A 56,858-nucleotide genomic window follows, 5' to 3' on the forward strand; every position below is an offset into this window, starting at 1 on the left:
GCCGAGGCGTTGGGCATGTCGGTGCTGGCCTGGTCGCCGCTGGCGATGGGCGTGCTCACCGGCAAGTACGGCGCCGCCGACCTGGCGCGGGTGCGCGCGGCCGCCTCCGGCGGCGCGCAGGTCGATGGCGTGGGCCGCGCCGAGGTCGCGCATTCGCAACGGACCTTCAACGAGCACGCGCTGGCGGTGGCCGAGGCGGTGGTGGCGCTGGCCGCCGACCTGCAGCGCTCGCCGGCGCAGGTGGCGCTGGCCTGGCTGCTGGCGCGTGGGGCGATGCCGATCGTCGGCGCACGCAGCGTGACGCAACTGCAGGACAACCTGGGCGCCCTGACCTTGCACCTGGACGCCGAGGCGCTGCAGCGGCTGGACGCGGCCAGCGCGATCGAACTGGGCTTCCCGCACGACTTCCTGGCCTCGCCGAATCCGCAGGCGCTGCTGAGCGGCGGCACCCGCATCCAGCCGCGCTGAGCACGGCGACCGTCCCTTCGCACACGAGGAGCGTTGCATGGCATCCACCACGACCACACTGCCGAGCAGCATGACCCTGGCCGAGGCCGAAGCGGCCGGCATCGCGCAGATCGCCGCGCTGATGGGTCCGCAGCAGGGTGCGGCGATCCGCGCCCTGGCCGACGACGCGGACACCGCACTGAGCGGCCGCGGCGCGGCCATCGCCTTCGGCGAGATCTATCGCGCCGACGGCCCACTGGACCTGCGGACCCGCGAACTGGTCACGGTGGCGGTGCTGGCCAGCCTCGGCCACGCCGCACCGCAGTTACGCCTGCATCTGCGCGCCGCGCAGGCGGCAGGCGCCAGCCGTGCAGAGATCTTCGCCGTGCTCGACCAGCTGTACGCCTACGTCGGCTTCCCCACCGCGCTCAACGCGCTCGCCATCGCCCGCGAGGTGCTGGACGCGCCCTCACCCTGAGCGAACCGGACACCGGCCACGCTTTCCCTCCCCTCCCCTCCCCCTCAGGAGCAGTTCCATGCAAACCCGCACCCTTGGCCGCAACGGCCCCCGCGTCTCCGCCCTCGGCCTCGGCTGCATGGGCATGAGCGCGTTCTACGGCGGCCGCAGCGACGACGCCGCCGCGATCGCGGTCATCCATGCCGCGATCGAGCACGGCGTCAGCCTCATCGACACCGCCGACATGTACGGCCCGCATACCAACGAAGTGCTGGTCGGCAAGGCGCTGGCAGGGCGCCGCGACCAGGTCGTGCTGGCGACCAAGTTCGGCATCAAGCTCGACCCCAACGACCCGGCCGCGCGCGGCATCGACGGCCGCCCGGAGTACGTGCAGTCCGCCTGCGAGGCCAGTCTGCGCCGGCTCGGCGTGGACCATATCGACCTGTACTACCAGCACCGCGTGGACCCGAACGTGCCGATCGAGGACACCGTCGGGGCGATGGCGCGACTGGTGGAACAGGGCAAGGTGCGCTTCCTGGGCCTGTCCGAAGCCGCTGCCGGCACCATCCGCCGCGCCCACGCGGTGCATCCGATCACCGCGCTGCAGAGCGAGTACTCGCTGTGGTCGCGCGACCCGGAACACGACGGCGTGCTGGAGACGGTGCGCGAGCTGGGCATCGGCTTCGTGCCCTACTCGCCGCTGGGCCGCGGCTTCCTGACCGGCGCGATCCGCTCGCCGGAGGACTTCGAGGCCGACGACTACCGGCGCCATTCGCCGCGCTTCCAGGGCGAGAACTTCGCCCGCAACCTGCAACTGGTGGAGCGGGTGCGCGAACTGGCCCAGGCCAAGGGCGTGACCCCGGGCCAACTGGCGCTGGCCTGGGTGCTGGCGCAGGGCGAGGACCTGGTGCCGATCCCCGGCACCAAGCGCCTGGCCTACCTGGAGGAGAACCTGGGCGCGCTGCAGGTGAAGCTGAGCGCCGAGGAGCTGGCGCAGATCGAGGCGATCTTCCCCGCCGATGCCGCCGCCGGCCATCGCTACCCCGCCGCCTCGCGCGGCGCGCTGCAGGGCTGAACCGCGCCCCCGGCCGCGGCGCGGGTCGATTGCCCGCGCCGCGCCGGCCCCGCATGATGCGCGGGTGATCTCCTTCATCGTCCCCGCGCACGACGAAGCCGCCCTGATCGGCGACACGCTGGCCTCGCTGCACGTCGCCGCCCAGGCGCTGCGGCTGGACTGCGAGACGCTGGTGGTGGCCGACGCCTGCAGCGATGCCACCGCGGAGATCGCGCGCCGGCATGGCGCGCAGGTGCTGGAGGTGGAACTGCGGCACATCGCCGCCGTGCGCAATGCCGGCGCCGCCGCCACCAGCGGCCGCCACCTGCTGTTCGTCGATGCCGACACCCGGGTCAATACGCCGCTGCTGGCCGCGGCGCTGCGCGCGCTGGGCACCGGCGCGGTCGGCGGCGGGGCGCAGGTGCGCCTGCTCGGCGACATCGCCTGGCACGAACGCCTGGCCCAGGCGCTGTTCGGCTGGCTGTTCCGCTGCACCGGCATCGCTCCCGGCTGCTTCCTGTTCTGCACGCGCAGCGCCTTCCTCGCCGCCGGCGGCTTCGACGAGCGCTACTACGCCGGCGAGGACGTCGCCCTGAGCCGCGCGCTGGCGCGGCAGGGACGCTTCGTGATCCTGCGCGAGCCGGTGCACACCTCCGACCGCAAGCTGCGCAGCTTCAGCAAGCGGGAGCACCTGGGGCTGTTGCTGCAGCTGCTGCGCCGCGGCCGCGGCCTGCTGCGCTCGCGCGACGGCCTGGGCTTCTGGTACGGGCAGCGCCGCGGGCGCTAGGGCGTATCGTCAATTCCGCACAGGCGGCGTCGGGTCGGCAATGCGGTTGCGCCCAAGCGGGCGGCTTCCTACGCTCCGCAAATGAGCGAGAACGGCACCCTGGAAATCAGGAACGCGGCGATGGCGGACCGGCAGGCGATCGTGGCGCTGATGGCGGCGCTGGACTATGCCGGAACCGAGGACTTCATCGAGGCCCGCCTGGCGCAACTCCTGGCGCACCCGGACGCGGCCTTGCTGGTGGCCGCCGCAGGTGACGACGTCTTGGGTGTGTTGTCGCTGCACTTTCTCCCGCAGTTGGCATTGGCCGGCGACATCTGCCGCATCAGCTATTTCTGCGTCGACGATCGCGCGCGCGGCGCCGGGGTGGGACAGCGTTTGCTGGCGGAGGGCGAGGCGCTGGCGCGGCAGCGCGACTGCGACCGCCTGGAGGTGCACTGCCACAGCCGGCGCGAACGCGCGCACGCCTTCTATCGGCGGGAAGGCTTTGTCGAAGCGCCCAAGTATTTCGCCAAGTCGCTGCGCGATTGAGGACTGTCTGAGGTCGCCAGCCGCAGACAGCGGCGGCGCGATCGTCCCAAGCGCGGTTGCCGGCGCCGACGTGCTGGCAGTACGCTGCGCGCCCCTTGTGCGAGCTTTACGGATGAGCGTCCACACCAGCAGGCCCATTGCGCTGCGTCTCCTCGGCACGGGCGAGTATCTGCCCGCGCAGCAAGTGCCGGCGGAGACCTTCGACCGGCGCTGGGGCAAGCCCACCGGCTGGACCCTGCGGCATACCGGGGTGGCCACGCGGCACTATGCGAGCGCCGACGAGCCGGCCACCTTGATGGGCGAGCGCGCCGCGCGCGCGGCGCTGGAGGCGGCGCAGTTGCAGGCACACGAGGTGGATTGCGTGATCAGCGCCTGCAGCCTGATGGAACAGGCGATCCCGTGCAGCGCCGCGCTGCTGCACGCGCGGCTGGGCCTGCAGGGCAGCGGCATCCCGGCCTTCGACATCAACGCCACCTGCCTGAGCTTCATCGCCGCGCTCGACCTGGCCGCGGCCGCGATCGCCGCCGGCCGCTATCGCCGCGTGCTGATCGTCTCCAGCGAGATCGCCAGCGTCGGCCTCAACCCGGACGATGCGGACACCGCGCCGCTGTTCGGCGATGGCGCCGCGGCGGTGGTGCTCGGCGCCGACGCAGGCGACAGCGGTTCGCAATTGCTGACCGCGCGCCTGGAAACCTATTCCGAAGGCATCGACCACTGCCGCGTGCGCGCCGGCGGCACCCGCCTGCGCCTGGATCACGGTGTCGACGCGCTGCGCGCCGGCTCGCAGTTCGAAATGAACGGCCGCGCCACCTACCGCCTGGCCGCAGCGAAGCTGCCCGGCTTCCTGCAGCGGCTGCTGGCGCAGGCCGGGGTCGAGCTGGCGCAGCTGCGGCGGATCGTGCCGCACCAGGCCAGCGCCAAGGCGCTGCGCCACCTGCGCGTGGCGCTGGGGCTGGCGCCGGATGCGCTGATCGAGGTGATCGGCCACCGCGGCAACCAGATGGCCGCGTCGATTCCCGCCGCGCTGCACCAGGCGATCGCCAGCGGCCGCATCGTCCGCGGCGACCTGATCGGCCTGGTCGGCTCCGGCGCCGGGCTGGCGTTCGGCGGCGCGGTGTTGCGCTACTGACATGGCCCGCGTCCTGGTCACCGGCGCGTCCGGCTTCATCGGCGCCTACATCGTGCGCGCCCTGGCCGAGGCCGGCGTACCGGTGCGTGCCAGCGGCCGCGACGCCGCCAAGCTGGCGGCCTTCGCCAACGATCCGCGCATCGAGGTGCAGCGCGCCGACCTCTGCCACGACGCGTTGGCGCCGCTGCTGCAGGGCTGCGATGCGGTGATCCACTGCGCCGCGCTATCGGCGCCGTGGGCCAGCGCCGAGACCTTCCGCCTGGCCAACGTGGTCGCCACCGAGCGCCTGCTCGCCGCCGCGCTGGCCGCGCGCGTGCGCCGCTTCGTGCACTTCAGTTCGCCGAGCATCTACTTCCGCTTCGCCGATCAATACCAGATCACCGAAGACTTCACCCCACCGGCACGCTGGATCGGCGGCTACCCGCAGACCAAGTGGGAAGCCGAGGAGAAGGTGCGCGCGGCGGCGGCGGCCGGGCTGCCGGCGGTGGTGCTGCGCCCGCGCGCGGTGTTCGGCCATGGCGACAACGCGATCGTGCCGCGGCTGCTGGCGGTGGCGCAGCGCGGCTGGTTCCCGCTGGTCCACGGCGGCCGCGCGATGATCGACGTGTGCTGCGTGGAGAATGCGGTGGCCGCGGCGCTGGCCGCGCTGCGTGCCGAGCACATCGGCGACGGCCGCGCCTACAACATCAGCAACGGCACCCCGATCGCGGTACGCGACCTGCTGACCGAGTTGTTCGCGGTGCTGCGCCTGCGCGTGCGGCTGCTGCCGGTGCCGCGCGGGCCGGCGCTGGCCCTGGCCACGCTCGGCGAACAGATCGCGCTGCGCCGACGCGGCCAACCCGAGCCGCGGCTCAGCCGCTACGGCATCGGCGTGCTCGGCTATTCGCAGACGCTGGACATCGGCCGCGCGCGCCGCGAACTCGGCTATGCGCCGGTGCTGTCGACCGAGGCCGGGCTGGCCGCACTGGGGCAGCCATGAGCGCGCCCCGGCTGCGCTGGCGGCTGTACGAAGCCGGCCACTGCACGCATCCCGAACGCGCCACGCGCCGCGGCGCGCCGCTGGCGCCGTGTCCGTTCCCGGCGCTGGCGGCACTGCTGCAGCATCCGCAGCACGGCGACCTGTTGTTCGATACCGGCTACGCGCGCCACTTCTTCGACGCCACCGCGCGCTTTCCCGAGCGCCTGTACCGCTGGCTGACCCCGGTGCAGCTGGCGCCCGGGCAATCGCTGCGCGAGCAACTCGCACGCGACGGCGTGGAGCCGGACCGCATCGGCTGGATCGTGCTGTCGCACTTCCACGGCGACCACGTCGGCGGCGTCGCCGACTTCCCGCAGGCGCGCCTGGCCTGCGCGCAACAGGCCTGGGACGACCTGCAGCGCCGCGGTCGCCTGACCGCGTTGCGCGAAGGCTTCCTGCCGGCGCTGCTGCATGGCGCGCGCCCGCGCATGCACTGGATCGAGGCGCTGCCCGCGACGGTGCCGCCCGCCGCGCTGCGCGACTTCGGCACGCTGCGCGACCTGTTCGGCGACGCCAGCGTGCTGCTGGTGCCGCTGCCCGGGCATGCGCCGGGCCACTACGGCCTGTGGTTCGAGGACGCGCAGGGCCCGGTGTTCCTGATCGCCGATGCGGCCTGGTCCAGCGCCGCGCTCGCCGACGGCACGCCACCGCCGGCGCTGGTCACCCGCCTGCTCGGCGAGCATCGCGTGTACCGCGACACGCTGGCGCGGCTGCATGCGCTGCGCCAGGCCGAGCCGGGCTTGCGGCTGGTGCCCTCGCATTGCCGGCAGTGGCGGCCGGCGCCGCAGGCGCGCGCCGATGGCTGAGGCGCCCGGCGTCCTGATCACCGGCGCGCGCGCGCCGGTCGCCCTGGACCTGGCGCGCCGTTTCGCCGCGCAGGGCTGGCGGGTGCATCTGGCCGACAGCGTCGCCAGCCGCATTTCCGGCTGGTCGCGCGCAGTGGCCGCGCATCACCGCGTGGCGCCGGCACGCGATGCGCCGCGCGCCTGGCTGGCCGACCTCAATGCCCTGCTCGCGCGCGAGCGCATCGACGTGCTGGTACCGACCTGCGAGGAGGTGTTCTACCTGGCCCGCTACCGCAGCGCGCTGCCGGCGCAGTTGCACCTGCCGCTGCACGACTTCGACACGTTGCGTACGCTGCACAGCAAGTACCACTTCATGGAACTGGCGCGCGGGCTCGGCAGCGACGTGGAGGTGCCCGCCGGCGTGCGCGTGCGTAACCTGGCGCAGGCGCGCGAATGGGCAGGCAGCGCCCCGCTGGTGCTCAAGCCGGAATTCTCGCGCTTCGGCGTGCATGTGCGGCTGTACCCGGACGGTGTGCCCGCCGATGCCGCGCCGCTGCCCGCGCAGGGCGACTGGGTCGCGCAGCGCTACTGTGCGGGCGAGGAGCGCTGCTCGTACGCGCTGGCGCGCGACGGCGTGTTGCTGGCGCATGCGGTGTACCGACCGCGCTACCGCCTGCGGCGCAGTTCCAGCTATTACTTCGACGCGGCGCCGGATCCGCAGATCGAGCGCTTCACCGCGCAGCTGGTGCAGGCACTGCGCTTCACCGGACAGATCTCCTTCGACTGGATGGTGTCTTCGGAAGGGCGCTGCAGCGTGATCGAATGCAATCCGCGCGCGACCAGCGGCCTGCACCTGTTCGCCGCGGCCGATCCGCTGGTGGCATTGCTGTGCGGCGACGCGGGCGCGGCGCAGGCACCGCTGCGCCCGGCCGACGACCGCGCGGCGATGCTGGGCGTGCTGATGCTGGGCGTGGCCTTGCCGGCGGCGCTGGCCCAGGGCCGGCTGCGGCAGTGGCGCCAGGACTACGCGCGCGCCGAGGACGTGCTGGCGCCGCGCGGCGACCGCTGGCCGCTGGCCGGCACGCTGTGCGACCTGGGCAGCCATGCGCGGCTGGCGCTGGCGCAGCGCTGCAGCGTCCGCGAGGCCGCCACCCGCGATACCGAATGGGACGGCGAGGCGCTGCCGCCGCCATGACCGGCGCCGATGCCGAGGCCGCGGCGGCCGATTACGCCGCGCAGCTGCAGCGTTTCGCCACACTGCATGCCGGCGGCGACGCGCAGCAACTGGCCGACAATGCGCATGCACGCATCGAGGTGCTGCGCGCCGGCGCACTGGCGCTGCCGGTGACGGTCGGCGAGCGCCACCCGGGCAATGCCTGGGTCTGCTCGCCGCGCACCACGTATGCCGACTATGCCGCCGAGGAAGCGGCGCGGCTGCTGCCCGGCGCGCTGTCCGCACCGGTGCGCGGGCTGTGCGGCGGCATCGGCGCGTGGCTGGACTGGGCGAGGATCGATCGCGCGGTCACCCTCAACAACTGGCTGCTGTCCACCAACCTGTATCCGCCGCTGCCGCCGAGCGGCCTGCGCACGCTGCTGGACGCCGCACGCACGCGCTGGCCCGACCACGCGCTGTGGTTCCGCTCGCTCAACGCGGTGGACACGCCGCAGTGGCTGCACGCGCTGCAGGCCGAGGGCTTCACCCTGATCGCCAGCCGCCAGGTGTACCTGTACGAGGACTGGCCGCAGCTGCTGCGCCACCGCGACCTGGCGCGCGACCTCAAGCTGGTCGACCGCCGCGACCTGCAGCGCTGCGGCAACGACGCCATCGGCGAGGCCGATTACCCGCGCATCGCCGCGCTGTATGCGCAGCTGTATCTGGAAAAATATTCGCATTGCAATCCGGCCTACCACGCCGGCTTCCTGCGCGCCTGGCACCGCGCCGGGCTGCTGCGCTTCGATGGCTTCCGCGACGCCACCGGGCACCTGGTGTGCATCACCGGCCTGTTCGGCATCGGCGGCACCGTCACCGCGCCGATCGTCGGCTACGACCTGCGCCTGCCGCAGCGGCTGGCGCTGTACCGCACCCTCACCGCCTGCGGCATCGACCATGCGCGACAGTACGGCCAGCGCCTCAACCAGAGCGCCGGCGCCGCCAGCTTCAAGCGCCAGCGCGGCGGCGTGCCGGTCATCGAATACAGCGCGGTCGATGCGCGCCACCTGCCGTTGCGGCGACGCCAGCCGATCGCCGCGCTCGGCGCGCTGACCCGGGGCATCGGCGTGCCGCTGATGCGCCGCTACCGGCTGTGAGCGGCGCCGCGCCGCGCGTTTTGCATTCCGTAACCGTTTTCAGCGCAAAACCCGCGTGTTTTGCCGAATGCCGGACGCACCCGCTGCCTTATACTTTGCTGCACCTGCAACACCCCATCGCCGCTGTGGCCCGGGACATCTGTGGAATGGATTGCGCATCTGGCCCATGCCGGCACCTTGCTGATCGTCAACGCGTTGCTCGCGGCAGTGTCCTCGGCGATGTTCCTGGCGGTGTACGTCACCGGCCGCAAGGAACGTCACGCGCGCAGCCTGTTGCTGCTGGCGCTGAGCTACGGCGTGTTCGCCCTGGGCTTCGGCACCCTGCTGGCGCCGGCCTGGCACTACATGGCGGACTGGGTCGCGCCCGCCGGCAACGTCACCCTGGACGTGGCCACCGTACTGACGCTGGTCGCGGTGAACGCCTACCTGCAGCGCCCGCTGCTGCAATGGACGTTGCTGGTACCGGTCACACTGCTGTGCGCACTGGAACTCTACAGCCTGCACTACGCCGGCCTCGATCACCGGATCATGGTGATCTTCGGCGGCCTGTTGCGCGGCATGCTGACCGTGGCCACGGCGGTGGTGCTGTGGCGACATGCCGACAGCACGGTGCGCGCGGCGGCGCGCTTCACCGCCGTCTTCCATTTCCTGTGGGCTGGCATGGTGGGACTGCGGGTGGCCTGGTGGGCCTTCCATCCCGACGTCGACACCAGCTTCGACCCGACCACCAACTTCGGCCTGCTCTCGCGCATCGTGCTGACCGCCAGCATCACGCCCGGCTTTCTGTGGATGCTGACCCGCGAAATGAACGCGGAACTGACCCGGCACGCCTCGCAGGATCCGCTGACCGGGGTCACCAACCGCCGGGTGATGTGGGAGCGCGGCGAGGCGGCGACCCTCGATGCCGCACGCCGGCAGGCGTCGATCGCGGTGCTGATGATCGACGTGGACCATTTCAAGTCGATCAACGATCGCTTCGGTCACGCCGTCGGCGACCAGGTATTGATCGCCATCGCGCAGACACTGGCGCAGCAGATCCGCGTGCCCGACCTGCTGGCGCGCATCGGCGGCGAGGAGTTCATGGTGCTGGTTCCGCAGGCCGACGAGGCGGGCGTGCGCGATCTCGCCGAACGCCTACGGCGACGCATCGAACAGCAACAGATCGGCGCCGCGCAGGAGGCGCCGCTGGTGTGCACGGTGAGCATCGGCTATTGCCTGTCGCCAGGCGCGCAAGCGTCCTGGCAGGCCCTGGTGCTGGCGGCGGACCAGGCGCTGTACGCGGCCAAGCGCGCCGGCCGCAACCGGATCGCCGGCACCGCCCTCGCATGATCGCTTGCCGTGGACCACACACGATCGCGGCGCTGCGCGCGGCATGAGCGCCTGGCATCCGTCCCTGTATCGGCAGTGGTTCGCCGTCGCGCCCGCCACGGCGTTGCGACGGCGGCCGCTGGCGGTGTCGGTGATGGACCGGCATGCGGCGATCGCACGCTGCGCCGACGGCCGCCTGCTGGCGCTGGAAGACCGCTGCCCGCACCGGCACGCGCCGCTGTCGGCCGGCTGCGTCACCGGCGACGGCCTGTCCTGCCCGTATCACGGCTGGCGCTTCGACCATACCGGCGCCCTGCGCGAGATCCCCGGCCTGCCGCCCGGGCAGACGCCGCCGGCGGTGCGGGTGCGCGCCTTCGCCGCGCGCGAGCACGACGGGCTGATCTGGCTGCGCCCCGATCCCGAGGGCGCGGACGCGCCGTCGCAGCTGGTGCAGGCACTGCAGCCGTCGGCGCGTCGCTTCCTGTGGCGCACGCGCTGGGACGCGCACGTGGTCGATGCGCTGGAGAACTTCCTGGATCCGCTGCATACGCATCTGCTGCATCCGGGGCTGGTGCGACGCGGCGGCGCGCGCACCGCCATGCGCGCCGAACTGCGCCACACCGACGAAGGCTTCCACGTGGACTACCGCGGCGCCGCGGCGCAGAGCGGCTGGCTGTACCGGCTGTTCGAGTCGCCGCGCATCCTGGAACGCGCGCATTTCGCCGCGCCCGGCAGCGCGCAGATCGAGTACCGCTACGCGCGCGGCGGCCGCGTGCGGATCAGCCTGCACTTCACCCCGCTCGGCGTACGCAGCACCGATGTCTTCGCCAGCCTGCACGTGGAGGGGCGCTGGGCGCCGGCGTGGGCGGTGCGCCTGCTGGTGTGGCCGCTGCTGCACCGGGTCGGCGAGCAGGACCGGCGCATGCTCGCGCTGCAGTCGCGCAACCTGCAGCGCTACCCGGGCGCGCGCGGCGCCTCCACCGCGCTGGACCTGGTGCGCGAACCGCTGCGCCGCTACTGGGAAGGCGACGCGCGACCGACGCCCGGCAGCGGCCACGACGTGGAGATCATGCTGTGACCGCGCCGAGCCGCTGCAGCACCTCCGCCAGCGGGGCCGGACGCCCGAGCAGATAGCCCTGCACGCCGCCGCAGCCGTGCGCACGCAGCCAGCGCAACTGGCTGTCGGTTTCCACGCCCTCGGCGACCACGTCCAGCCCCAGGCAATGGCCCAGGGTCAGCAGCGCCTGGCAGATCGAGGCGTTGCGCGGATCGCGGTCCACCTCGGCGACGAAACTGCGGTCGATCTTCAGCGTGTCCAGCGGCAGATCGCGCAGATACGCCATGCTGGAGAAGCCGGTGCCGACATCGTCCAGGGCCACGCGCACACCCAGCGCGCGCAGTTGTCGCAGCACGTCGCCGGCCTGCTGCGGCTGCCGCATCAGGCTGCTCTCGGTCAGCTCCAGCTGCAGGCCGTTGGCGGCCAGCCCGGCCTCGGCGCAGGCCTGTGCCAGATCGGCGACCAGGTCGCCATCGAAGAACTGCAGCGCCGACACGTTCACCGCCACCGGCAGGTCCGGCCATCCGTGGTCCACCAGTGCGCGGCGCGCGCGCGCCGCGGCGCGCAGCACCCAGCGCCCGAGCGGCAGGATCAGCCCGGTGTCCTCGCACAACTGGATGAACGCATCCGGCGCAATGAAGCTGCCATCGGCCTGCGGCCAGCGGACCAGGGCCTCGAGTTCGCGCGGCGCACTGTTGCCGGCCTGCATGATCGGCTGGAAATACAGCTCGAATTCCTGGCGCTCGATCGCCTGCTGGAGACGTCCGGCCAGGCGAAGGCGTTCGGCGGTGCGTGCCGCCATGCCGCGGTCGAAGCGCACCAGGCTGCGCCCCTCGGCCTGTGCCGCGTGCGCGGCCTGCGCGGCGCTGCCGATCGCCTCGTCGGCGTCGGCGGCATCGTCCGGACACAGCGCCACGCCGATGTGCGCCTGCAGTTGCTGGGCGAACTCGCCGCCCTGCACCGGCGCGTGCAGCGCCTCCTGCAGCGCCTGCAACGCCTGCGGCAGGGCCTGCGGGTCCAGGATCGCCAGCACGAAGTCCTGCGCCGGCTGATGCGCACTCAGGCCGAAGCACTCGCCAAGCGCGCGAATGCGCGCGGCCACCGCGTTGCGCACCGCATCGCCCGCGGCGCGCCCCAGGGTGTCGCCGATCAGGGCCAGGCCACGCACCTGCACGTAGGCGATGGCATAGCCCGCCCGCTGCGCGCGCAAGGCGTCGGCCAGCGCGTTCGGCTTGAGCAGGCCGGTGCTGAAGTCGTGGCGCGCCAGGTAGGCCAGTTCGCGTTCGTGGGCCACGCGCTCGGTGACGTCCTCGGCCAAGATCAGCCGCGCCGGCACGCCGCCGAACTCCAGGTCGGCACTGTGGACGCACACCGACAGCAGGCTGCCGTCCTTGCGCCGATGGGTCCACACGCTCGGCGCGTCGAAGCCCTCGCGCGGCTTGCGCACGTCCTGCAGCAAGCGTTCTGCATCCTCCGCCGGACGCAGATCGCGCAGATCCATCGCCAGGAATTCCTCGCGGCTGTAGCCGTACTGGCGCACCGCGGCCTGGTTCACTTCCAGGAAGCGCAGGCTATCCACCGCGAACACCCAATACGGCAGCGGATTGCGATCGAACACCAGCCGGAACTGGCGCTCGGCATCGAGCAGGCGCGCCTGCGCATGCAGCCGGTCGCTGACATCCTGTACCGCACCGGTCATGCACATTCCTGTGCGGGTACGCACCAGCGCGCCACGCGCGGCCAACCAGCGCAGGCGCCCATCAGGCAGATGCATGCGGTAGACGGTGTTGTAGTCCGCGCGGCCCTGCGCGGCGTCCTCGAACAGCTGCGTCACCCGCGCGCGATCGGCGTCGTGGATCCGCTCCAGGAACGCCTCGATCGGCAACTGCATGCGCTGCAGGCCGAACATCGCGCCGGTCGGCTCGGACAGGCGCAGCACGCGCTCGGCGATGTCCACGCGCCAGGTCCCGATGCCGCCCATGCCGTGGGCCAGGCGCAGATCCTCGTCGCCGCGGCGCAGGCGCTGCAGCAGATGGCGCTGGCGCCGCTCGGCACGGCGCAGGCTGCCGAGCAGATAGGCCAGGCCGAGCAGGTACAGCACGTACACCAGCGCCGCCGCCGCGGCGAACCACCACCAGCCGGACAGCGTTTCGCGCAGCCCCACGCCGGCCACCGCCAGCAAGGGATGCGCGCCGCCACCACTCAGCGCCAGAATCCGCGGCGTGCGGTCGAAGACATCGCGGTGCAGACCCAGCGCGCCGCCGTGCGGCATCGGCTGCGCGAGTGCCGGCGGCAGCCGCGGCTGGCTGGCCGCAAGCGGGCGGCTGGCGGCCAGCAGCCTGCCCTGCGCGTCGGTCAGGGCGACGATGCCGTCGCGCCCGCTGTCGGTGCCTTGCACGATGCGCTGCAGCGCGGCCACCCGCCATTGCGCCTCCACCCAGCCGTCCGTTCCCCAGGGCACGGCCACCCGCACCACTGCCGTGCCGTCGGCCAGGCGCAGCGGCGGGCTCACGCAGATCCGATCGCCGCAGCGCCCACGTTGCCGCCAGGCGCGCAGTTGCGCATCGCCGGCGCCACCGAAGCGGCGTTGGCCAGTCGCATCCAGCAAGGCCACGTCGCGCAGTTCCGGGTGCCGTGCCAGCAGGCCGTGCAGCGACGCGGCAATCAGTTCTGGCGCGCGCACCGGCGCCTCCGTCAGCAGCGCTTGCGCGCTCAAGCCTTCGCCATGCAGGGCCTGGCCAAGATTGTCCAGTTGCAACTGCAGCAGGCGGTCGGTGCCGGTGGCCAGCGCCAGGCTCTGGCGCTGCGCCGCGGCCAGGCGGTTGTGGCGGTCCTGCGCCAGCACCAGTACCAGCCCAACGGCCAGCAGCACCGCCAGCGCCAGGCCCCAGGTCGCGATCGCCCGCAGTGGCGCGCGCGTGACGCGCCGCAGGCTGTGCCGAAAGCGACGGTCGCGCTTCCTGTCGGCGAGCGGCTTCTGCAGCATCGGGAGTGGGAACGGGCGGAAGATGCTGGTTACAGCGGCCTGGGACCGGCGATCTTGACCACGTGTGACGCGATGCTGGGTTCAGCGATGCGGATAAACCATTCAGTCCACTACGGGCCACTGCGCCAACTGCTGCGTCGGCAGGCCGACGCGGCGGCAGGCACGCGCGGCGATGCCGTCGTGCAGCGCGACGCGGAACAGCGGCGCCACCTGCTGCAGCAACCAGGCCGGGACCGCCGGGCCGGTGCGCTGCAGCCGCGCCTGCCGCAGCATGGCGCTGGCCCACGGCGGCAACAACGCCGCGCCGGCGCCCAGGAACAGTTCGCGCGACAGTCCGGGGGCGGGCACCGGCAGGCGCAGGCCGGCCAGCACCGCCAGCACCTCGCGCGACCGCGCATCCACCCGCAACTGCGGCCGCTGCCGGTCGAAATAGGCCAGCACCGCCGCCTCGCTGGCCGGGACTTCGCATGCGCCCAGCGCCTCGGCGACGCGCCGCCCTTCGTCGTAGTAGCGGTCGGCGATCGCGACGGGGACCGCGCGGCAGTAGCGGCGGTAGCCCTGCAGGAAGCCGTAGGCCTCGGTCACGTGCACCCAGGTCAGCAGCGCCGGATCGTCGGCGGCATAGGCGCGCCCGTCGGGTGTGTGGCCGCGCACGCGGGCATGGATCGCGCGGACCCGGGCGATCTGGCGCTGCGCCGCGTCCGTAGGCGCGTAGCTGGTGGCGGCGACGAACTGGGTGGTGCGGCGCAGGCGCCCGACCAGGTCCTCGCGGAAGTTGGAATGGTCGTAGACCCCGGCCAGCGCCAACGGGTGCAGGGTCTGCAGCAACAACGCGCACAGCCCGCCGGCCAGCATCCCGGGAAACTCGGCATGGATGCGCCAGGTGACGCTGTCCGGGCCGAACAGACCGATGTCGCCGAGCGGCTGGTCGTAATCGATGGCATCGCGCTCGCGCGGGAACGCGCCCAGCACCCAGCGACGGAGCTGGGTGGTGGCCGGAGCGGAGAGGGTGCGCAGCAACGAAGGCATGCGCCGATGCTAGCGGAGACGGCGCGAGCGCCGTGCGATGGCGTATGGCGCACACCGGCCGCGCCGCATGTGCGACCGCAGCATGCACTTTGCGGCCGCTGTGCTAGAAAGAAGCTGCCTCAAGATCGCCCGCCGACGTTCCGCGTCCGTCACCGCATCTGCAAGGAGCCCGTCATGTTCGCATTGTTCAAAGGCTTGGGATTGCTGCTCGAGGACAACGCGCTGCACCAGCGCTCGTTTCCCGAACAGGTCGCGCACTGGCAGCACAAGAGCGAGGCGCAGATCCGCGACGAGGTGGCATTGCTGGCCAAGGCCAAGCAGCAGTGGCTGGTGGCCTCGATCATCGGCTGGCAGGCGATCTCGCTGATCCTGCTCGGCGTGATCACCGCGCAGCTGTGGCAACACGACTACCACCTGACCTTCTCGCGCATCGTCATCGTGGTCACCTCGTGGGTGGCGATCCTGTTCGTGATCTGGTTCATCGCCAACATGTTCGACCGCACCGCCGGCTTCGAGCGCTGGCTCACCGCGTTCAACAGCCGCGAGCCGCTCTCCGCCGATGCCGACACCGTGGAATGCGTGGCCGACGCGTTGAACATGGCACGCAAGTACCCGGAGATCCTCGCCTACAAGCGCGAGGTGGTGGCCAACCGCGAACTGCGCCACGAGGACATCCGGATCATGCGCGAGATGGGCCGCATCCGCCTGCATGCCGAACTGGTCGCCTCGCTGATCCAGTTCGAAGGCACCCCGCCCGGCGGCCAGCCCGGCGTGTTCCGCGTCGCCGGCTGAGCCCGCGCCGCACGCACGCCACGCGCGCCATCTGCTCGATGGCGCGGCGAAGATCTGCGACCAACGCGACCGCATTATGCGGTCGCCGTCGCGCACACGAGTGGCCAAGCATCTGCGGCGCACGCTGCTGCGCATCCCACTGGCGCCCATGAGCGCCAGGCTGTACTGGCGTGCAGCATCACCGCGATGCCGGCCGCCTGCCGCGTCTCCATCCCTGACCATCGACCACCGGGTCACCGCGACACGCCCGATGCGGCCGGCGGAGGCCCGAGTTCGCGGCCACGGGCATTCCCAACGATCGCTTCGCGAAATATAATCATTCTCGATTAGAACTTTCAGCCCCCGGTCTCGATGACACTGCCCCCCCTCTCCTGTGCCTGCCTGCTGGGCATGGCGCTGTCCCTGCCTGCGCACGCAACCACCGCCGATACCGCCACGGACGCCGACAGCGGCGCCGATGCCGCGCAGGCGACCGCCCTGCCCACGGTGCAGGTGCGCGCCGACGCGCAGAGCGGTTTCCGCGCCACCGGGCCGGTGCAGGCCGACAAGTCCGATGCGCCGCTGGCGCAGACGCCGTTCTCGATCACCGTGGTGCCGCGCGCCCTGCTGGACAGCCAGCAGGCGCTGAGCCTGTCCGATGCCTTGCACAACGTCTCCGGGGTGGTCGCCAACACCTACGGCCGGCGCGGCTGGGACGACCTGATCATCCGTGGCCAGACCGCCTCCGACGCGTTGTTCGTCGACGGCCTGCGCACGGCCGACAGCAACCGCGTGGCCGAGCAACTGTTCGGCGTGCAGCAGGTGGAGGTGCTGAAGGGCCCGGCCTCGCTGCTGTACGGGCAGGTGCTGCCGGGCGGCCTGGTCAACCTGATCAGCAAGCGCCCCGGCGCCGAGCCGATGCGGCGGGTGGACCTGAGCGTAGGCAGCGACGGCCTGCGCCAGGGCAGCGTGGATCTCAACCAGCCGCTGTCGGCCGACGGCAAGGTGGCGCTGCGCCTCAACGGGCTGGCGATGAACAGCGACGATCCCACCAACCACGTGTATTTCCGCAGCCGCTGGATCGCCCCGTCGCTGTCGCTGGACCTGGGCCCGCGCACCGACTTCGTGCTGCTGACCAGCTACCAGGAACGCGACTACATCCGCCAGCAGGGCCTGCCCTGGGAAGGCAGCGCCGAGCCCAACCGCAATGGCCGGATCGACCGCGCGCTGTTCACCGGCGAACCCGGGCAGCGGCCGTACCACAGCCACCAGAGCCGGATCGGCTACGTGCTCGATCACCGTTTCGACAACGGCTGGACCCTGCACCACGCCGCACGCTGGCAGCGTTTCGGCTTGAATGGGTTCCTGATCGCCAACAACGGCCTGGCCGCCGATCTGCGCACCCTGCGCCGCACCGCCACGCAGCAACAGTTCGACGGTCGCACCTGGGTGCAGGACACCTACCTGCAGGGCGGCTTCGCCACCGGCACCTGGCAGCACACGGTCACCGCCGGCCTGGACGCGTTCAAGACCTGGGAATGGAACGTGCAGTCGACCTGCCGCGTCGGCACGCTCGACGTGTATGCACCCGTCTACGGCAGCGCCGTGGTCTGCCCGGCCCGGCCCAACCGCGACAACCTCAGCGTGGTGACCTCGGGCGGCCTGTACCTGCGCGACCGCATCCAGCTCGCACCCGATTGGCAATTGCTGCTGGGCCTGCGCCACGACCGCAGCCGCAACCGCAGCGAGGACCACCTGGCCGGCACCGACACGCGCAACGACAACAGTGCGACCACGGGCTCTGCAGCGCTGATGTTCGACGCCGGTGGCGGCCTGCGCCCGTATGTCAGCGTGGCCACCTCGTTCTATCCCAACGTCGGCACCGACGCGCAGGGCGCGCAGTTCGACCCCGAACGCGGGCGCCAGGTGGAACTGGGCGTCAAGATGGAAGTGAGCAGCAGCACCAGCCTGAGCATGGCGCTATACGACCTGCGCCGGCGCAACGTGCTGCAGACCGATCCGTTCAATGACGGCTACAGCATCGCCGTGGGCGAGCAACGCAGCCGCGGGCTGGAGCTCAACGCCGCCGCCGACCTGGGCAACGGGCTGAGCCTGTTCGGCGGCTACGCCTACACCGACGCGGTGGTCACCGACGACGGCGGCCAACGCGTGAGCAGCGTCGGCAGCCGCCTGAACAACGTGCCGCGGCACAGCGGTTCGCTCTGGCTGCAGTACGCCGCCCACGGCGCGGCCGACGGCTGGAGCGTCAGCGGCGGCGTGCGCGCCGAAGGCGAGAAGACCGCCTACGGCCACCGCATCCCGGGTTATCTGGTGGTCGATGCCGGCCTCGGCTACCGCCAGGGCCATTGGCGCTACGCGCTGAACCTGAAGAACGCCTTCGACCGCGACTACTACACCGGCGGCCTGCAACGCGCCGTGGCCCTGGGCGACCCGCGCACGCTGCTGTTCTCGGTGGGCGTGGATTACTGAGTGAGCGCGCGTCGTTGCGCGCGACGCGACACCGGTCGTACCAATGTGGCGCCGGATCGCGGGACAGCCTCCTGTGGGAGCGACCTCAGTCGCGACGCGAGACGCCATCCGGCAGCTCCGTTGCAGAGGCGTCGGGACTGAAGTCCCTCCCACAACAGCAGCGATCGGATGGAGACAGTCGCATGTGCGGGCGAATGCGGCGATGCGATGCGGCGCATCGGTCGCCCTCGCAGCCAGGTCGCGGCTGAAGCCGCTCCTACGATGTCCAGTGCCGGATCGCAGCGAGCCGTTCTGTAGGAGCGGCTTCAGCCGCGACGCGGGACGCCATCCGGCAGCCCCGTTGCGGAGGCGTCGGGACTGAAGTCCCTCCCACAACAGCGGCGATCGGATCACTGCATCCATGATGCAAGGACTGATTCGGCAACGCGATGCGGTACATCGGTTGACATCGGATCAAGGGTCGCGGCTGAAGCCGCTCCTGCGACGCCGCGTGCCGAATCGCAGAAAAGCATCCTGTAGGAGCGGCTTCAGCCGCGACGCATGACGTCATCCGGCAGCTCCGCGGGAATGTCTCCTACGCACGCATGTTCTTCAGGCCGATGCCGGTGCCGGTGCCGGTGCCGGTGCCGCTGGACTGGGTGTTGAAGCCCGGGCCATCGTCGGACACGGTCAGGATGACATCGTGTCCTGCGCCCGCAGTTGCAGGCGCACGCCCATATGGATGCGTAGGCACTGCAGGCGCCCGGCGATCCGCCAGATCTTGCGCAGGTGGGTGATGCCGGCGATCAGCGCCGACAGCATCGCCGGCAGGCCGAACGGCCAGCCCGGCGGGGACTCCATGCCCTAGAACAACCAGCCCGGACGAAGGCGGCGCGACCACCGCCCCTGCCCAGCCGCACGACAGGCGAACGAGGAAGAACAGGCGGGCGAGCATGGCGGCCAGCAACTGTGGGTTCCGGCGAGGAGAGCCGTGGCGTCGCGCAGCGCTTGCGGCGTGCGACGCGACCGCCACTGAGGCGGACGGAACACGGTCTCGACAGGACGCAACCGCGGCGCCGCCGCACGCAGTGCGCGACTGCAGCATCCCGGGCGACAGCGCATGGGCCCTACAGCCGGCTCACGCTGCGGATGCGGATCTCGCTGCTGTCCACGCCGTGGCGTTGCGCCGCCTGCGCGCGCAGGCGGCACAGCAGCCGCTCCGGATCCAGCGACGCCGGCTCGGCCCAGGTGTGCGCCAGGGTGCCCCAGGCCACGCGCTGGCCGAAGCTGTAGGCCTCGTAGTCGGCCAGGTAGTGGCGCGCGCGCTCAGGTGCCGACGTGGACATCGCCTTCGTAGCCGTTGCAACCCAGGTGTTCGAGCGCGATCGACAGCGCCAGCGCGTAGCCCTGCGCGCAGTAGCCGCCGACCTGGCCCAGGCGCTGCCCCGAGGCCGCGCACAGGCAGGCTTCGCGGCGGTCGCTGGCGTCGTCGTGCACTTCCACGTAGGGCCGGCGCAGGTGCGCCACCGCGTCGGCGGTGACGGCGCTGTCCGAACACGCGCCCGGATCCAGCAGCAGCATTTCCACGCCGGCCTGGTCGGCCTGGGCTAGCGCCTGCAGCAGTTCGCGCTCGCTGGCGCAACCGCGCACGGCCAGGGTCTTGCCGGCGCGCCCGGCATGGGCGAGCAATTGCCGCATCACCGGCGGGGCGATGCGCGCCGGGCGGCCGCGATGGCCGGCCACGCAGTCCGGGCCACGGAGCAACAGGATCGACATGGCGGCGCCCTCAGTTGGCCAGCGCCGCGCGCGCGCCGAGCCGGCGCTGCGCCACGCCGAGGGCGATGGCGTAGCTGTCGGCGAGCGCACCGTTGGCGATCACCGTCAGCAACGGCGCGTGCCGCGGATGCAGCAGCGGTTCCAGCGCCTGCGCGCTGGCGTCGTGCACCTCGATGTACGGGTGGCCCAGCGCCTCCAGCGCCGCGCACAGCTGCGCGCCGTGGTCGGCCAGCTCGGACGCCGGCAATTCGCCGGAATCCAGCAGCACCAGCTCGGTGTCGTCGCACGCGCCTTGCCGCAACCGCGCCACGATCTGCGCGGCATCGGCGCAGGCCACCGGCACCACCTGCGCGGCATGGGAAGCGGCCAGACACTGCGCCGCGGCAATGGCCGACGCATCGCGATGCGGGCCCTGGATCAGCAGAATCGACATGGAACACATCCAACGGAAAGGACGTGGCGCAGTCTGCGCGCGCGCCGCGTAAGCGCGCCATGGCGGTTCGGGGCTGCGCGCGTAAAGTCTGTGTAAGGCGGGGATTCGGGATTCGGGATTGGGGATTGGGGATTCGCAAAAGCGGAGGGCGGCGCTGCGCTTCCACCAATCCCGAATCCCGAATCCCTGCTTCTAAGCCAATCCCCATTCCCCAATCCCGATTCCCGGCTTTATGCGATCATCCCCGGCTTCCCGCCGCCGCCCGGACTCGCCATGACCCACTCCGCCCTGCGCCGCGATGTCGGCCCGTTCGCCCTGATGCTGACCGGCCTGGGCTCGATCATCGGCTCCGGCTGGCTGTTCGGCGCCTGGCGCGCCGCCGGGCTGGCCGGCCCCGGTGCGATCTGGGCCTGGGTGCTGGGCGCCGCCATCGTCACCACCATCGCCCTGGCCTATGCCGAGTTGGGCGCGATGTTCCCCGAGTCCGGCGGCATGGTCCGCTACAGCCACTATTCGCACGGCTCGCTGGTCGGCTTCATCGCCGGCTGGGCCAACTGGATCGCGATCGTGTCGGTGATCCCGGTGGAGGCCGAGGCCTCGGTGCAGTACATGGCGTCCTGGCCGTGGCAGTGGGCGCAGGATCTGTACGTGCAGCAGCCCGGCGGCGCCGGCGAGCTGTCGGTGCCCGGGCTGATCATCGCCGCGGTGCTGGTGCTGGTGTACTTCCTGCTGAACTTCTGGAGCGTGAAGCTGTTCGCGCGCTCCAACAGCCTGATCACCGTGTTCAAGCTGGTCGTGCCGGCGCTGACCGGCGTGGCACTGATCGCCAGCGGCTTCCACAGCGAGAACTTCAGCGTCGGCCTGCACGGCGGCAGCCACACCATCGACTTCGCCGCGGTGCTCACCGCGGTGGCCACCGCCGGCATCGTGTTCAGCTTCAACGGCTTCCAGAGCCCGGTAAACCTGGCCGGCGAGGCGCGCAACCCGGGGCGCAGCATCCCGTTCGCGGTGCTCGGCTCGATCGCGCTGGCCACGGTGGTCTACGTGCTGCTGCAGGTCGCCTACCTGGGCGCGGTGCCGCCGGACCTGCTGGCCAAGGCCGGCTGGCACGGCATCGACTTCCGCTCGCCGTTCGCGCAGTTGGCGATCATCGTCAACCTGCACTGGCTGGCGATGCTGCTGTACGTGGACGCCTTCGTCAGCCCCAGCGGCACCGGCATCACCTACACCGCCACCACCGCGCGCATGATCTACGGCATGGAACGCAACGGCACCATGCCCAAGGTGCTGGGCCGGATCCACCCGACCTGGGGCGTGCCGCGCCCGGCGATGTTCTTCAACCTGCTGGTGTCCTACCTGTTCCTGTTCTTCTTCCGCGGCTGGGGCACGCTGGCGGCGGTGATCTCGGTGGCCACCATCATTTCCTACCTGACCGGCCCGATCAGCGCCATGGCGCTGCGCAAGCACGCACCGGAGATGCACCGCCCGCTGCGCATCGCCGGCCTGCCGGTGCTGGCCGCCGCCGCCTTCGTGCTGGCCACCGAACTGCTGTACTGGGCACGCTGGCCGCTGACCGGCGAGATCATCCTGTTGATGCTGGTGGCCCTGCCGGTGTACGCCTACTACCAGCAGCGCGACGGCTGGAAGGATTTCCGCCGGCACCTGCGCGGCGCCAGCTGGCTGATCGCCTATCTGCCGACCATCGCCCTGCTGTCGTGGGCCGGCAGCACCACCTTCGGCGGCCACGGCTACCTGTCCTACGGGCCGGACCTGGTGGTGGTCGGCGTGGTCGCGCTGGGCTTCTACTTCTGGGGCGTGCGCGCCGGCTGGCGCACCCCGTCGCTGCAACAGGCCAGCGCCGGCTGAGCCGCGGCGGCGCTCAGCCGCCGCGCAGGCATTGCAGCGCGCGCGACAGCAGTGTGGCACCGACGAAGCCGGCCAGGGCGCACAGGCCCACCGCGATGACGCTCTCGTAGGACGGGGCGTCGCGTCTGATGAATACGGCCAGCGCCGCGGCGACGCAGACCGCCGAGGTGCCGGCGCCGATCAGGCCGATGCGCAGATGCGCGCGCCAGCCGCGCAGGCGCGGCCAGGCGCGGGCGGCGAACAGACCGGTCAGCAGCGCCGGCAAGGCGCCGAAGACATAGGAAAACAGCGCCATCAGCAGGAGCAGCAGCAGCGGAGCGCTGAGGCCGCTGCTCTCTCCGCGGGTCATCGCGATCGCCACCGGCAGCCCGACCACCACGGTGCCCAGCGGCGGGCCGACGAACAGGAAGGTCGTCACCACGCCAACGCCGACCAGCCAGCGCGGCAGCGGGTCGTTGCCCGCCTCCGCGTCGAGCGGGTCGACCTCATCCGCGCGTGCGTCCGGGGCCGCCTGCGACGCAGGCGGCAACGGATCGTGGCTCACTGCTTGGCGGGCGCCGCTTGGCGCTGCGCGGCGCTGGCGTCGCGGGCGGCGCGGAACTCGGAGTCGCGGCTCCAGTTCGGCCACTGCGGCGAATTGGCCAGTTCCTCGCCCAGGGTGTACAGCACCTGCATGTCGCGCGCGGCGCCGGCGAAGGTCCAGTTCGGCTGCCATTCGTCGCCGGGCTGGTGGTAGCGCTTGGCGGTGTAGTCGTCCGAGGCGGCCTTGCCGGCCGCCACGCCGCCGTCCACCCAGTCCTGGCCGGCGGCGAAGGACAGCGCCGGCACGCCGCGCTTGGCGAAGGAGAAGTGATCGGAGCGGAAGAAGTAACCGGCTTCCGGCTTCGGATCAGGCGTGTAGCGCAGGTCCCAGCCCTTGGCCACGCGCTTGAGGTCGTCGAGCAGTTCCAGCTTGGCGGTGCCGTAGATGCCGAAATCACGCGAGGGCCCGAACGGGCTCATGCCGTCCATGTTGATCACCGCCACCGTGCGCGCCAGCGGATACAGCGGCTTGGAGGCGTAGTACTCCGAGCCGAGCAGGCCCTTCTCCTCGGCGGTGACCGCCATGAACACCACCGAGCGCTGTGGCGCCGGGCCCTTGGCGAAGGCGCGGGCCAGTTCCAGCAGCGCGGCGACGCCGCTGGCGTTGTCCAACGCGCCGTTGAAGATGCGGTCGCCCTTGGCGTCGGGCGCGCCCACGCCCAGGTGATCCCAGTGCGCGGTGTAGATGAGGGTGTCGTCCGGCTGGGTCTTGCCGGGCAGCCGCGCGACCACGTTGTGCGAGGTGATCACCTCCGACTTCACCGCGTAGTCGGCGTACAGGCGCTCGCCCTTCAGCGGCACCGGCTTGAAGTCGCGCGATTGCGCCTGCTTCTTCAGCGCATCGAAATCCAGCCCGGCGCGCTTGAACAGCTCCACCGCCAGATCGCGCTGGATCCAGCCCTCCAGTTCCGGGTGCACCGCCTTGGGATCGTCGCGGACCACGTCGAACATGCTGTTGGTGTTGGAGTTGGCGACGGTGGCCCAGCCGTAGGAGGCCGGTGCGGTCTCGTGCACGATCAGCACGCCGGCCGCGCCCTGCCGTGCGCCTTCCTCGAACTTGTAGGTCCAGCGGCCGTAGTAGGTCATGCCCTTGCCGTCGAACGCACCCTTGCCGGTCTCGAAGTCGGGGTCGTTGATCAGCACCACCGCGATCTTGCCCTTCAGGTCCACGCCCTTGAAGTCGTCCCAGCCGCGCTCGGGCGCCTTGACCCCATAGCCGACGAACACCAGCGGCGCCCCGTCCAGGGTCACCTGGCTGCTGCCGTCGAGCGCCGCGCGCACGGCGATCTGCTGGCCCTGGGTCAGAGCCTGGCGCTGGTCGCCGCTGGCGATCGCCAGGCGCGGGGTGCCGACGATGTCGGCGCGGCGCAGCGGCACCGCCTGGGTCCACAGGCGCTTGCCGTCGCGCAGGTCGCCGCCGGGCTGCAGGCCGGCCGCCTGGAACTGCGCACTCAGATAGGCCACGGTCTTCTCCTCGCCCGCCGAACCCGGGGCGCGGCCCTCGTAGGCGTCGGAGGCCAGGGTCTTGACGTCGGCGGACAAGCGCTTGGTGTCGAAGGTCGGTGCGGGCGGCGGTGCCGCCAGGCAGGCGCCAGACAGCGCAAGAGCCAACGCGCTCACGATCGGTCGTTTCACTCGGTTCCCCTCGGCAGAGACAAAGAAGGTCGAGTGTAGCGGCGCCCTTACCGGGTCGTGATGGGTCGAACGACCACCATACGTGCGCTGTCGCAAAAATTTATTGTGATTAACCGCTCAAATACGAAGCTGAACATGCTCTAATGCCGCGCTCGCGCACCGCGGGGCCGCGCCGATCCGGTGGCCCATGCCGATCCGCGCGCCCGCCCTGGCTTCCACCCAAGCCCGGCGTGGAGCCCATCACTCCCCACCCTCGCCTGGGCCGCTCCGACTGCGGGGCCGGCTCGCTTCCGGAGACCTGCCGAGATGTCGATGTCCCCCCTCCCCCGCATCACCCGCTGCGTGCTGGCCGCCGCGCTGCTGGCCGCCAGCGGGTCGGCCTGGAGTTACGCGATCAGCAAAGGCACGGTGGTGGACGACCGCGGCAACGCGGTGCAGCTGCGCGGCGTCAACTGGTTCGGCTTCGAAGGCAGCGCGCACACCGTGCACGGCCTGTGGGCGCGCAACTGGAAGGACATGATCACGCAGATGCAGGGCCTGGGCTTCAACGCCGTGCGCCTGCCGTTCTGCCCGCAGACCCTGCGCGGCGTCGCGCCGACCAGCATCGACTACGGCCGCAACCCGGACCTGCAGGGCCTGAGCTCGCTGCAGGTGCTGGACAAGGTGGTCAACGAGTTCAGCAGCCGCGGCATGTACGTGCTGCTGGACCACCACTCGCCCGATTGCCAGGGCATCTCCGAGTTCTGGTACACCGACTCCTACAGCGAGCAGCAGTGGCTCAGCGACCTGAGCTTCGTGGCCAAGCGCTATGCGTCGGTGCCGGGCGTGATCGGCATCGACCTGAAGAACGAGCCGAACGGTCGCAACACCTGGGGCACCGGCAACCTCAAGACCGACTGGAACAAGGCGGTCGAGCGCGCGGCGGCGGCGGTGCTGAAGGTGGCGCCGAAGTGGCTGATCGTGGTCGAGGGCATCACCGACAACCCGACCTGCTCCAGCAGCAACGGCTACTGGTGGGGCGGCAACCTCGAACCGCTGACCTGCACCAGGCTCAACGTGCCGGCCAACCGCCTGCTGCTGTCGCCGCACGTGTACGGCCCCGACGTGAACTGGCAGCCCTACTTCGGCGACGGCAGCTTCCCGGCCAACATGCCGGCGATCTGGGAGCGCCAGTTCGGCCAGCTGACCCAGCGCGGCTACGCCATGATGATCGGCGAGTTCGGCGGCAACGAAGGCCGCAACCAGGCGCAGGATCCGATCCTGCAGAAGGCGCTGATCGACTACCTGATCAAGAAGAACATCCGCAGCGGCTTCTACTGGGCCTGGAACCCCAACAGCCGCGACACCGGCGGCGTGCTCGACGACGACTGGACTACCGTGCGCACCGACAAGATGGCCGGGCTCAAGCGGCTGTGGGGCGACACCAGCGGCACCACGCCGACGCCCACCCCGACGCCGACGCCCACCCCCGAGCCGCCCCCGACGCCCACGCCGACCCCGGCACCGGGCAGCGCCAGCTTCAGCACCAAGATCATCGTCGACAGCGACTGGAACGCCGGCTACTGCGAACGCGTGCAGGTGACCAACAGCGGCAGCGCCACCGGCAACTGGGCGGTCACCCTGTCCATCAGCGGCACCGTCAACAACCTGTGGAACGCCACCTGGACGCAGTCCGGCACCACGCTCAGCGCCAGCGGCGTGGACTGGAACAAGACCCTGGCCCCCGGCGCCACCGCCGAGTTCGGGTTCTGCGCCGCCCGCTGAAGGCAGCGCCATCGCCTCGCGCCCCACGTGGGGTAACACGCCAACGGCAGCGTCCCTCGACGCTGCCGTTGACGTTTGCAGCGGGCAACTGCGCGCCCGTGGACACCACCACGGCACCTGCGCGCAATCGGTGGACAAGCCCGTCTTCTGCAACGGCAGTCACGGCCGCCATGGCGGACACTGCCGATCATCGCCGCCAAGCATCCGCCCCCCCCTTGGCTGGCGCACTCCGCACCGGCCGCCATCGGAGCCATCGCGATGAATCGGTCCCTGCACTCCCGTATCACCCGCTGCCTGCTCGCCGCGGCGCTCGTGGCGGCCAGCGGCTCGGCCTGGAGCTACGCCATCCAGCAAGGCAAGGTGGTGGACGACGCCGGCAACGCCGTGCAGTTGCGCGGCGTCAACTGGTTCGGTTTCGAGACCTCGCAGCACACCGTGCACGGCCTGTGGGCGCGCAACTGGAAGGACATGATCACGCAGATGCAGGGCCTGGGCTTCAACGCCGTGCGCCTGCCGTTCTGCCCGCAGACGCTGCAGGCGGTGTCGCCCGGCAGCATCGACTACAGCCGCAATGCGGACCTGCAGGGCCTGAACTCGCTGCAGATCCTGGACAAGGTGATCAACGAACTCAGCAGCCGCGGCATGTACGTGCTGCTCGACCACCACACGCCGGACTGCAACGCCATCTCCGAACTCTGGTACACCGGCAGCTACAGCGAGCAACAATGGCTGGACGACCTGAGCTTCGTCGCCAAGCGCTACGCATCGGTGCCGGGCGTGATCGGCCTGGACCTGAAGAACGAGCCGCACGGCGCCGCCACCTGGGGCAGCGGCAATGCCGCCACCGACTGGAACAAGGCGGCCGAGCGCGCGGCGGCGGCGGTGCTGAAGGCGGCGCCGAACTGGCTGATCGTGGTCGAGGGCATCGCCGACACCCCGACCTGTTCGAGCAGCACCGCGCACTTCTGGGGCGAGAACCTGGAACCGCTGGCTTGCACGCCGCTGTCCATTCCGGCCAACCGCCTGCTGCTCGCCCCGCACGTGTACGGGCCGGACGTGTCCATGCAGTCCTACTTCAACGCCTCCAATTTCCCGGCCAACATGCCGGCGATCTGGGAGCAGCATTTCGGCCGGTTCGTCCAGGCCGGCCACGCGCTGCTGCTGGGCGAGTTCGGCGGCAAGTACGGCCAGGGCAACCCGCTGGACGTGCAGTGGCAGAACGCGCTGGTCGACTACCTGATCGGCAAGGGCATCCACAGCGGCTTCTACTGGTCGTGGAACCCGAACAGCGGCGACACCGGCGGCATCCTCAACGACGACTGGAGCACGGTGCGCACCGACAAGGTGAACCTGCTGAAGAAGCTGTGGGACGGCGACGGCGGCAGCAGCGGTGGTGGCGGCAACGGTGTTGGGGGTGGTGGCAACGGCGGTGGAGGTGGTGGCAACGGCGGTGGCGGAACGCCCACGCCGCCGCCGTCCGGCAGCAGCTTCAGCACCAAGGTGCTGGTGGACAGCGACTGGAACGCCGGCTACTGCAATCGCGTGCAGGTGACCAACACCGGCGGCAGCAGCGGCGACTGGACCGCCACCCTGTCGATCAGCGGCACCATCAGCAACCTGTGGAACGCCACCTGGACGCAGTCCGGCACCACGCTCAGCGCCAGCGGCGTGGACTGGAACAAGACCCTGGCCCCGGGCGCGACCGCCGAGTTCGGCTTCTGTGCCGCGCGCTGAGCGCTGAGCGCTCCACGGCAGGCCTAACGGCATCGCGCACGGCCATTCCCGCGGGGATGGCCGTGCGCGATGCCGTCCGCCTGCCCGGCATGCCGCGGTGTGCCATCAGTCACGTTCCCGCGGCCGCCGCCGCCCCTCTATGCTGGCGCATTGTCCACACTCAGGCCCGGCCCATGCTCCGACCCTTGTCGCTGTTGATCTCCAGCATCCTCACCCTCGGCACCGGCGCCGCCCTGGTGGCCGCGCCGTCGGCCCTGGCCGCGGCCACGCCGGGCCAGGCGACCGCGCCGGAGATCGCCTACACCCGCTTCACTCTGCCCAACGGCCTGACCGTGGTCGTGCACGAGGACCACAAGGCGCCGGTGGTGGCGGTGAGCATCTGGTACCACATCGGCTCGGGCGACGAGCCGGCCGGCAAGACCGGCTTCGCGCACCTGTTCGAGCACCTGATGTTCTCCGGCTCGGAGAACCACAAGGGCACCTACTTCCAGCCGTTCGAGAAGGTCGGCGCCACCGACATGAACGGCACCACCTGGTTCGACCGCACCAACTACTTCGAGACCGTGCCGACCACCGCGCTAGACACCGCGCTGTGGATGGAATCGGACCGCATGGGCCACCTGCTTGGCGCGATCGGCCAGAAGGAACTGGACACCCAGCGCGGCGTGGTCCAGAACGAGAAGCGCCAGGGCCAGAACCGCCCCTACGGCCGCGTCGACGAGAACATCCTGGCCAACATCTTCCCGGCCAACCATCCGTACCAGCACGACACCATCGGCTCGATGGCCGACCTCGACGCGGCCTCGCTGGACGACGTCAAACAGTGGTTCCACGACAACTACGGCGCTGCCAACACCACCCTGGTGCTGGCCGGCGACATCACCGTGGCGCAGGCCAAGGCCAAGGCCGAGCAGTACTTCGGCGACATCCCCGCCGGCCGCCCGGTGCCGCGTCAACAGCCGTGGATCACCCCGCTGGCCAAGCAGACCCGCGGCGTGCAGCACGACCACGTCGCGCAGCCGCGCATCTACCGCACCTGGGTGGCGCCGCAGCTGGGCACCGACGACGCGGTGCTGCTGGACCTGGCCACCACCGTGCTCGGCGGCGGCAAGACCAGCCGCCTGTACCAGCGCCTGGTCTACCGCGACAAGCTGGCCGACGACGTCTCCGCCGGCCTGCAGTCGTTCGCGCTGGCCAGCCAGTTGCAGATCACCGCCGACGTGAAGGAAGGCGTGGACCCGGCCAAGGTCGAGGCCGCCATCGCCGACGAACTGCAGAAGTTCCTGGCCGAAGGCCCCACCGCCGACGAACTGCAGCGCGCCCAGGTCGGCTACCGCGCCGGCTTCGTGCGCGGCCTGGAGAAGGTCGGCGGCTTCGGCGGCAAGGCCACCGTGCTGGCCGAGGGCCAGGTCTACCGCAACGATCCGGGCGCCTACAAGAAGGACCTGCAGCGCGCGCAGGACGCCACCGTCGCCAGCGTGCGCAAGGCCGCCGACACCTGGTTCGGCAAGGGCGACTACCTGCTGACCGTGCTGCCGGCGCCGGAGGGCTTCGATCCGGCGGCCGAGGACAAGGCGGTGAAGCCGCTGCCCGCCGCGCCGGGCAAGCCCGCGCCGAAGGTGCCGGCCAAGGGCAACTACAGCGTCGGCAAGACCCAGGTCGACCGCGCCGCCGGCGTGCCGGACACCACCCAGTTCCCGAGCCTGAGCTTCCCGCAGCTGCAGCGCGGCAAGCTCAAGAACGGCATCGAGGTGGTGCTGGCCGAGCGCCACACCATCCCGGTCACGCAGATCCAGCTGCTGTTCGATGCCGGCTACGCGACCGACCGCGGCAGCAAGCTCGGCACCGCCAACTTCACCGCGGCGCTGATGAACGAGAGCACCCGCAACCTGGATTCGGTGGACGTGGCGCAGCGCCGCCAGCGCCTGGGCGCGATGACCAGCGTGTCCTGCGAGCTGGACAGCTGCGACGCCTCGCTCAACGCGCTCAACGACCAGTTGGCGCCGTCGCTGGAACTGTTCGCCGACATCGTGCGCAACCCGGCGTTCAAGGCCGACGACATCGAGCGCATCCGCGGCCAGTGGCTGGCCTCGATCGCGCAGGAGAAGACCCAGCCGCAGGGCCTGGCGCTGCGCACCCTGCCGCCGCTGCTGTACGGCCCGACCCATCCGTACGGCGTGCCGCTCACCGGCACCGGCACCGAGGCGGCGATCAAGAGCCTGACCGCGGGCGACCTGAGCGCGTTCCAGAACAACTGGCTGCGTCCGGACAACGTGCGCATCCTGGTCGCCGGCGACACCACCCTGGACAAGATCATCCCGCAGCTGGATGCCGCGTTCGGCGACTGGCAGGCCCCGTCCGGCAAGCGCCCGACCAAGAGCCTGCCGCAGGTGGCCGCGCAGCCCAAGCCGCGCGTGTTCCTGATCAACCGCGACGACGCCCCGCAGTCGCTGATCCTGGCCGGCCTGCTGGCGCCCTCGACCAAGGCGCCGAACAACCTGGCGATCGGCGTGGCCAACGGCGCCTTCGGCGGCACCTTCACCTCGCGCCTGAACATGAACCTGCGCGAGGACAAGCGCTGGGCCTACGGCGCCAACAGCTTCATGATCGACGCGATCGGCCAGCGCCCGTTCCTGTTCTTCGCCCCGGTGCAGACCGACAAGACCGCCGAATCGGCCGCCGAGATCCTCAAGGAAGCCAAGGCCGTGGTCGGCGACAAGCCGCTGACCGCCGCCGAGATCGCCAAGATCAAGGAACAGCGCGTGCGCGCCCTGCCGGGCAGCTTCGAGACCACCGGCGCGGTGCTCAGCGCGATGGAAGGCATCGTCCAGTACGGCCGCCCGGACGACTACGTGCAGACGCTGAAGACGCGCCTGGAAGCGGTCGACCAGCCGGCGGCGGAAGCGGCGATCAAGGAGATCGTGGCGCCGCAGGCGATGACCTGGGTCATCGTCGGCGACCTCAAGCAGATCGAAGCGCCGGTGCGCGCGTTGAAGCTGGGCGAGGTGCAGGTGCTGGACAGCGACGGCCAGCCGGTCAAGGCGAAGGCCAAGCCGTAACGCCGCACACGCATGGCGGCGTTGCCCCGCCATGCGCCACGCGCCGACGCCAGCATCGGGCGTCGGCGCCATCGCAACGCAGCGCCATCGCGCGATGCGACATGCGACACGCGACGACAGGGAACGTGCAGGCTGCACTGCGGCGCAGCCTGCAAGCACCGGCCGCCCTGGCTTGCGCGGGTCGCGGATGGGTCGCCAAGGCGGCGCGCAGCGCCTGTCCTTCACGGCTCCTGGCCGCAGCGCTTGGTATCCGGAAGGCCTGTTCTCGCCCGCTGCCGCCGATGCCGACCGCTTCTCCCCGCCGCGCCGACGCCGCGCCGAACATCCGCGTCGGCTGCGCCGGCTGGTCGATCGCCAGCACGCAGCGCGCCTTGGTCGGCGACGGCGCCAGCCAGCTGGCGCGCTATGCCACCCGCTTCGACGCGGTCGAGATCAATTCCACGTTCTACCGCGCCCACCGCGCGAGCACCTACCAGCGCTGGGCCGACAGCGTGCCGGCGGCGTTCCGCTTCTCGGCCAAGCTGCCACGCACGATTACCCACGACGCGCGGCTGTACCGCGTCGGGCCGCTGCTGCAGACCTTCCTCGGCGAGGTCGGCCATCTCGGCGACAAGCTCGGCTGCCTGCTGGTGCAACTGCCGCCCAGCCTGGCCTTCGATGCGCGCACCGCCGCCACTTTCTTCGCGATGCTGCGGCGCCGCTGGAACGGCGGCATCGCCTGCGAACCGCGCCATGCCAGCTGGTTCAGCGCACGCGCCGAGGCGCTGTGGCAGCGCCACCGCATCGCGCGCGTGGCCGCCGACCCTGCCCTCAACGCTACCGCCGCGCAGCCGGGAGGGGCGGCGGCGCCGGCATACTGGCGCTGGCACGGCGCGCCGCGCATCTACTACAGCGACTACGCCGCCGCCACGCTGCGCGGCCTGGCCGAGCGCGTCGTCGCCGCCACGCCGCACCCGGACCCGGGCGACGCCTGGGTGATCTTCGACAACACCGCGCTCGGCCACGCCCTCGACAACGCCGCCACGCTGCAAACGCAGTTGCGCGCGCTCGGCGTCGGTGCCGCCGGCTGACCAGCACACCCCGCCGGTGCGCGCGATGTGCGCGGACATCCGCGCCCGTACGGCTGCAACCAACCCCTCGTTCGCCGCCCCTGTAAGCGCGGGCCCAGCGGCGACCTCAAGCCGATCGAAGCGACGATGCGCGCGCTGAAGCCGGGCCAGATGCAGGTGCCGGACCGACGGGCCGCCGGTCTGGCGCTGCTCGGCCACCGCGCATGCCGCGCCAGGAACCGATCGCAGCGCAGTCGTCGCAGGACCGCATCAGCGCAGCCGCGCGGCGCGCATCGCTCAGTGGAAGCTCACCGTGCGCACGTCTTCGCCGTCGCCCCAGCGGGTACAGGCGTCGCTTCCCTCGATCCAGACCGGCTTCCCCGCCATGTAGGCGGACAGCAGCATCGCCAACTGCGCCTTGCCGGTATCGGACGTTTCGTCCTTGATCATGTAGTACGCGGTGTTCGCGGCGCACGCCGGGCGCTGCGTCGGCGTGCCATTGAGCACGACGTAGTGCACGCCATCGGTCGCGCGGACCGACAGGTCTTTGATCGTGCCGGTCACGCTGCTGGCGGACGCCAGGCCGCTCGACAGCGAGAGCGCCAGCACAACAGCGGAAAGCGCGCGGGAACGGCGAGGAGCCGGCAGGGTCATGATGATCGTCCTTGCGAAGTGACGGCGCATGCTGGCGCCGAAGCAATGCATCCAGCGCCATCCGGAGGCGGCGGCACGGTCATCGCAGATGCCATTGCGAGCGCGACACTCCGGCGTACTGAACAGCCCGGGAAATGCGGATGCTATCACGGTCTATTCACAAATTTGGCGCATCGCCCAGGTCGTCATCATCCGCGACGCCATGCCGCTTACGCGCAGGGTCTCGCGTGCAGTTCGTCACGCTTGCGCGCTTGTCCACGCGCCGTCTCAACGCCCTGCGGTATCGTGCTGCGCCTCGCGATCCGCGCCCTATCCGACGCCGCCCATGACCGATGAAGCCCAGCGCCAGCGTGTCCTCGACAGCTACCACATCGTCGACAGCCTGCCCGAGGACGCCTACCAGGACATCGTGCAGATCGCCGCCGCCCTGTGCGACACGCCGATCGCGCTGCTGTCGCTGGTGGATCGCGACCGGCAATGGTTCAAGGCGCGGATGGGCCTGGAGGTGCCGCAGACCGAACGCAGCCAGGCGGTGTGCGACCACGCGATCCGTGAGCCCGAGCAACTGCTGGAAGTGCCCGACCTCGCCGACGACCCGCGGTTCGCCGACATCTCCGTGGTCCGCGGCGACATCGGCGCGCGCTTCTATGCCGGCATGCCGCTGGTGACCGAGGAGGGCGTCGCGCTGGGCACGGTGTGCGTGCTGGACACCACGCCGCGCGAACTCAAGGACGCCCAGCGCGACGGCCTGCGCGCGCTGGCGCGCACCGCCATGCGCCTGCTCGACGCGCGCCGGGATGCGCTGCAGCGCCAACGCGAGGCGCTCCTGCAAGCGCACCCGGTTGGCGACAACACGGACGCTGGCAGCGACGGCCGCTACCGGGTGGTGATCCTGGAAGTGCAGGAACTGGCCGCGCTGGCCGAGCGGCAGAGCGAACGCCTGCTGGGCAGCAGCCTGCAGCAACTCGACCGCACCCTGGCCAGCTACGTGCAGGACGACGCCGCCGCCGACAGTGTGGACCGGGCGACCGACAGCGCCGAGTTCATCGTCATGCTGCATGGCGCCGATGCCGAGCAGAAGCTGCGCGGCCTGCGCGAGATCGCCGCGCGGCAGCAGGCGCTCGGGCTGACCGTGCTGGTCGGCGACGCCCAGGCCATGCGGGCGGACGAGCCGATCGGGCAGGTGTTCCTGCGCGCCGAGGCCGCGCTCAGCGCCGAGAAGGACCGCCAGCGGCCGCAGCAGTCGGCCTGACCGGCGGATCGCCGACCGGCGCGCGTGGCGCGCTGACAGCGCCACCTCCCTGATCCGCGCAGCGGGCGAGCGCCTACGCGCACCGGCCTTGGCGGCGCGCTGAGCGCCCAGCCGCCCCGCTCTGGGCGAGCGGCGCCAACCATTCTGCAGATGACGTGCCCCGGCTGAGCCGGCGACGGGCAGCCACGAGCGGCCCCGTTCTTGCATCTCCCCGGACGTTGCGGTCCCTCGCCGGTGCGAGCCGGGCGGCGCGCGGCCGCCAGGGCAGGATCGGCAGCCGCGCCTGCGGAGCCGGCCGCACGCCCCGTCTCCGCTTCGGTCGTTTACCATGCCGCACGCATCCTGCTCTGGACCCGACATGAGCCATGCCGCTCCTCCCTGCTGCACCCCGCTGCTGAGCCTGTCGCTCGGCCTGTTGCTGGGCACCGCCGACACCGCCATGGCCGAGGCCGCGCCCGCGACCACGCTGACCGCCCCGGCACCGCCGCCGCAGACGCCCGACCTGGCCTACCCGGAACTGTTCCAGGCGGTGCAGCAGCAGGAGCTGTTCGACGACCAGAAGCACTTCGTCGATGCGCTGCCGCTGCGCGACCCGGCGCTGATCAACGCCGACTATCTGGCGCAGCGCCAGCAACCCGGCTTCGACCTGCGCCGCTTCGTCGCCGCCAACTTCGAGGAATCCGGCCCGGTGCAGACCGAGGCGATCCGCCAGGACACCGGCCTGCGCGAGCACATCGACGCGCTGTGGCCGCTGCTGGTGCGCCGCCAGGTCGACGTGCCGCCCTACAGCAGCCTGCTGTCGCTGCCGCACCCCTACGTGGTGCCGGGCGGGCGCTTCCGCGAGGTCTACTACTGGGATTCCTACTTCACCATGCTCGGCCTGGTGGAGAGCGGCGAGCACGAACGCAGCCGGCAGATGCTGGACAACTTCGCCTACCTGATCGACACCTACGGGCACATCCCCAACGGCAACCGCACCTACTACCTGAGCCGTTCGCAGCCGCCGTTCTTCTCGCACATGGTGCAGTTGCAGGCCAAGGTGGAAGGCGATGCCGCCTACGCGCGCTACCTGCCGCAGTTGCAGAAGGAGTACGCGTACTGGATGGAAGGCGCGCAGAGCCTGGCCCCGGGCAGCGCGCATGCGCACGTGGTGCGGCTGGCCGACGGCAGCCTGCTCAACCGTTACTGGGACGCCCGCGACACGCCGCGCCCGGAAGCCTGGCTGCACGACGTGCGCACCGCGGCCGAGGCCAAGGACCGCCCGGCGGCCGAGGTCTACCGCGACCTGCGCGCCGGCGCCGAGAGCGGCTGGGACTATTCCAGCCGCTGGCTGGGCGACCGCAAGACCCTGGCCAGCATCCGCACCACCGCCATCGTCCCGGTCGACCTCAACAGCCTGCTCTACCACCTGGAGAGCACCCTGGCCCTGGCCTGCGCCAAGAACCCCGGCGCGGCCGGCTGCGACACCGACTACGCGGCCCTGGCCAGCGCGCGCAAGACCGCGATCGACAAGCACCTGTGGAGCGACGCCGGCTACTACACCGACTACGACTGGCAGCAGCGCCGGCTGCGCGAGCAGGTCACCGCCGCGGCGCTGTACCCGCTGTTCGTCGGGGTCGCCTCGCCGGCGCGGGCCAAGCGCAGCGCCGACACCGTGCAGGCGCAGTTGCTGCGCCCGGGCGGCGTGGCGACCACGCGCCTGCACACCGGCCAGCAGTGGGACGAGCCCAACGGCTGGGCGCCGCTGCAATGGATCGCCGTGGACGGCCTGCGCCGCTACGGCCAGGACGCGCTGGCCCAGCGCATCGGCAGCCGTTTCCTGGCGCGGGTGCAGGCGCTGTTCGCACAACAGCACAAGCTGGTGGAGAAATACGGGGTGGACGCGCAGGCCGAGGGCGGTGGCGGCGGCGAGTACGCGCTGCAGGACGGCTTCGGCTGGACCAACGGCGTGACCCTGTTGCTGCTGGATCTGTACAGCGCCCCCGCCGCGGCGGCACCCACCGCGCCGCAGGCGCGTGCGCAGCCGGAGCCGGAGCCGGCGTTGCCCTGAGTCGCCAGCCGTCCAGACGTCGCCCGGCCGGGGCACGCGCCTCGCGCCGAACGCACCGTGGGGTGTGTCGGCCTGCGCAGGGCCGGCAGGAGCGTGAGCGATGACCGCGACCGGCGCCTCCGCGGTCGGTGACGTGGCCGACCGGGACATGGCCGCACAGGCCGAGGTGGTGCGCGGCCTGCCGTCGCAGGCCCAGCTGTGGCAGTGGATCGAACGCCTGAACGGGTTCGGTCCGCGCCTGACCGGCACCCCGGCGCACGCTGCGGCGATCGACTTCCTGGCCGCCGAACTGCAGGCGTTGGGCCTGCAGGTGCAGCGCGACCACCTGCCGCTACGCCGCTGGACGGCGCATGCCACGCACCTGACCCTGGACGACGGCAGCGTGATCGCGGTCGCGGCGCCCTTGCCCTATTCCGGCACCACCGCACCCGACGGCCTCGCCGGCGAGCTGGTCTGGTTCGACGGCCGCCCGCGCTCGTTCCGCAAGGCACGCGGCAAGATCGCGGTGGTGGTCCTGCGCCGCCGCGACCTCGACCGGACCTTGCTGACGCTGGCGTTCAAGCGCAAGGCGCGGCTGCCCGACGGTGACGCCGACTTCGCGGAGTCGCCCATCACCACCCCGCTACTGACCGGCCTGCAGGCGGTGGCGCTGGACAAGGCGCGACGGCAGGGCGTGCGCGCGGTGATCTGCGTGTTCGAGGGCGTTTCCGAGGCGCAACTGCAGGGCCAGATCCTCCCGTTCACCACGCCGTACCGCGACCTTCCCGCGGTATGGGTGAGTGCGCGTCACGCCGAGGCGCTGCGTGCCGCGGCCGCGCAGCGCAGGCAGGCGCGGCTGACCCTGCACGCCACGCTGCAGGACACCACCACCGACACGCTGTATGCCGTGCTGCCGGGCCGTGCGCAAGACGAGACGATCATCGTCAACACCCATACCGACGGACCGAACGCCTGCGAGGAGAACGGCGCGGCCGGCGTGTTGGCACTGGCCCACGCCTTCGCCGCGCTGCCGCGCGCGGCGCGTCGCCGCACCCTGGTGTTCGTGCTGGTCACCGGCCATTTCCAATTGCCGCAGATCGGCGTGCGCGGGCGCCAGGCGACCTCGGCCTGGCTGCAACGGCATCCGCAGCTGTGGGACGGCCATGGCAGCCACGCGCGCGCGGTGGCCGGCATCACCATCGAACACCTCGGCTGCACCGAATGGCGCGACGACCTGGCGGCCGGCACGCCGGCACCGACCGGCAAGCTGGAACGGGACCTGGTGTACACCGCCACGCCGACGCTGGATGCGCTGTATCGGCAGGCGTGCGCCGGGCGCAGCAAACTGCGTGCGCTGACCCTGTCGCCGCGCCTGGACGTGGCGATGCTCGGCGAGGGCCAGCCGCTGTACCAGGCCGGCATCCCGGTCGTGGCCAACTGCCCGATCCCCGACTATCTCTGCCAGGTATTGCCGGACGGCGGCATCGCGCGCCTGGACCCTGGGTATGCGCAGCAACAGGTGGAGACCTTCGCGCGGCTGCTGGCGCAACTCGACCACCTCGATGCCGCGCAGATCGGACGCATTCCCTTCACGCCGGGCAGGCTGCTGTCCCGCCTGATCGAACGCCTGCGCTGAGCCGCCACGCTACTGCGCCGGCGTCTCCACCGCGATGCCCATCGCGGTGCGGTAACGCTGGTACAGCGCCATCACCTTGTCGATGTACTCGCGGGTCTCCGCATACGGCGGCACGCCACCGTAGCGCGCCACCGTGCCGATGCCGGCGTTGTAGGCTGCCGCGGCCAGCACCCGGTCGCCGGCGTAGCGGCGCAACAGCGCGCGCATGTAGCGGGCACCGCCGGCGATAGACTGGTCGGCCGCGAACGGGTCGCGCACGCCATATTCCTTCGCCACCTCCGGCAACAGCTGCATGACCCCCTGCGCGCCCTTGGGCGAGACCGCGGCGGCGTCGAAGCCGCTCTCGGCATGCGCGATCGCGCGCAGCCACGGCTCGTCCACCCCGGTGGCACGGGCCGCGGCACGGAACGGCCGGGCGTGCACCCGCAGTTGCGGCGCCCCGAGCTTGCCCAGGCCGGGATGCGCACTCTCGCCGGGCGGGGTCACGGCGGTGAAGCGCAGGTAGGGCCGCGAGCCCGGCAGGTTGCGCGTGGAGTAGACCAGTTGGCCGTCCTGCTCGCGCTCGTACAATGTGCCGCTGAACACGCCCAGGTTGCCCCACAGGTTGGGCGTGGCGATCGCGGCATCGTCCAGTTCCTTCGGCGTGCAGCGCGAGCCCGGTTCCGGCGCCGTGGCCAGACTGACCGTGCCATCGCGCACGCAGCGGTACACGGTGCGCGCAGAAGCGCCGGCGACGACGCCACAGCACAGCAACAGGCACAGCGCGGCACGGGCGAGCGGCATCGGGCAACTGATCGGACGGGACGGGCGCGCATCATCGCGCAGCGCGCGTCGAGGCGAGTGATGGCGGGGTTCGGTACGCTGCCCGACAGCGCCTCCCTCGTAGGAGCGGCTTCAGCCGCGACCACGGCTTCCCTGCAATGCCATCGCGGCTGAAGCCGCTCCTACAGGAATCCGTAGCAAGCTGGCGGGTGCACTGTGGGAGGGACTTCCGTCCCGACGCTTCCAAGTCGAATACACCGCATCCTCCGCCTGCGCGGCTGAAGGACGCCTCCGACACCCGAGGGGAGCACACCCGTAGGGGCGGCTTCAGCCGCGACGAGGCCTTCCCTGGAAAGCCATCGCGGCTGAAGCCGCTCCTACAGGAATCCGCAGCAAGCTGGCGGGCGCACTGTGGGAGGGACTTCAGTCCCGACGCTACCAAGGTCGAATCACCGCCTATGGCGCGCACGCCGCCAGCTTCTGGTCGGCGTACCACAGCGCGCGCCGCGCCAGGTCGTAGGCGCTGTCGGCCTCGCGCGGCAGCAGTTGCTGCGCGCGGATCGGGTCGGCGCCCTTGGCCATGGCGGTTTCCACCTGCAGCAGCGCGTCCAGGTGCTGCTGCACCGGCGCCAGCAGGCGCGCGCGCTGCGCCGCCGGACAGGCGCCCCGGCGTTGCTGCAGGTCGGCCAGGGCCTGGCGAATCCGCCGGCTGGCTTCGCCCTCCAATCCGGGTGCCTTTTCGAAGGCGATCGGCGCGGCCTTGTAGGCATCGCCGGTGGCCTCGCTGCCGAGGTCGCTGGCGCGCTCGTGCAGCGCCGGGTTGAACCGCACGTCCGGCGGCGGCCGCGCCACCGCCGACTGATGGGTGTTCTTGGGCAATAGCTGCTTGATCGCCCGGTCGATGCCCTGCACGGCGACGTCGCCGAGGGTGCCGTCGCTGGCCCAGTCCTTGTCGAAGCGCGTGGACCGGTAATCGATCGGGTTGGGCCGTTCGAGCAGGCGCTTGGACTTGGCCACGTCGCGCGGATTGAGCGTCCCCGGCGGCGTGCCCTGCGCCTGCGCGAACGGATCCACCGCCACCCCGTCCGGCAGGCGTGGACGGCCATCGCCGGTATAGAGCGTCGCCGCCATCCGCGTGCCGGCCGCGGTGGTCGGCGTCGGCGTCGGCGTCGGCGTCGGCGCCGGCGTCGCTGTCGGCGAGGACGTGGACGTGGACGTGGACGTGGACGGCGGCGCTTCGGCGCCGCGTGGCTGCCGCATGGCCGCCGGCGTGCGCGCGGCCGCCGACGGCGCCTGCGTGGCGGCCTGCGGCGGGTCCGCAGCGCGCTGTGCGGACTGCCGCGGCAGGAACACCAGGCGCAACGCATCCTCGGTCGCCGCGCGCGGCAACACCGACGGCGCGCCCCACAGCAGGCGCCCCAGCAAGGCCAGGATCATCGCGGTCGCCAGTGCCGCCCACAGCTGCTGCCAACGGTCTTGCGCAGGGAGGGCGGTCACGACGGTCGAGGATCCATGGGCAGGCGCGAGAGCGGATGTGGGGGGATGGACCGGTACAGCGTGCCGCGAGTTCCGTTGCCGGCGCGTGCCGCCGCGCGCGGCGGGCGACGACACGGCGCCACCTGCAGCCCCTCTGGGCACGCAAAGCCTTGTCCTGCCAGGGATTGCGCCGGCCTGCGCGGAAACCGGCTAAGGTGGCGCGCGCCGGCGCTGCGACAGCCGGCGTACAGCCAGCGGGCGCCGACGCCCGCCCTGCCGCAGGAGAACCGCATGACCCGACGCCTCGCCGCCGCCCTGCTCGGCGCCATACTCACGCTGCCGGCGCACGCCGCCCCGTCGCATCTGGACAGCGTCCTGCAACGCGGCGTGCTGCGCGTGTGCACCACCGGCGACTACGCGCCCTACAGCCGCCTGCGCGCCGACGGCGGCTACGAAGGCATCGACATCGCCCTGGCGCAGTCGCTGGCCGAGAGCCTGGAGGTCAAGCTGCAATGGGTGCCCACGCGCTGGCCGAGCCTGCTGCCGGACCTGCTTGCCGACCGCTGCGACATCGCCGTCGGCGGCATCTCGGTGTCGCTGCCGCGGCAGCGCCAGGCCTGGTTCAGCGCGGTGCTGGAGGTCGACGGCAAGATCCCGCTGGTGCGCTGCGCCGACCGCGCACGCTACGGCGACATCGCCCGGATCGACCGCCCCGAGGTGCGGGTGATCGAGCCGCGCGGCGGCACCAACGAGGCCTTCGCCCGCCGCGAACTGCCGCATGCGCACCTGATCCTGTCCGACGACAACCCCGCCATCTTCCGCGAGCTGCGCGAGGGCCGCGCCGACGTCATGATCACCGACGCCTCCGAGGCGCGCTTCCAGCAGCGCCAGGTGCCGGGCCTGTGCGCGGTGGCGCCGCAGCAGCCGCTGCAGTACAGCGAAAAGGCCTTCCTGCTGCCGCGCGATGACATGGCCTGGAAGGCCTACGTGGACCAGTGGCTGCACCTGAGCAAGGCCAGCGGTGCCTATGCGCGGGTCGTGGCGGCGTGGTTGGGCGAGCCGGAGACGAGGCCGTAGGCATCCGCCCCCCCCCACCGCGCGCAGCCGCTATGCTGCCGCAGCCGGCGGCGTTCGCCCCGGCATGGGGACCTCGACAAGGAGAGAGCATGCGACTGCCATGGAGAACGCTCGCGCTGCTGGGCGTGATGTTGCTGGCCACCGGCTGCACGACCAACAGCGTGGTGCACCAGCGCTACAAGGCGACCACCGCCGAAACCTATTGGTACCAGCTCACCGGCAACGACGACACCGATGCCGAGAGCCTGGCCATGTTCCGCGGCCAGCTCGACGCGCAACTGGACGCGGCGCACCTGCATGGCACGCAGGGCCAGGCCAACGCGCGCAAGATGACCATCGTCATTGACCACTACTACATGCGCAGCAACGGTGCGCGCTTCTGGGCCGGCATCATGGCCGGGCGCGACAAGATCAAGAGCCGCGTTGCCATCGCCGATGCCAACGGCAAGACCGCCGCGCAGTTCGATGTGGAGTCGACCAACAGCACCGCCTGGGGCACCTCCGAAGGCCTGATCGAGCGCCACGCCGAAGAGATCGTCGCGCGGCTCAAGCAACTGCAGTAACCCGTGGCGCCCTTGCAGGACTGCACCGGTCCTGCACGGGCGCCGAAGCGCACCAACGCGCTGCCTGCAGCGCACCTCGAATCGCTTGATCCCGCGACACACAAGCCGGATGCCGCTCCTCGTCTCGTAGGAGCGGCTTCAGCCGCGACGCGCTTTATCGGGAACGCCCGTCGCGGCTGAAGCCGCTCCTACGGGACGCGCCTCGACGTGATGGGAGATGTCCTGTCGTCGATCAAGCAGCAGCACGTCAGCTGCGCACGGCGTCCCGCAGTACCAGCACGGCTCAACCCGCCAGGCCGAGCTGTTCGGCCAGGTCGCTGCGCGGCGAACGCCCGTACAGCCGGCTGTATTCGCGGCTGAACTGCGACGGGCTCTGGTAGCCGACGCGGTAGCCGGCCGCGCCCACGTCCATGCGTTCGACCACCATCAGCCGCCGCGCCTCGCGCAGGCGCAATTGCTTCTGGTACTGCAGCGGCGTCATCGCCGCCACCGCGCTGAAATGGTGATGCAGCGAGGACACGCTCATGTTGACCTGGCGCGCCAGGTCCTCGATCCGCAGCGGCTCGGCGTAGTGCTGGCGGAGCCAGGCGATGGCCTTGGCGATGCGGTTGCTGGGGCTGTCCTCCTGGGCGATGCGCAGCAGGTTCGGCCCGCACGGCCCGACCAGCAGGCGGTACAGGATCTCCTGCTCGATCAGCGGCGCCATCGCGGCGATGTCGGCCGGGCGTTCCAGCAGCCGCAGCATGCGCAGCGTGGCATCCAGCAGGTCCGGGCAGGCGGTGTTGACCGACACCCCGCGCGGGCGCTCGGCGCCGACCTGCGGCGGCAAGGGAATGCGCTCGAGCAGTTCGCGCAGCCGGTCCGGCCGGATCGACATGCCCACGCCCAGCAGCGGCTGTTCCGGGCTGGCCTGGGTGATGCGCGAGACCACCGGCAGATCCAGCGTCACCAGCAGAAAGGTGCCGACCCCGTAGCGGTACTCCTCGTTGCCCAGGGTGAGGCATTTCTCGCCCTGCAGCACCAGCGCGAAGACCGGCCATTGCGCGGTGTGCGTCTTCGGCGACGGCGCGGAGCGGTAGGAACAGAAGAAGCCTTCGATGGCGCTTTCGTGGTCGCCATCGGGCGTGGCCAATCGGGCAACCAGGGCGGCCATTTCCTGGTAGCGGTGGGCGAGCGCGGTCATCGGCAAGGGCGCCGTAGCGTGCGGAGGAGGAAGGCAAGCTTGCACGATGCTGCGCCGGCACGGACCACGGCGCGACGCGGCTTGCAGGATCGTACAAGAATTCCGTTGGATCGCGCTAACGCGCCGGCGGCGCGGGCCAGCATCCTGTGTCGGCCGGTTCCCCTACCGGCGCCGTCCCGGAACGCCCGCCCCTGCCCGCCTGTTCCGGCCGTTCGGCCCTGTCCCTTCCCCCATGCCCCGCCGTCGCGCTGCCGCGTCGCCGCCAGCGCGCCGTGCGGGCGATGCAGACCGCAGGAGAGACCGATGCATCCCCATACCGAAGCCCTGGAAATCGCCACCTTCCGCCTGCTGGACTGTACCTGGCGCACCTTCCTGCGCGCCAACGCCGAGGTCGATGCGTGGCTGCAGCGCCAGCCCGGCTTCCGCTCGCGGCGCATCGCCCGCCGCCGCGACGGCAGCGTGGTCGACATGGTGCTGTGGGACAGCGTGGCGCACGGCACCGCCTCGGCGCGGCGACTGATGCGCGAACTGCAGGGCGCGGCGATCCACGCCCTGATCGATCCGGACACGGTGTCGTGGGACATCGCCCCGGTGCAGCACGTCAGCGGCGAAGAGCACGACGCGGCGGACGCCGCAACACAGGCCGACAGCCTCGCGGCGTGATCCTGCGCGGCCGGCGCCGCGCGCAGTGGCTCAGACCCAGCCGCGCCGGCGGAACCAGGCCAGCGGCAACAGCATGCTCAGCGCGATCACGCCCAGCGCCCAGTAGTAGGCGTCGTGCCATTTCAGCTCGGGCATGTGCGCGAAGTTCATGCCCCAGATGCCGACCAGCACCGTCGGCGGGATGCCCACCACCGAGGCCACCGCCATCACCTTCATCACGTTGTTCTGGTCGACGTTGATCATGCCCAGCACGCTGTCGAGCAGGAACTCGATGCGATCGTCCAGGTGCTGCTCGAATTCGATGAGCGTGGACAGATCCTTGTGCAACAGCCCGATGCGCTTGGCCGCGTCCTCGCCGAACCAGTCCGGCGCGGCGTCGTCCAGGTAGGTGGCCAGGCGCAGCAGGCCGTGGCCGGCGTTGTGCATGCCGCCCAGACGCCGGCCCATGTCGCCGACGTCGTGCAGCATCCGCTCCAGGTGCCGCGACTTGTGCCGCGCATGCGGCTTGGCGAACGCGGCGCGCGTGGTCTCGGTGATCTGCGCCTCCAGCGCTTCCAGGCGGTCGGCCAGGCGCCCGACCAGTTCGTCGAGCAGGCGCAGCAGCAGGTCGTCGGTGCTGTGGCAGGGGCTGTGCTGCAACTGTGCAGCCACCGCGTCCAGCGAGGCCATCGGCTGCTCGCGCTGGGTCACCAGTACCCGCGGCGACACCGCGAAACCGAGTGGCGCGGTCGGGCCGTCCTCGTCCTGGAAGCGCGGCACGTTGAGGAACAGCACCTCGCCTTCCACCCGCACCCGGCTGCTGAACTCGATCTCGCCGATGGCCGCGCGCGTCGGCACGGCGAAGCCGACCTTGCGGTCGACCTCGGCCAGGTCCGCCTCGCTCGGCTGGCACAGGTCCACCCAGCACACCGGTGTGTCGGAGGTGCCGCCAAGGCGATGGAGAGTGATCATCGGGACGGGCTCGCGCAGGAAAGGCCGCGAGCATCCGCCAGCGCGCGCGGAGCGTCAACGACCGCCGCGCGCACCGGTTCAGGCGCTGCGGCGCTTCAACGCGTAGCCCACGCCCAGCAGCAGGAACCACACCGGGCTGGCGAACAATGCCTGGCGGGTATCGGCCTGCAGGGTCAGCAGCGCCAGCACGAAGGCGAAGAACGCCAGGCACACGTAGCACATGACCACGCCGCCGGGCATCTTAAATGCAGACGCCGCGTGCAGTTGCGGGCGCTTGCGCCGGTAGGCGATGTAGGCGCACAGGATCAGCGACCAGACGAACATGAACAGCACCGCGGCCAGCGTGGTGACCAGGGTGAACGCGGTGACCAGGTTCGGGATCAGGTACATCAGCACCGTGCCGCCGAGCAGGCAGGCGCAGGAAAACAACAGACCGCGCGCCGGCACCGCCGCACGCGAGAGCCGCGCGAAGCCGCGCGGCGCGTGGCGCTCCTCGGCCAGGCCGTAGAGCATGCGGCTGGTGGAGAAGATGCCGCTGTTGGCCGAGGACGTGGCCGAGGTCAGCACCACGAAGTTGATCAGGCTGGCCGCGGCCGGCACGCCGGCCAGCACGAACAGCTCCACGAACGGACTCTTGCCCGGCACCACTTCGCGCCATGGCGTCACCGCCATGATCGCCACCAGCGCCAGCACGTAGAACACCAGGATGCGCACCGGGATCGAGTTGATCGCCTTGGGCAGGTTGCGGCGCGGGTCGGCGGTCTCGGCGGCGGTGGTGCCGACCAGCTCGATGCCGACGAAGGCGAACACCGCGATCTGGAACCCGGCGAAGAACCCGCCCAGCCCCATCGGGAACATGCCGCCGTCGTTCCACAGGTTGGCCAGCGAGGCCACATGCCCGGACGGCGACTGGAAGCCCCAGGCGACCAGGCCGGCGCCGGTGAGGATCAGCGCGCAGATCGCGATGATCTTGATGAGCGCGAACCAGAATTCCATCTCGCCGAACAGCTTCACCGTCACCAGGTTCAGCCCCAGCAGCAACAGCACGCACAGCATCGCCGGGATCCACGGCGCCAGCGTCGGGAACCAGAACTGCGCGTAGGCGGCGATCGCGATCACGTCGGCGATGGCGGTGATGATCCAGCAGAACCAGTAGGTCCAGCCGCAGAAGAACCCGGCCCAGGGCCCCAGCAGGTCGGTGGAGAAGTCGATGAACGACTTGTACTCCAGGTTCGACAGCAGCAGCTCGCCCATCGCGCGCATCACGAAGAACAGCATCACGCCGATGATCAGGTACACGAACAGGATCGACGGCCCGGCCAGGCTGATGGTCTTGCCCGAGCCCATGAACAGGCCGGTGCCGATCGCCCCGCCGATCGCGATCAACTGCAGGTGGCGGTTGGACAGACTGCGCTGCAGGTGGTCGGGCTGGGCGGACGGATCGGTCATGAGCGCAGGCCATCGCGAGGGATTAGCCTGCAAACATAGAAGATGGCGGCAGCGCGCGCCAGCCGCGCGTGCGCCGGGTGGCCCCCGCAGCGGCGCGGGCGGCGCCGCATGCCGCCCGGCACGCCGCGGGGGCCGTCGCTCAGGCCAGCGCGCCGCCCTGCCCGATCGCCACGAAGCTGAAATCGCGGTCGGACTGGTTGCCGCCGCCATCGCCGGTCTTCAGCAGGACCTGGCCCGCATCCAGGCGGATGATCACCGCGTTGTCGCAGGTGTTGCCGTCGCCGGGATAGATCTGGGTCACCGACACCCCGTCCAGCGCCTGGAACGGCGGCTGGAAGCTCACCAGGTAATGCCCGGTGCTGACATGCGCCACCGTGTACCCCGCGCCGTTGCGGACCGCACCGTCCGCGCTGACCACGCCTGCCACCACCCGCACGCCGGCCGCGCCCGCATGGGCCGCGGCGTCGAGCAACTGCCCCATCGCATTGTTCGTCATGCCGTTCTCCGATCTTGATAAGGAAAGTCCGATGACGCGACGACCGCAGCGATCCCTCGCAGCCACGCGCCGCTGCCCTGCCTCGTCCGTGAGTCGGCAGCATCGCCGCGCTGCGCGCGCGGCCGTATCGGCGATTTCCTGATCGGCGCCGGTGTGGCGACCGAGATCGGCTCAGGCGGCGACACTCACACCAATTTGGTGCGCCGCCACCACCGCGTGACCTTCTCCTCGCGCACCAGGGTGAACAGCCCGGCGCCCAGGATCAGCGCGATGCCCACCGCCATCGGCCAGTCCAGGTGGTCGTGGAACAGCCAGTAGCCGAAGCCGATGGCCCACAGCATCTGGCTGTACTGGGTCGGCGCCACCGCACTGATCGGCGCCGCCCGCGAGGCGTACATCATGAAGATCGCGGCCAGGCCGGCGAGCAGGCCGTAGCCGGCCAGCAGGATCCACTGCTGCCAGCTCGGCCAGACGAAGGTCGGCAGCATCAGCAGCCCGCCCATCAGCAGTGGGCCGATCACGCCGGCGCCGTACAGGGTCAGGCGCTTCTCGCCAGGTCCGGCCATGCGCAGGCTGATCACCGACACCGCCCCCACCAGGCCGCAGACGATCGCCGCGACATGGCCCTGGCCCAGGTGCCGGAATCCCGGCCGCAGCACCACCAGCACCCCGATGAAGCCGACGATCACCGCCAGCCAGCGCCGCCAGCGCACCTCTTCCTTGAGCAGCAGCACCGACAGCACGGTGACGAAGATCGGCATCAGGAAGATCAGCGCGAACGCCTCGGCCATCGGCAACAGGGTGAACGCGGTGACCGCGGACAGATTGCCGGCCGCACCGGTGAACGCGCGCAGCAGCCAGATGCTGGGCCGCTGCGCCACCACCACCTCGCGCCAGCGATCGCCCGGCTTCTTCAGGAACGGCAGCGCCGACAGCATCAGCAGCGCCCCGAAGAACACCACCTCGTAGGCCGGCAACGACCCCTCCAGCCCCTTCACGAAGGCATCGCTGATCGAGTAGGCGGCATAACAGGCGAAACCGAGCAGCACACCCTTGAGCATCATGAGCCTCTTGCGATCGAACGGCGCCCCATACCGGGCACACGGGGACTAGCGCCCATTATGCGGGGGGAACGGAAGCAGCGACCGCGCGAACCGTCCAAGACACAACAAATTCTTAAGCAATGCGTTGCTATAAGCCTCAGCGCAACCAAGGGTGCGCCCGCGGTTGCATCCAGGGAGCGGGAGTTGCCTCCGTGTCAGGACGACGCGAACCCAAGACCGCCTCGTCGGCCTCCCTGCTGCCTTGAACCCAATCGCAACGCGTCCGTTGCATGCAGCCAGAGACCATCCGATGCCATCACTGCCTCGTTGTCTGCCTTTCCTCCTTGCGGCAAGCCTGATCGGCTGCCAGCCGTCCGCGCAAACCACACCGGCCGACCACGCCGCCAACGGCGGCACGGACTCGCCCTCCCCTGCTCCAACGACCGACAAGGCGCCCGCCTCGCCGGCGGCGTCGCTTTCAGGGGAGGCATCCCTGCAACCCTTGCTCAAGCCGGGAGACCAGATCCTCGCCTTCAAACAGCACGACCTGACCGGCAACGGCGGGACCGATGCCGTCGCCATCGTCCGCCACGCCAATGCCGATGCATCAGGCAATACCTGCGAGCTGCTGGTCCTGCAACAGGCGAATGCGGCGTGGAGCGTGGCCGACCGTAGCCCGCAAGCGGTCGACTGCCTCTACAACGATGTGGCGCGCAACGCGAAGCGCCTGGACGACAACCTGAGCCTGAAGACGCAGGAAATCGTCTACGTCAACCAGCAGACCCGCAGCAATGTCACCTACACGCTGAAGTACGACTCGGCCAAGAAAGCCTGGTATCTGGCGGAAGCGAGCAGCACGGCACCTGCAGAGAATCCGCAGAGCGGCGCGATGGAGGTCTTCCGCGGAACCGCCAGGTATCCGGCGGACTTCGCATGGACCCCGATTTCGCAGATCGACCCAGAAAAACTGCAGGACGCCATGGACAAGCACCGCGCCGTCGTCCAGTAATCCGATTCCAAGGAGAGAACCATGCCCCGTTTCAACGAAAGCTCGGCATTGCTGCTCAAGACTGCCGTCGATTCCGGCATCACCTCGCCGACGGAACTGGCCAACCTGATGGGAAACGCCGCCGTCGAGACCGGCCACTTTCGCCGCATGCACGAGAACCTGGGCTATACCTCGGCCGACAGCGTGATCGCCGCGGTCTCCTCGGCCGATGACCGCTTCACCCGCAAACAGGTGGAGGACGCCGTCGCCAGCCGCGACCCGCAGCGCATTGCCACCGTGATGTACGAAAACCGCGCCGATCTCGGCAATACCGAACCCGGCGACGGCTGGCGGTTTCATGGCCGCGGCTATCTGCAGTACACCGGCCGCGACAACTACGAGCGCTACGGCCAGCGCTTCAATGTGGATCTCGCCAACAACCCGGACCTGGCGGCCGAGCCGCAAACGGCAGCCAATCTCGCGGTGGCCTACTGGCGGGATCGCGTACCGGAGAACCTGCGCGACAACGCCCGTGCAGCGGGCCGTATCATCAATGGTGGCGACAACGGTGCCAACGAACGCGTGCAGGCTGCGAACCAATGGGCCCAGACCATCACGCCCGAGCTGGTCGCCGACATCCGGAGCGGCAAGGTCTCGCTGCAGCAGTTGGCCAGCATGGGTGGAGATGAGCGCAACCAGCAAACCCGAGCCCTGCAGGAACAGTTGGCTGAACTTGGCTACCGTGGCGCCGACGGCAAGCCGTTGAAGCCGGATGGCGACTTCGGACGCAATACGCGCCATGCCCTGAAAGAGTTCCAGCGCGCGCATGGCCTGGATGATGATGCCGTCGTCGGACGTGACACACGGGCAGCTTTGGCCGAGGCCAAGCGCTCGCCCCTGCTCTCGGAAGCCACGCATGCCGACCATCCGTTCTTCAACGCGTTGCGCGAACGCATGCCCGGCGCCACCGACGCGCAAGTCGCGCACACCCTGCAAGCGGCCAAGGCCGAGGGTATCCAGGGCTCGCAGCAACTGCAGGCGGTCACGGTGCAGGACAAGGTTGCGTTCGTCGCCGGCACCACACCAGGGTTTCGTGCGCGTGTCGATCTGGACCAGGCGCCGACGCTGCAGGAAAGCACCCGCCAGGTGGATGCGCAGAATCAACAGCGCGATCAAGCATTGCAGCAGCCGGCCCCGCAACAGGAACCTGCCCAGGCACGCGGTGGCATGGCGCATTGAACGAAGCTGCCGCACTGCTCGCGCAGGGCGCGGTGCCTGGGTCCCGGTGAGATGTGCACCAGAGAGCAAAGCGCCTCTACCGGATAGCGCTTTGGTCCGGTGCCGCCGATGCGTTTCGCACGTAGCGACGGCAAATGCGGCGCTCGCCCGTTGCAATCATCCCCTCTCGGCACCGCGTCGGTTACGATGCGCTCCCGCACCCGAGCCCCGTGCCGCGCCCTGGCGCCGGCAGATCCCACGTGACCCGTTATTCCGGCCCCCTGCTCACCCGTCCGCTCGCCGCCGCGCTGCTCGCCGCGCGCGATGCCGGCGCCGCCACCTGGTCCGGCTCGCTCGATCTGGAACGCAGCCAGGGTCAGGCACTGCTTGGCGCTGAAAGCTGGCAGTGGCAGGAGCGCGACTACCCGTATCCGGGCAAGCTCAAGGACCGCACGCTCTACTACTGGGATGGCGAGGATTTCGAAGCGGTGTCGCGCTTCGGCGGCGCGCTGATCAAGCTGGTGCCCACCGAGTGGGGCGCGCCCACCTTCGAAATCGACGGCATCAAGATGCTGCCCAGCGCGCAGCTGTCGCCGTTCGAGGACGCGCGGCGCAAGGTGGCGCTGGTGGAACCGCGCGGCAAGCAGGTGCTCGATACCTGCGGCGGCCTCGGCTATTTCGCCGCCTGCGCGCTGGAGGCCGGCGTGGCGCGACTGCACTCGTTCGAGAAGAATGCCGACGTGCTGTGGCTGCGCACGCTCAATCCCTGGTCGCCGGATCCGGCCGCCAGCGATGGCCGCCTGCAGCTGACCCAGGGCGATGTCGGCGCCGCCATCGGCGGCATCGCCGATGCGTCGATGGACGCGATCCTGCACGACCCGCCGCGCTTCGGCATTGCCGGCGAGCTCTACGCGCAAACCTTCTACGACCAACTTGCGCGTGTCCTGCGCCGCGGGGGCCGGCTGTTCCACTACACCGGCAGTCCGAACAAGCTCACCAGCGGCCGCGACGTGCCGCGCGAGGTGGCCAAGCGCCTGGAGAAGGCCGGCTTCGCCGCGCAGCTGGCGCTGGACGGCGTGCTGGCCACGCGCCGCTGAAGCGGTCGCGCACCCAACGCGGCATCAGATCGACGCGAGGAGGTGCTCGCGCAACCAGCGATGCGCCGGATCGCGGTGCACGCGCTCGTGCCAGAGCATGGCCATTTCGTAGCCCGGCAGTTCCAGCGGTGGCGCGCACACCTGCAGGCCGGGCTGGTTGCGCACCAGGCGCTCGGGGAGCATCGCCACCAGGTCGCTGCGCTGGAGCGCCGCGACGACGAACAGGAAGTGCGGCACCGACAGCACCACGCGACGCTGCAGGCCGCGCGCACGCAATGCCGCATCGGTCACGCCGCTGAAGCCGCCGCCGTCGGGCGACACGATGACGTGTTCGAGCGTGCAGAACTGCGCCAGGCTCGGCCGCCGGCGTAACCGCGGATGGCCGGCACGGCCCACCAACACATAGCGCTCGGCGAACAGCGTGCGGCGGTGCAGGCCGGGCGGCGCGTCGGCGACGGTATGCAGGGCCAGGTCGATCTGGCCCTGTTCGGCCTGCTGCGTGATCGACGGCGGCGCCAGTTGCAGTACCGCCAGTCGGGTACCCGGCGCCACCCGCCGCAAGCCGGCGATCGCCGGCAGCAGCACGGTGGAAGCGCCGTAGTCGGTAGCCGCCACCTGCCACAGCGTCTGCGCCCGCGCTGGATCGAACGGCGCTTCCGGCGCCACCGCCTGCCGCAGCGCCTGCAAGGCCTCGCGCAGTGGGGCACGCAGCGCCTCGGCGCGGGCGGTGGGGCGCATGCCACGTGGTCCGGGCAGCAGCAGCGGATCGCCCAGCGCCTCGCGCAGCCTGGCCAGGTGCACGCTGACCGACGGCTGCGACAGATGCAGGCGCGCCGCCGCGCGGGTCACGTTGTGCGTGTCGAGCAACGTGTCCAGCGTCAGCAGCAAGTTGAGATCCAGGCGCCGCAGATCAACCATCGTAATAACGGGCATTAAAGCAATTCATTTCCACTATAGCGAACGGCGGACTAGCGTGGCGGCATTCCCTCATGGAGCACGCGCATGAACGTGTTGCTGGTCTACGCCCACCCCGAACCCGCCTCGCTCAATGGCGCCCTCAAGCAGGTGGCCGTGCAGCGCCTGCAGGACGCCGGCCACCATGTCCAGGTCTCGGATCTGTACGCCATGGACTGGAAGACCACGGTCGATGCGCAGGACAGCCTGGACGGCGCCGCAGAGGCGCGCTTCGATCCTTCGCGTGACTCGCAGCGGGCCTTCGCCAGCGGCCGCCAGCGCGCCGATATCGCTGCCGAGCAGGACAAGCTGCGCTGGGCCGATGCGCTGCTGCTGCAGTTCCCGCTGTGGTGGTTCTCGATGCCGGCCATCCTCAAGGGCTGGGTGGATCGCGTGTATGCCTGCGGCTTCGCCTACGGCGTCGGCGAACATTCCGACACGCACTGGGGCGATCGCTATGGCGAAGGCGCGCTGGCCGGCAAGCGCGCGATGCTGATCGTCACCGCCGGCGGCTGGGAATCGCACTACGCACCGCGCGGCATCAACGGGCCGATCGACGACCTGCTGTTCCCGATCCAGCACGGCATCCTGCATTACCCCGGGTTCGATGTGCTGCCGCCGTTCGTGGTGTACCGCAGCGGACGCATGGAGGCGGCGCGTTTCGCGCAGACCAGCGCGGCGCTGGGCGAGCGCCTGGATACGCTGTTCAGCGCCGCACCGATCGCCTTTCGCAAGCAGAATGGCGGCGACTACACGATTCCGGCACTGACGCTGCGGGACGATCTTGCACCCGGCCGCAGTGGCGTCGGCATCCATGTGGCGGACGCGCACGCGGCAGCGACTTCCGAGCGCACCGCGGCGACGCCGGCACCCTAGCGCGGTACCGACGCCGCGCCTGTAGGATGCAGACGATCGCCATCCCGCAGGAACCGCCCCGCCGATGCCCACCGCCGTCTTCGCCCGCCTGCTCGCCGTGTGCAGCGCCGCCCTGCTCGGCGCCTGCGCCACGCAGGCGCCACGCATGCCCGAACGCACGCCCAGCGAGGTCAAGGCCGACATCGCCCGGCGCATCCCAGCCACGGTGCCCGACCGCCGCGGCTGGGCCGACGACGTCTACGTGGCCCTGGCCTCGCAGAACCTGGGCACCAGCGCCGAGAATATCTGCGCGGTCCTGGCGGTGATCGAACAGGAATCGACCTACCAGACCAATCCCTCGGTGCCGGGGCTAGGCAAGATCGCACGGGCGGAACTGCAAAAGCGCGCGACCGCACTGCATGTGCCGGCGTTCGCACTGGATGCGGCGCTGCAGCTACGCGGGCCGGATGGCCGCAGCTATGCCGAGCGCTTGGCCGCTGCGCGCACCGAGCAGGATCTGAGCGCCCTCTTCGAGGACATCGCCGGCAGCGTGCCACTGGGCCAACGTTTGTTCGGCGATCTCAACCCGGTCCACACCGCCGGGCCGATGCAGGTGAGCATCGCCTTTTCCGAAGCGCATATGGACGGCTACCCGTACCCGCTGAGCGACAGCGTGCGCCACGCGGTGTTCAGCCGCCGCGGCGGTATCTGGTTCGGTACCCGCCACCTGCTCGGTTATCCCAACGAGGCGGCGATGCTGTACCGCTTCGCCGACTTCAACGCTGGCTGGTACGCCAGCCGCAATGCCGCCTTCCAGGCTGCGCTGGCGCGTGCCAGCGGCATCTCGCTCGCCCTCGATGGTGATCTGCTGACGCCCGGCGCGGACCTCGACGCCCCCGGTGCCACCGAGCGCGCCGCACGCAGCCTGGGCACGCAATTGGGCATGGACGCGCGCACGATCCGCCGCGAGCTGCAGCGCGGCGGCGAGGCGGATTTCGCCGACAGCGCGCTGTATCGCCAGGTGTTCGCGCTGGCCGACCGCGATGCCGGCAAGCCACTGCCGCGTGCGGCGCTGCCGGGCATCGCCCTGGAAAGCCCGAAGATCACCCGCAAGCTCACCACCGCCTGGTTCGCGCAGCGCGTGGCCGAGCGCTGGCAGCGCTGCCTGGCCAAGTGATGGCCGTGGCGCTCCGGCGGCCGCGTACTACTTCGGCTTGCGCAGTGCCATCAGCGACCAGCCAAGGGCGACGGCCAGCGCCAGCAGCACGAGGCTGAGCACGCCGTCCCACGCGATCGAGACCCAATAGTGGCCAGGATCGGTCTGCAGCAGGTAGACCCGTGCCGGGCCGATTCTCGATGCGCCAATGTACACGCCGCTCGACAACGCCTTCGCCAGCAGGTACAGCTTCGCCACGGCGCTCGCGCCGATGGCCGCGGCCATCAGCAGCAACACCGGCCGTTGCACACGCGCGACCAGCCGCTGCAGGCGGGTGGGTACCGGCATTGGTGGGGGCGGTCGTCGTTGGCGTTTGCCCATGGCCTCCTCGCCTGCGCTAGGCACTGCAGTCTAGAGCGATGCTGGAGAACGTCGGCACAACGCGCCGCAGCGCATACCGCGACGCGCCTCGCCTGCGCCGAAGCGCCAGCATTAGCCCGCCGCGCGCTGGCGGGGCGCGCCGAGCAGGCCGATCCGGCGGAACCACAGTTCCAGCGGCACCGTGACCAGCGGCGGCAACGCCGCCAACAGGCTCAGCACCCACGCCCACCACGGCCAGCGCAAGCGCAGCGCCGCGACCAGACTGGCGACCACGTACAGCAGGAACGCCACGCCATGCAGGCGGCCGAACAGCCACACGCCCAATTCGGTGGTCTGGGTGCCGTACTTGAGCAACATACCGAACAACAGGCCGGCCCAGGTCAGGCCTTCGAACACGGCGGTAGCGGCGAACAGCCGGCCCACCGGCGACAACGGAGCAGAAGCAGAAGAAGACAAGGACACACGCGACTCCAGTGAGGGAACGAGGCCGCGACGCGATGGCGGCGGCGACGCCCGCTGGCAGTGGCATTGTAGAGCGTGCCGTCGTGCTTGGCGCATCGGTGCGGACCGGGCGCACCAAGTTGCACCGATCCGTCACCTGTTAGCCGGCAGTGCGCCGCAGCGCACCGCGGCAGCGCTCAGCGACGCTGTTCCAGCACCGCCACGTCGTCGGGCGCCAGTTGCACCGTATCGCCGCTCGGCGCCGGCCCCAGCAGCGACCGCATCGCTGCCGGCAGCCGCACGGCGTGCGCGGCGGTGCCGTGGTTGATCAGCACCACGATACGGCGCGCGCCGTCGCTGCGCACGCCCACTTCCACGTCGTCCGGCACGTCGGCCACGGGCGCCTGCACCCCGGCGTCGCGCAGCCAGTCGCCGGTGAGGCGATCCAGCGTCGCGTCGTCGAACCAGCCGCCGACATAGCTGATGCGGCCCTTGCCGACGCGCCGGGTCAGCAACGCCGGCGCGCCATCCAGCCAGCCGTTGGCCGTGCCGTAGTGCAGTGGCGCGGTGGTGTCGGCGGCAGTGGCCTGCAACTGTTCGGCCCAGATCCTGGCGCTGCCGTCGGCGCCCGCACCGACCAGCGGGATCGGCTTGTCCAGCGCGTAGAACTGCTCCACGCGCCCACCAAGCAAGGCCGCCAGCGGGCCGGGCTGGCGCTGCGGATGCAGGCCGTTGTCGATGTTCTTCATGCCGCTGCGCGGCCCCAGCACCAGGTGACCGCCGTGTTCGACGTACGCCTTCAACCGCTGCGCCTGCGCCTCGGTCAGCACGTTCAGCGCTGGCGCCACCACCAGCTTGTAGCGCTCCAGCGGCGCCATCGCCGAGACCACGTCGACCACCTGCGCCTGCTGCCGCAGCGGACGGTAGAAGCTCTTCATCTGCACGACCGGATCGAAGTCGGCCGCGTGCTTCTGGAAGCCGATCGCCCAGCGGCTGTCGAAGTCGTTGATCAGCGCCACCTGCGCCTGCGGCGTGGTGCCAGCCAGCGCCGGCCCGGCCTTGGCGAACTCCGCGCCGACCTGCTGGATCTCCGCATACACCGTCACCGGCTCGCCATCGGCGCCGACCAGCGTGCCGTGGTATTCCTCCTGCCCATTGGGCGCGGCGCGCCACTGCCAATACGACACCGCATCGGCGCCATGCGCCACCGCCTGCCAGGCCATCGCCCGCACCTGGCCCTTGCGCAGCGCCACGTTGGTCGCACGCCAGTTGACGAAGCCCGGCTGGGTCTCCATCACCCAATAGTTGCGCTGCTTGTAGCCGCGGGTGAGATCGTGGCGGGCGGCGTTGTCGACCCAGTCATAGCGCTCGCCGGCGACGTAGTCGTCCCAGGCGGCGATGTCGAGCACGTCGTGCACGGTGTAGGCGTCGAAGCCGGCGAACCAGCCCATGGTGTTGGTGGTGATGAACTGGCGCGGATCGGCATGCGGGCGGATCGCATCGATCTGGTTGCGCGAATAATCGGCCCAGGTGTCGCTGACGAAGCGCTTCCACTCCAGCAGCAGCGCCGGATTTTCCTCGTCCTCGCGCACCGGGATCTGCGCGAAGTCGTTATAGGTCTGGCTCCAGTAGGCGGTGGCCCAGCGCTGGTTGAGCGCCTCGATGCTGCCGTACTTGCGCTGCAGCCAGGCGTGGAACTGCGCCTTGGCCTCCGGATCGAACGAAGACTGCGCGTACTCGTTGTCCAGTTGCCAGCCGACCACGTGCGGGTTGTGCCCGTAGCGCTGCGCCATCTGTTCGGCGATGGCATGCGCGAAGCGCCGGTAGCGGGCGCTGGCGAACGAGAACTGCTGGCGGTTGCCATGCTCGTCGCGCACCCCGTCCTGGCTGACCCGCAAGGTGTCCGGATAGGCCTGGGTCAACCAGGCCGGCGGCGCCGCGGTCGGCGTGCCCAGCACCACCACCATGCCGTGGCGCGCGGCGGCGGCGATGGCGCGGTCCATCCAGGCGAAGTCGTACTGCCCCTCGCGCGGCTCCATCCGGCTCCAGGCGAATTCGCCGATCCGCACCACGCGCACGTGCGCCGCCTGCATCAGGGCCAGATCGTGCTCCCATTGCGCTTCCGGCCACTGCTCCGGATACCAGGCCACGCCGAGCAAGAGCGGCGCAGCGTCGCGATAGCGGGTGGCCTGCGCCTGCGCCAACGGCGGCAGGCAGAGCGCGATCGACAACAGCACGGCGAACAGCGCAACGCCGCAGCGTTGCGGAAAGCGGAACAGTGGCATGCGCAACATCCTTCGCAACAGGAAACGCCGGCACACCCCCTGCGTGCTGACGGCGTGTGCATTGTGCGCAGCTTTGTCCTGTGCGCACTTGTGCATCTTGCGGCGTTTGCGCGCGCAACTGCGCACAATGCCCACCTCGCACCTCACCGCGTAATGGAGGATGCGCCAACGCTGCACCGCGCCATCCCGCGCGACCCGCGCCGCCGTGTGACTGAGGAC

At 70.7% G+C, this 56,858-nt stretch carries 50 protein-coding genes (1 of these 50 cut by a window edge); 30 read left to right on the top strand and 20 right to left on the bottom strand.

What is annotated here, in order from left to right:
- The 12 genes from FHR56_RS01985 to FHR56_RS02040 all read left to right on the top strand — a co-directional run.
- Positions 1–468, top strand: partial view of an aldo/keto reductase gene (locus FHR56_RS01985; protein WP_160946246.1) — the 3' end only. 600 nt of this gene lie to the left of the window's left edge; 468 of the gene's 1,068 nt are visible here — the last part of the coding sequence; the start codon falls outside the window, past its left edge; the stop codon is at positions 466–468.
- Between the two features lie 37 nt (positions 469–505).
- Positions 506–925, top strand: a complete 420-nt coding sequence (locus FHR56_RS01990; RefSeq protein WP_237473088.1) for a carboxymuconolactone decarboxylase family protein — start codon at positions 506–508, stop codon at positions 923–925.
- Positions 926–983: 58 nt separating this feature from the next.
- Entirely contained in the window at positions 984–1,979 is a 996-nt protein-coding gene (locus FHR56_RS01995) for an aldo/keto reductase (protein WP_184502394.1), read from the top strand.
- Positions 1,980–2,043: 64 nt separating this feature from the next.
- Positions 2,044–2,745: a glycosyltransferase gene (locus FHR56_RS02000; RefSeq protein WP_160946244.1), complete on the top strand. Its 702-nt coding sequence runs from the start codon at positions 2,044–2,046 to the stop codon at positions 2,743–2,745.
- Positions 2,746–2,826: 81 nt separating this feature from the next.
- Positions 2,827–3,273 carry a GNAT family N-acetyltransferase gene (locus tag FHR56_RS02005; RefSeq protein ID WP_202406873.1) on the top strand — a complete coding sequence of 149 codons (447 nt, stop codon included), beginning with the start codon at positions 2,827–2,829 and terminating at the stop codon, positions 3,271–3,273.
- Between the two features lie 112 nt (positions 3,274–3,385).
- Complete coding sequence (locus FHR56_RS02010; protein ID WP_160946243.1) at positions 3,386–4,402, top strand: 3-oxoacyl-[acyl-carrier-protein] synthase III C-terminal domain-containing protein; 1,017 nt, start codon at positions 3,386–3,388, stop codon at positions 4,400–4,402.
- 1 nt (position 4,403) lies between these two features.
- Positions 4,404–5,381: an NAD-dependent epimerase/dehydratase family protein gene (locus FHR56_RS02015; RefSeq protein ID WP_160946242.1), complete on the top strand. Its 978-nt coding sequence runs from the start codon at positions 4,404–4,406 to the stop codon at positions 5,379–5,381.
- The gene (locus FHR56_RS02020; RefSeq protein ID WP_160946241.1) at positions 5,378–6,226 is read left to right on the top strand and encodes an MBL fold metallo-hydrolase; all 849 of its coding nucleotides are present in this window, start codon (positions 5,378–5,380) and stop codon (positions 6,224–6,226) included. Before FHR56_RS02015 ends, FHR56_RS02020 begins: the two co-directional genes overlap by 4 nt.
- Entirely contained in the window at positions 6,219–7,400 is a 1,182-nt protein-coding gene (locus tag FHR56_RS02025) for an ATP-grasp domain-containing protein (RefSeq protein ID WP_160946240.1), read from the top strand. Before FHR56_RS02020 ends, FHR56_RS02025 begins: the two co-directional genes overlap by 8 nt.
- Positions 7,397–8,512 carry a hypothetical protein gene (locus tag FHR56_RS02030; protein ID WP_160946239.1) on the top strand — a complete coding sequence of 372 codons (1,116 nt, stop codon included), beginning with the start codon at positions 7,397–7,399 and terminating at the stop codon, positions 8,510–8,512. The genes FHR56_RS02025 and FHR56_RS02030 overlap by 4 nt, the downstream gene beginning before the upstream one ends.
- 141 nt (positions 8,513–8,653) lie before the next feature.
- Positions 8,654–9,841 carry a GGDEF domain-containing protein gene (locus FHR56_RS02035; RefSeq protein WP_160946238.1) on the top strand — a complete coding sequence of 396 codons (1,188 nt, stop codon included), beginning with the start codon at positions 8,654–8,656 and terminating at the stop codon, positions 9,839–9,841.
- 43 nt (positions 9,842–9,884) lie between these two features.
- On the top strand, positions 9,885–10,898 hold the full coding sequence (locus tag FHR56_RS02040; RefSeq protein ID WP_160946237.1) for a Rieske 2Fe-2S domain-containing protein: 1,014 nt from the start codon (positions 9,885–9,887) through the stop codon (positions 10,896–10,898).
- Here FHR56_RS02040 and FHR56_RS02045 read toward each other — a convergent pair.
- Together FHR56_RS02045 and FHR56_RS02050 are read right to left on the bottom strand one after the other, a co-directional pair.
- On the bottom strand, positions 10,888–13,863 hold the full coding sequence (locus FHR56_RS02045) for an EAL domain-containing protein (protein ID WP_237473087.1): 2,976 nt from the start codon (positions 13,861–13,863) through the stop codon (positions 10,888–10,890). The two genes, FHR56_RS02040 and FHR56_RS02045, sit on opposite strands and share 11 nt — an antisense overlap.
- A 102-nt stretch (positions 13,864–13,965) precedes the next feature.
- A complete protein-coding gene (locus FHR56_RS02050; RefSeq protein ID WP_160946236.1) occupies positions 13,966–14,892 on the bottom strand; it encodes an oxygenase MpaB family protein in 927 nt (308 codons plus the stop codon).
- Positions 14,893–15,066: 174 nt separating this feature from the next.
- Between FHR56_RS02050 and FHR56_RS02055 the strand changes: the two genes are divergently transcribed.
- Both FHR56_RS02055 and FHR56_RS02060 read left to right on the top strand, forming a co-directional pair.
- Positions 15,067–15,684: a hypothetical protein gene (locus tag FHR56_RS02055; protein WP_160946235.1), complete on the top strand. Its 618-nt coding sequence runs from the start codon at positions 15,067–15,069 to the stop codon at positions 15,682–15,684.
- A 351-nt stretch (positions 15,685–16,035) separates the two neighbouring features.
- Positions 16,036–18,153 (top strand): TonB-dependent siderophore receptor, encoded by a 2,118-nt coding sequence (locus tag FHR56_RS02060; RefSeq protein ID WP_160946234.1) that lies wholly within the window; start codon positions 16,036–16,038, stop codon positions 18,151–18,153.
- Positions 18,154–18,822: 669 nt separating this feature from the next.
- On the opposite strand, the gene FHR56_RS20545 is transcribed toward FHR56_RS02060, so the two are convergent.
- From FHR56_RS20545 to FHR56_RS02080, 4 genes are all read right to left on the bottom strand, one after another.
- Complete coding sequence (locus FHR56_RS20545; RefSeq protein ID WP_237473086.1) at positions 18,823–18,993, bottom strand: hypothetical protein; 171 nt, start codon at positions 18,991–18,993, stop codon at positions 18,823–18,825.
- Positions 18,994–19,259: 266 nt separating this feature from the next.
- Positions 19,260–19,478, bottom strand: coding sequence for a hypothetical protein (locus tag FHR56_RS02070; RefSeq protein WP_160946233.1), 219 nt, complete (start codon positions 19,476–19,478; stop codon positions 19,260–19,262).
- Positions 19,459–19,908, bottom strand: a complete 450-nt coding sequence (locus FHR56_RS02075) for a type II 3-dehydroquinate dehydratase (protein ID WP_017908518.1) — start codon at positions 19,906–19,908, stop codon at positions 19,459–19,461. The genes FHR56_RS02070 and FHR56_RS02075 overlap by 20 nt, the downstream gene beginning before the upstream one ends.
- Before the next feature lie 10 nt (positions 19,909–19,918).
- Entirely contained in the window at positions 19,919–20,341 is a 423-nt protein-coding gene (locus FHR56_RS02080) for a hypothetical protein (RefSeq protein WP_160946232.1), read from the bottom strand.
- A 273-nt stretch (positions 20,342–20,614) separates the two neighbouring features.
- Here FHR56_RS02080 and FHR56_RS02085 point away from each other — a divergent pair, with 273 nt between their 5' ends.
- The gene (locus FHR56_RS02085) at positions 20,615–22,207 is read left to right on the top strand and encodes an APC family permease (protein WP_160946231.1); all 1,593 of its coding nucleotides are present in this window, start codon (positions 20,615–20,617) and stop codon (positions 22,205–22,207) included.
- A gap of 13 nt (positions 22,208–22,220) precedes the next feature.
- Here FHR56_RS02085 and FHR56_RS02090 read toward each other — a convergent pair whose 3' ends face one another.
- A complete protein-coding gene (locus FHR56_RS02090; RefSeq protein WP_343160741.1) occupies positions 22,221–22,751 on the bottom strand; it encodes a hypothetical protein in 531 nt (176 codons plus the stop codon).
- Positions 22,748–24,424: a M28 family metallopeptidase gene (locus FHR56_RS02095; RefSeq protein ID WP_160946230.1), complete on the bottom strand. Its 1,677-nt coding sequence runs from the start codon at positions 24,422–24,424 to the stop codon at positions 22,748–22,750. Before FHR56_RS02095 ends, FHR56_RS02090 begins: the two co-directional genes overlap by 4 nt.
- Before the next feature lie 312 nt (positions 24,425–24,736).
- On the opposite strand from FHR56_RS02095, the gene FHR56_RS02100 reads away from it, so the two are divergent.
- The 4 genes from FHR56_RS02100 to FHR56_RS02115 all read left to right on the top strand — a co-directional run bounded on the left by FHR56_RS02100 (position 24,737) and on the right by FHR56_RS02115 (position 32,051).
- Complete coding sequence (locus FHR56_RS02100; RefSeq protein WP_184502395.1) at positions 24,737–26,188, top strand: glycoside hydrolase family 5 protein; 1,452 nt, start codon at positions 24,737–24,739, stop codon at positions 26,186–26,188.
- A 258-nt stretch (positions 26,189–26,446) separates the two neighbouring features.
- Positions 26,447–27,922 carry a glycoside hydrolase family 5 protein gene (locus FHR56_RS02105; RefSeq protein ID WP_160946228.1) on the top strand — a complete coding sequence of 492 codons (1,476 nt, stop codon included), beginning with the start codon at positions 26,447–26,449 and terminating at the stop codon, positions 27,920–27,922.
- Positions 27,923–28,095: 173 nt separating this feature from the next.
- Entirely contained in the window at positions 28,096–30,981 is a 2,886-nt protein-coding gene (locus tag FHR56_RS02110; protein WP_160946227.1) for a pitrilysin family protein, read from the top strand.
- A 281-nt stretch (positions 30,982–31,262) separates the two neighbouring features.
- Positions 31,263–32,051, top strand: coding sequence for a DUF72 domain-containing protein (locus FHR56_RS02115; RefSeq protein ID WP_160946226.1), 789 nt, complete (start codon positions 31,263–31,265; stop codon positions 32,049–32,051).
- Positions 32,052–32,327: 276 nt separating this feature from the next.
- Here the strand turns inward: FHR56_RS02115 and FHR56_RS02120 are convergent, their stop codons facing one another.
- Entirely contained in the window at positions 32,328–32,684 is a 357-nt protein-coding gene (locus FHR56_RS02120) for a hypothetical protein (RefSeq protein WP_237473085.1), read from the bottom strand.
- Positions 32,685–33,009: 325 nt separating this feature from the next.
- On the opposite strand from FHR56_RS02120, the gene FHR56_RS02125 reads away from it, so the two are divergent.
- From FHR56_RS02125 to FHR56_RS02135, 3 genes are all read left to right on the top strand, one after another.
- Positions 33,010–33,936: a GAF domain-containing protein gene (locus FHR56_RS02125; RefSeq protein ID WP_160946225.1), complete on the top strand. Its 927-nt coding sequence runs from the start codon at positions 33,010–33,012 to the stop codon at positions 33,934–33,936.
- Positions 33,937–34,294: 358 nt separating this feature from the next.
- A complete protein-coding gene (gene treA, locus FHR56_RS02130; protein WP_160946224.1) occupies positions 34,295–35,986 on the top strand; it encodes an alpha,alpha-trehalase TreA in 1,692 nt (563 codons plus the stop codon).
- Between the two features lie 100 nt (positions 35,987–36,086).
- Positions 36,087–37,601 carry a hypothetical protein gene (locus FHR56_RS02135; protein ID WP_160946223.1) on the top strand — a complete coding sequence of 505 codons (1,515 nt, stop codon included), beginning with the start codon at positions 36,087–36,089 and terminating at the stop codon, positions 37,599–37,601.
- A 9-nt stretch (positions 37,602–37,610) separates the two neighbouring features.
- Here FHR56_RS02135 and FHR56_RS02140 read toward each other — a convergent pair whose 3' ends face one another.
- Both FHR56_RS02140 and FHR56_RS20550 read right to left on the bottom strand, forming a co-directional pair.
- Positions 37,611–38,384, bottom strand: a complete 774-nt coding sequence (locus FHR56_RS02140) for a lytic transglycosylase domain-containing protein (protein WP_160946222.1) — start codon at positions 38,382–38,384, stop codon at positions 37,611–37,613.
- 435 nt (positions 38,385–38,819) lie between these two features.
- Entirely contained in the window at positions 38,820–39,860 is a 1,041-nt protein-coding gene (locus FHR56_RS20550) for a hypothetical protein (protein WP_237473084.1), read from the bottom strand.
- Positions 39,861–40,130: 270 nt separating this feature from the next.
- Between FHR56_RS20550 and FHR56_RS02150 the strand changes: the two genes are divergently transcribed.
- A complete protein-coding gene (locus tag FHR56_RS02150; RefSeq protein WP_160946221.1) occupies positions 40,131–40,916 on the top strand; it encodes a transporter substrate-binding domain-containing protein in 786 nt (261 codons plus the stop codon).
- A gap of 89 nt (positions 40,917–41,005) precedes the next feature.
- Positions 41,006–41,479, top strand: coding sequence for a DUF4410 domain-containing protein (locus FHR56_RS02155; RefSeq protein WP_160946220.1), 474 nt, complete (start codon positions 41,006–41,008; stop codon positions 41,477–41,479).
- 283 nt (positions 41,480–41,762) lie between these two features.
- Here the strand turns inward: FHR56_RS02155 and FHR56_RS02160 are convergent, their stop codons facing one another.
- Entirely contained in the window at positions 41,763–42,662 is a 900-nt protein-coding gene (locus tag FHR56_RS02160; RefSeq protein WP_160946219.1) for an AraC family transcriptional regulator, read from the bottom strand.
- A 303-nt stretch (positions 42,663–42,965) separates the two neighbouring features.
- On the opposite strand from FHR56_RS02160, the gene FHR56_RS02165 reads away from it, so the two are divergent.
- Complete coding sequence (locus FHR56_RS02165) at positions 42,966–43,325, top strand: hypothetical protein (protein ID WP_160946218.1); 360 nt, start codon at positions 42,966–42,968, stop codon at positions 43,323–43,325.
- Between the two features lie 30 nt (positions 43,326–43,355).
- Here the strand turns inward: FHR56_RS02165 and FHR56_RS02170 are convergent, their stop codons facing one another.
- From FHR56_RS02170 to FHR56_RS02185, 4 genes are all read right to left on the bottom strand, one after another.
- The gene (locus FHR56_RS02170; protein WP_160946217.1) at positions 43,356–44,276 is read right to left on the bottom strand and encodes a CorA family divalent cation transporter; all 921 of its coding nucleotides are present in this window, start codon (positions 44,274–44,276) and stop codon (positions 43,356–43,358) included.
- Positions 44,277–44,354: 78 nt separating this feature from the next.
- Positions 44,355–45,725 carry a D-serine/D-alanine/glycine transporter gene (cycA, locus tag FHR56_RS02175; RefSeq protein ID WP_048490601.1) on the bottom strand — a complete coding sequence of 457 codons (1,371 nt, stop codon included), beginning with the start codon at positions 45,723–45,725 and terminating at the stop codon, positions 44,355–44,357.
- Positions 45,726–45,864: 139 nt separating this feature from the next.
- Positions 45,865–46,221, bottom strand: a complete 357-nt coding sequence (locus tag FHR56_RS02180; protein ID WP_160946216.1) for a hypothetical protein — start codon at positions 46,219–46,221, stop codon at positions 45,865–45,867.
- Positions 46,222–46,406: 185 nt separating this feature from the next.
- Positions 46,407–47,282, bottom strand: a complete 876-nt coding sequence (locus FHR56_RS02185; protein ID WP_160946215.1) for a DMT family transporter — start codon at positions 47,280–47,282, stop codon at positions 46,407–46,409.
- A 292-nt stretch (positions 47,283–47,574) separates the two neighbouring features.
- Here FHR56_RS02185 and FHR56_RS02190 point away from each other — a divergent pair, with 292 nt between their 5' ends.
- The 3 genes from FHR56_RS02190 (at position 47,575) to FHR56_RS02200 (ending at position 50,567) form a co-directional block, all read left to right on the top strand.
- A complete protein-coding gene (locus tag FHR56_RS02190) occupies positions 47,575–48,273 on the top strand; it encodes a hypothetical protein (protein WP_237473083.1) in 699 nt (232 codons plus the stop codon).
- Positions 48,274–48,294: 21 nt separating this feature from the next.
- Complete coding sequence (locus tag FHR56_RS02195; RefSeq protein ID WP_160946214.1) at positions 48,295–49,491, top strand: peptidoglycan-binding protein; 1,197 nt, start codon at positions 48,295–48,297, stop codon at positions 49,489–49,491.
- Between the two features lie 239 nt (positions 49,492–49,730).
- Complete coding sequence (locus FHR56_RS02200) at positions 49,731–50,567, top strand: SAM-dependent methyltransferase (protein WP_160946213.1); 837 nt, start codon at positions 49,731–49,733, stop codon at positions 50,565–50,567.
- A gap of 24 nt (positions 50,568–50,591) precedes the next feature.
- Here FHR56_RS02200 and FHR56_RS02205 read toward each other — a convergent pair whose 3' ends face one another.
- Positions 50,592–51,485: a LysR family transcriptional regulator gene (locus FHR56_RS02205; RefSeq protein ID WP_160946212.1), complete on the bottom strand. Its 894-nt coding sequence runs from the start codon at positions 51,483–51,485 to the stop codon at positions 50,592–50,594.
- Between the two features lie 84 nt (positions 51,486–51,569).
- Here FHR56_RS02205 and FHR56_RS02210 point away from each other — a divergent pair, with 84 nt between their 5' ends.
- On the top strand, positions 51,570–52,397 hold the full coding sequence (locus FHR56_RS02210; protein ID WP_160946211.1) for an NAD(P)H-dependent oxidoreductase: 828 nt from the start codon (positions 51,570–51,572) through the stop codon (positions 52,395–52,397).
- Positions 52,398–52,461: 64 nt separating this feature from the next.
- Positions 52,462–53,553 (top strand): DUF1615 domain-containing protein, encoded by a 1,092-nt coding sequence (locus FHR56_RS02215; protein WP_160946210.1) that lies wholly within the window; start codon positions 52,462–52,464, stop codon positions 53,551–53,553.
- 27 nt (positions 53,554–53,580) lie between these two features.
- On the opposite strand, the gene FHR56_RS02220 is transcribed toward FHR56_RS02215, so the two are convergent.
- From FHR56_RS02220 to FHR56_RS02230, 3 genes are all read right to left on the bottom strand, one after another.
- Positions 53,581–53,880: a hypothetical protein gene (locus tag FHR56_RS02220; RefSeq protein WP_160946209.1), complete on the bottom strand. Its 300-nt coding sequence runs from the start codon at positions 53,878–53,880 to the stop codon at positions 53,581–53,583.
- Positions 53,881–54,024: 144 nt separating this feature from the next.
- Positions 54,025–54,369, bottom strand: coding sequence for a DUF3817 domain-containing protein (locus tag FHR56_RS02225; protein WP_260400234.1), 345 nt, complete (start codon positions 54,367–54,369; stop codon positions 54,025–54,027).
- Between the two features lie 182 nt (positions 54,370–54,551).
- Positions 54,552–56,639 (bottom strand): beta-galactosidase, encoded by a 2,088-nt coding sequence (locus tag FHR56_RS02230; RefSeq protein ID WP_160946208.1) that lies wholly within the window; start codon positions 56,637–56,639, stop codon positions 54,552–54,554.
- Positions 56,640–56,858 lie beyond the last annotated feature (219 nt).

Origin of the sequence: Xanthomonas sp. F10 (assembly GCF_014206815.1) — a bacterium.
In the GTDB taxonomy this organism is placed as follows: Bacteria; Pseudomonadota; Gammaproteobacteria; order Xanthomonadales; family Xanthomonadaceae; genus Xanthomonas_A; species Xanthomonas_A indica.

What these genes read in the sequence shown, in the direction of transcription:
- FHR56_RS01990 (WP_237473088.1), top strand. Translation starts at nt 506, where the DNA reads ATGGCATCCACCACGACCACACTGCCGAGCAGCATGACCCTGGCCGAG.
- FHR56_RS01995 (WP_184502394.1), top strand. Translation starts at nt 984, where the DNA reads ATGCAAACCCGCACCCTTGGCCGCAACGGCCCCCGCGTCTCCGCCCTC.
- FHR56_RS02005 (WP_202406873.1), top strand. Translation starts at nt 2,827, where the DNA reads ATGAGCGAGAACGGCACCCTGGAAATCAGGAACGCGGCGATGGCGGAC.
- FHR56_RS02010 (WP_160946243.1), top strand. Translation starts at nt 3,386, where the DNA reads ATGAGCGTCCACACCAGCAGGCCCATTGCGCTGCGTCTCCTCGGCACG.
- FHR56_RS02015 (WP_160946242.1), top strand. Translation starts at nt 4,404, where the DNA reads ATGGCCCGCGTCCTGGTCACCGGCGCGTCCGGCTTCATCGGCGCCTAC.
- FHR56_RS02020 (WP_160946241.1), top strand. Translation starts at nt 5,378, where the DNA reads ATGAGCGCGCCCCGGCTGCGCTGGCGGCTGTACGAAGCCGGCCACTGC.
- FHR56_RS02025 (WP_160946240.1), top strand. Translation starts at nt 6,219, where the DNA reads ATGGCTGAGGCGCCCGGCGTCCTGATCACCGGCGCGCGCGCGCCGGTC.
- FHR56_RS02030 (WP_160946239.1), top strand. Translation starts at nt 7,397, where the DNA reads ATGACCGGCGCCGATGCCGAGGCCGCGGCGGCCGATTACGCCGCGCAG.
- FHR56_RS02040 (WP_160946237.1), top strand. Translation starts at nt 9,885, where the DNA reads ATGAGCGCCTGGCATCCGTCCCTGTATCGGCAGTGGTTCGCCGTCGCG.
- FHR56_RS02045 (WP_237473087.1), bottom strand. Translation starts at nt 13,863, where the DNA reads ATGCTGCAGAAGCCGCTCGCCGACAGGAAGCGCGACCGTCGCTTTCGG.
- FHR56_RS02050 (WP_160946236.1), bottom strand. Translation starts at nt 14,892, where the DNA reads ATGCCTTCGTTGCTGCGCACCCTCTCCGCTCCGGCCACCACCCAGCTC.
- FHR56_RS02055 (WP_160946235.1), top strand. Translation starts at nt 15,067, where the DNA reads ATGTTCGCATTGTTCAAAGGCTTGGGATTGCTGCTCGAGGACAACGCG.
- FHR56_RS02060 (WP_160946234.1), top strand. Translation starts at nt 16,036, where the DNA reads ATGACACTGCCCCCCCTCTCCTGTGCCTGCCTGCTGGGCATGGCGCTG.
- FHR56_RS20545 (WP_237473086.1), bottom strand. Translation starts at nt 18,993, where the DNA reads ATGGAGTCCCCGCCGGGCTGGCCGTTCGGCCTGCCGGCGATGCTGTCG.
- FHR56_RS02070 (WP_160946233.1), bottom strand. Translation starts at nt 19,478, where the DNA reads ATGTCCACGTCGGCACCTGAGCGCGCGCGCCACTACCTGGCCGACTAC.
- FHR56_RS02075 (WP_017908518.1), bottom strand. Translation starts at nt 19,908, where the DNA reads ATGTCGATCCTGTTGCTCCGTGGCCCGGACTGCGTGGCCGGCCATCGC.
- FHR56_RS02080 (WP_160946232.1), bottom strand. Translation starts at nt 20,341, where the DNA reads ATGTCGATTCTGCTGATCCAGGGCCCGCATCGCGATGCGTCGGCCATT.
- FHR56_RS02085 (WP_160946231.1), top strand. Translation starts at nt 20,615, where the DNA reads ATGACCCACTCCGCCCTGCGCCGCGATGTCGGCCCGTTCGCCCTGATG.
- FHR56_RS02100 (WP_184502395.1), top strand. Translation starts at nt 24,737, where the DNA reads ATGTCCCCCCTCCCCCGCATCACCCGCTGCGTGCTGGCCGCCGCGCTG.
- FHR56_RS02105 (WP_160946228.1), top strand. Translation starts at nt 26,447, where the DNA reads ATGAATCGGTCCCTGCACTCCCGTATCACCCGCTGCCTGCTCGCCGCG.
- FHR56_RS02110 (WP_160946227.1), top strand. Translation starts at nt 28,096, where the DNA reads ATGCTCCGACCCTTGTCGCTGTTGATCTCCAGCATCCTCACCCTCGGC.
- FHR56_RS02115 (WP_160946226.1), top strand. Translation starts at nt 31,263, where the DNA reads ATGCCGACCGCTTCTCCCCGCCGCGCCGACGCCGCGCCGAACATCCGC.
- FHR56_RS02120 (WP_237473085.1), bottom strand. Translation starts at nt 32,684, where the DNA reads ATGACCCTGCCGGCTCCTCGCCGTTCCCGCGCGCTTTCCGCTGTTGTG.
- FHR56_RS02125 (WP_160946225.1), top strand. Translation starts at nt 33,010, where the DNA reads ATGACCGATGAAGCCCAGCGCCAGCGTGTCCTCGACAGCTACCACATC.
- treA (WP_160946224.1), top strand. Translation starts at nt 34,295, where the DNA reads ATGAGCCATGCCGCTCCTCCCTGCTGCACCCCGCTGCTGAGCCTGTCG.
- FHR56_RS02135 (WP_160946223.1), top strand. Translation starts at nt 36,087, where the DNA reads ATGACCGCGACCGGCGCCTCCGCGGTCGGTGACGTGGCCGACCGGGAC.
- FHR56_RS02140 (WP_160946222.1), bottom strand. Translation starts at nt 38,384, where the DNA reads ATGCCGCTCGCCCGTGCCGCGCTGTGCCTGTTGCTGTGCTGTGGCGTC.
- FHR56_RS02150 (WP_160946221.1), top strand. Translation starts at nt 40,131, where the DNA reads ATGACCCGACGCCTCGCCGCCGCCCTGCTCGGCGCCATACTCACGCTG.
- FHR56_RS02155 (WP_160946220.1), top strand. Translation starts at nt 41,006, where the DNA reads ATGCGACTGCCATGGAGAACGCTCGCGCTGCTGGGCGTGATGTTGCTG.
- FHR56_RS02160 (WP_160946219.1), bottom strand. Translation starts at nt 42,662, where the DNA reads ATGACCGCGCTCGCCCACCGCTACCAGGAAATGGCCGCCCTGGTTGCC.
- FHR56_RS02165 (WP_160946218.1), top strand. Translation starts at nt 42,966, where the DNA reads ATGCATCCCCATACCGAAGCCCTGGAAATCGCCACCTTCCGCCTGCTG.
- FHR56_RS02170 (WP_160946217.1), bottom strand. Translation starts at nt 44,276, where the DNA reads ATGATCACTCTCCATCGCCTTGGCGGCACCTCCGACACACCGGTGTGC.
- cycA (WP_048490601.1), bottom strand. Translation starts at nt 45,725, where the DNA reads ATGACCGATCCGTCCGCCCAGCCCGACCACCTGCAGCGCAGTCTGTCC.
- FHR56_RS02180 (WP_160946216.1), bottom strand. Translation starts at nt 46,221, where the DNA reads ATGACGAACAATGCGATGGGGCAGTTGCTCGACGCCGCGGCCCATGCG.
- FHR56_RS02185 (WP_160946215.1), bottom strand. Translation starts at nt 47,282, where the DNA reads ATGCTCAAGGGTGTGCTGCTCGGTTTCGCCTGTTATGCCGCCTACTCG.
- FHR56_RS02190 (WP_237473083.1), top strand. Translation starts at nt 47,575, where the DNA reads ATGCCATCACTGCCTCGTTGTCTGCCTTTCCTCCTTGCGGCAAGCCTG.
- FHR56_RS02195 (WP_160946214.1), top strand. Translation starts at nt 48,295, where the DNA reads ATGCCCCGTTTCAACGAAAGCTCGGCATTGCTGCTCAAGACTGCCGTC.
- FHR56_RS02205 (WP_160946212.1), bottom strand. Translation starts at nt 51,485, where the DNA reads ATGGTTGATCTGCGGCGCCTGGATCTCAACTTGCTGCTGACGCTGGAC.
- FHR56_RS02210 (WP_160946211.1), top strand. Translation starts at nt 51,570, where the DNA reads ATGAACGTGTTGCTGGTCTACGCCCACCCCGAACCCGCCTCGCTCAAT.
- FHR56_RS02215 (WP_160946210.1), top strand. Translation starts at nt 52,462, where the DNA reads ATGCCCACCGCCGTCTTCGCCCGCCTGCTCGCCGTGTGCAGCGCCGCC.
- FHR56_RS02220 (WP_160946209.1), bottom strand. Translation starts at nt 53,880, where the DNA reads ATGCCGGTACCCACCCGCCTGCAGCGGCTGGTCGCGCGTGTGCAACGG.
- FHR56_RS02230 (WP_160946208.1), bottom strand. Translation starts at nt 56,639, where the DNA reads ATGCCACTGTTCCGCTTTCCGCAACGCTGCGGCGTTGCGCTGTTCGCC.